A 57,671-nucleotide genomic window follows, 5' to 3' on the forward strand; every position below is an offset into this window, starting at 1 on the left:
ATAAGCTAGTATTCTTTTTTGTTGCTTGAGGATTTCTCGTAAATCTTCTACAGATTCTGTAATTTTTATATGAGGACAACCAGACATTGTAATTCTCGCCTTTACTTTTGACAGAAGTCTATCACATCTTTAAAAAAATGGTATTAGTCCGGGGATACAACTATTTAGGACTAGAATCCCTCGGAGATCAACGTTGCAAAAATACCGATTGTGACCCTCTGCTGAATGATGTGGAACAAGCTCAATTGTGGCAAGTCCTACAGCAGCCACTCCCAGATGGCGGGCTGTGGAATGGTCGTGCATTTGCCGATTGGATGAGTGAACTCAAGGGTGAAAAAGTCTGTCGTCTGCATAGGGTGGGAATATCTCAAGTCCATGAAGTTTCGATTGAGAGTTCCTCGCCCGGAACATGAGGAATCAGATCTCTGCAGAACTTGCAGGAATGGAAAAAAAATCTGGGTCGGTTCGTCAAGAAAATCAAGAAGCAGAACCCAGAAAGCGACGTAGAAGTGTGGTCAATGGACAAACATCGTTGCTTGATTGAAACCTGTGTTGAGGCGAGAATGGGTGGATGAGTTTAGTAATGCTACGGCTGTGGTTAACTGGCGGTTTCAATGGTTATGGTTATATGGTTTCGTACATCCGAGTAGCGGAGAAACCAAAAGAGTGGATACTACCGTTTGTCAATAGCCAGCTTTTCGAGCGAGTTTTAGCAGATGAGAGCCCGACATTGGAAAGTAGGCTCGAAAAAAAGAATGGTTTTAGTAGTGGATGGAGCGGGATGGCACTGAGCGTGAAAGCGTGAAAATCCCCCACGGCATACATTTATATTGTCTGCCTTCCCACTCACCCCAACTGCAACAGCCGTGAAAGACTGTGGCCATTGACAAATGAACCGATAGCCAACCGCTGTTTTAAAAGCTTAGATGAATTAGAAGCTGTTTTATTTGAACGATGTCGAAAACTGTTAAATCTCAAACAGCTAATTAGTGGTTTGACTCATTTCTATTGGTGGCCGGAGGCAAAAGTTTAATACTGGTCAATCGACCTGACATAATATTACGGGATTGTCTGATTGTCAAGCTCGTCATTTACCCCGGCTTTATTTTCATTTTTATGCCAGTTTTATTGCCTTAAATTTAGCCACAAATCAACTCTCTACTTGTTATTAATCTGCCAAGTCGTTTGTGTTTTCAATCTGTTCTTATAAACGTCTGGAATTCAATAAACAACTACTTTGTACCTTTATTGACAAGTTAGATTTAGACCCGGATTTGATTTTAAATAATCCTAATCTTCCTTCAGTCTTGTATTACGGTACTCTCGCTGCTTAAAAACTGTCCGGAGTATTGCTTTTAGAGAAGCTTGTCCATCGGAAAGTACCGGATTTCTTTTTCCACCTTGTCTTTTCCGAGAGGATTGGATAGCTACTTAAACAATACTCTAGCCATCATACTACTTAATAATATTATTTATCAATAAATTTAGAGGTATTCCTTTAGCCACTATTTTTGCTAACGAGAAGCCAAATTCCGCTAAAGCGCCAAAAACAGTCAGAATCTTGATATAGCGATGTTTTTTCCTAGTGATTTACATACCTGAACTCAAATCAGTGAAAATTTTTCTCAAATACCCCTTGACGAAACTACCAAAATTGTTGATTATCTATATCAATAACCTGCAATGGCTTAAAACTCCCCTGACATCTTTCTCAAGAGGTAAACGGCCGTGACCAGCATGGCAGAAAAATCCTTCCCAGCCGAAGGAAAATCATTTCCCTGGTGGGCCGGCAACGCCCGCTTAATCAACCTTTCCGGCCGTTTGCTCGGTACCCACCTCGCCCACGCCGGCCTCATCGTCTTTTGGGCGGGAGCCTATACCTTATTTGAGCTTTCCCGCTTTAACCCAGAATTGCCCATGTACGAACAAGGCTTAATCCTGTTGCCAAACCTAGCCAGACTCTGCTTGGGCGGGGGTGCGGGAGCCAAAATTGTCGATACTGATCCGTACTTCGCGGTTAGGGCGATTCACCTCATCAGCTCAGCCTTTCTCGGCTTCGGCGACATCTTTCACTCCCTCAAATGGCAAGCAACCCTCGAAGCAAGAACTTCTTTCTGTGGCTACACATCGGAAGACGCAGACAAAATGACCACCCTCTTGGGCATCCGCCTAGTTTTGCTGGGTGTCGCTACCTTCTTGTTGGTACCCAAAGCATCGATGGTGGAATTCCTATTTTTACCTACAAACGCCGTTCAGATTTCGGTCAACCTTGAGACAATAACTGCATGACTGTCTTTTTCTAAAATTTATGTATTGCCACTTTGATTATTTTTGTGGAGTCTGTCCGTAACATTGCCAGAAGGAGCGCATCAAATCAAGCGCTTGTATCCAATTGCTTGTTATGGGGATTTTTTTAGTAACGACTACCGCCTCACATTTACAGTGCGCCCGTGCGTTGCTTGTACTGAAGATGCCGGTTGCACTGACTTTGACCCTAAGACTTGTTTTACCAATGCTTATCAGCAACATTGCTAGAAACTTCATAAAAATTATGCATAAATACCGAAAACTACTTTTTCAGTACGACTTTTACGAAGGGGGATAGATGGCTAGCAGATTACCCTTAAGTAAAGGGTAAGTCGAGAATTAGATGGATTATGAGGGGAAACACACTTTAGGAGAATCTTAAAAAGAGCGCGAATAAATAATAGATAATCCACTAGAAGCCTCGTTCAAGTTTTTTATTTTTGGCGATATGAATTTATACAGTGCTAACTCACTCAAAGTCGAACTAAACCAGAGAGGTTGCCGCCTAACTCCCCAGCGAGAAACTATTTTGAGCGTCTTTCAAAATCTGCCACAAGGCAATCATTTAAGTGCGGAAGAGTTATACAGGACTTTGCAGAATAAAGGAGAACGAATAGGCTTGTCTACTGTCTACCGAACCCTGCATTTATTAGCAAGAATTGGAATTTTGCGTGAACTAGAATTAGCAGAAGGGCACAAACATTACGAACTGAATTTTCCCGAATTGCACCACCACCACCACCTGGTTTGCATTCAGTGTCACAAAACCTTTGAATTTAGCGATGAATCCATTTTAAAAATTGGCAAAAAGCAAGTTGAAAAAGCTGGGGTCGAACTGCTTGACTGTCAATTAACTGTGCGAGCTGTTTGTTTGGAAGCGCTGCGGGAGGGATGGCCTTCTTTGGTGCCGAGTAATTGGTTGTGTCCGAGATATCATTCAAAAATTGAGGAGGAAATTAGTTGAGTTGGATGAAATACATTTGGGTAAGGGGGAATTAGTAATTGGTAATTGGTCACTATTGAACTCAGGTAGGGAAATCGCGTTGCAAGTAATGCTAGCAAAGTGATTCTTAGGAAACCAATCTCACCCATTAAAAACTCGCCGTCTTTCGCTTCCCCTTAATACCGCTGCAAGGAATGTTAGCTAAGAAATTATTAGGAAAGCAATCTCACGCATTCAAAACTTGCTGCATTTCCCTTATCCTTCCGTCAAGCAACCTCAGAATCGCCACGTTGGTGTTCCATCCGGAATATGTTAGCGTACAAACTAGCCACAATCTGTTTGCCTTCCTGCGTCAACTGCAAGTAACCTAGAGATTCGCTGATGTGAGGATAAATGCCACTCCAGTAAAACTTAGAGTAGCTTTGCAGCAAATCGCCCGGATGTCGATAGCCCAAAACTTTAGTAGCACCGCTTTCTTCCAACTCGTAAAACAGCGCGCCAATTTTCTGCAAATATTGCGGGTTGCTTAGCTGACCGATCAAATCAGCACCGCGCACTAAACTAGAGTAATTAACTGCATCATCGTCAGTGTTACCGTCAAGCACCGAGAAACGAGTCTGTTCTATATTCTGTTTAATTATCTCCGCATTAATTAGCTTGTGGTTGCCGAAGCGCTCGTCAATGAACAATTTAGCTCTGTCAACTCGGTAAGGAGCTAAGCTAGCCGCGGTTGCACCGGGAGCAAGTGCAATTCTCATGCCATCTTTTCCCGTAGCATACAATCCTTCTGATTCTTGGTCTTGCCGGCAAACTCCTTTGACATATCCGATGTCTTGACACAGCAAAGAAATGATGAAGTGCAGCCAATCTTCGCAGGAAACTCCGCCCTTGCGAATGTGTTTTCCCCGCAAGATTTCTTGACCGACTAAGCTAATGCAAATGGCGTGTTCTACATTGTGATAAAGAGCGTCGCTGTTGGCAATGTTTTCTAACGCCATTGCCCCCACCCAGGCAATAATGTCAGCATAGTCTGATTTGTAGCCTCCATAAGTGCGGCTGTAACCGTTCTGAAGTTGTTCTATGAAAGCCTCAATCAGCAGTTCTGTAGAATTAAACATACCCTGTCCTTTTACCTTAATATTTACTTTTAAGAACGGTGCATCTATTGGGGAGTCCTCTCATTTTATGGAGGATATTTTAGCTTACAACTCATGCACCCCCTGTGGGTTGTGCTCTGTGGGTGGCAGGTGGGTGGCAATCTCAAAACTCATTGACGCAGCTACGCCCGGGGAGTCACGCAGCAATCTCTCGCCATGACTCAAAATTTCCAAGTAACTCAGTCCATCACTGACACCCATCCCCGCCGTACTGCATACAGCAGCCTGCTGACAATTTTTCGCTCCTCTGAACTTTTTAAACTGTGAGAATTAATTGCGTATTGAATTTGTTGGAACACAGTCCGATCGATCTTACCGGATTTCCAAATGTTCAAGTAAAGTTCGGAAATTTTATATTCAGGAATATAAGCTTTGGTTGTCATCTGCCGTCAACTCAATGTAGATTTCTTATTATCCGGCAATTTTAGATAACTTTATGTGATGTAGATCGGCTATAGACTGTGATGCGATCGCAGGCTGGAGTTAATGCGCCTCTCCTAAACAATGGTAATTCGATCGAAAAAGCGCGATATGGCGATCGTCATAAATTTTTCTGACGGCTGTGACAATCATCATAGTTGCGCCTAAATTATAGGATGTCACATACCATTCGCCCGTTGCGATCGCCCCCGGACAACTGGCAGCAAGAAAGGAAGTTTGAGCGCGGGTCGCGCAAATTTCTTGCCAAAGAAACTCGCGTCGTGTACAATACAGAGTCTGGTATCCTCACTTACCCATAACTATTTTCATTCATCCCGTCCCCCCAGAGGGGAAGGGACTTTCAGTGCGGATACAGCCAAATCACTATATTCAGCAAAAAGCTAGAAATGCCGTAACTCATGCCCACTATTCAGCAACTCATCCGTTCAGCACGGGAACAAACGCAGAAAAAAACCAAATCGCCAGCTCTCAAGAGTTGCCCCCAGCGCCGCGGAGTTTGCACCAGAGTGTACACGACCACCCCGAAAAAACCTAACTCGGCGCTGCGGAAGGTGGCTCGGGTACGGCTGACCTCTGGTTTTGAAGTGACCGCCTACATCCCTGGGATCGGTCACAACTTGCAAGAACACTCGGTAGTAATGATCCGGGGCGGTCGGGTAAAAGATTTGCCCGGAGTTAGATACCACATCATTCGGGGTACATTAGACACCGCTGGGGTGAAAGACCGCAAGCAGGGTCGTTCCAAATACGGGGCCAAGCGTCCTAAAGAGAAAAAATAACACGGAACTCGTCCGCTCGTCGGGGTTGGGAAGCAAAAATAAATCCGATCGCGCCGCTCAATTGCACGCTCGATCGTCATAAATCGAGATGTGATCCCAAAACCCCAAACTCAGTCATTCAAAATCAAAAATCCCAAGTAGAACTATGTCTCGCCGCACAGTTATTCAAAAACGTCCAGTTCCACCAGATCCAACCTACAACAGCCGGTTGGTAAGCATGATGGTGAGACGGATCATGCAGCACGGCAAAAAATCCGTTGCCTCCAGCATCGTCTACGACGCCCTCAAAACCATCCAAGAACGGACAGGGGCTGAACCGTTAGACTTGTTTGAAAAAGCAGTCAAAAACGCGACACCTCTGGTCGAAGTCAAAGCCCGCCGGGTAGGTGGCGCTACCTACCAAGTGCCGATGGAAGTGCGTTCCGATCGCGGTACCACCCTCGCCCTCCGCTGGCTGATCAGATTTGCCCGCGCCCGCACCGGCCGCTCGATGGCCGCCAAGCTAGCCAACGAACTGATGGATGCAGCTAACGAAACAGGCAGTGCTATTCGCAAGCGCGAAGAAACACACCGCATGGCCGAAGCTAACAAGGCTTTTGCTCACTACCGGTACTAACTGCAAAATCGGGCATGGAGAAGAGCGCGATCGTGCGGTATAAAAGCATCGGGTGAGAAATTGGAAAGTGTAAGTTTTGAGTGTTGAGATTGCTTCTCTTGGCGCAGTTGCGATTCGTGAAGCAAACTCAAAACTCCCAAAATCAAAATTGACGCACTCAAAATTCACGCACTCTCTAAATCCTCCATGTCGCATCCTTAATATTTTTGTAAACAAATCTTGCAAAAAATATTAAAATGTAACAATAAGCTCCAGAGACTTTTGTAAGTCGCTGGGGAGTGCAAAATAGGGTTACTGTGTAGTATAGTAGTATTATAACAGCAACACAAGATTAAGGAGGTAGCTGTGGCACGTACCGTCCCGCTAGAAAAAACTCGCAACATCGGCATCGCAGCCCACATAGACGCGGGCAAAACAACAACAACTGAAAGAATTCTGTTCTATTCAGGCATGGTTCACAAAATGGGTGAAGTGCACGAGGGAACAGCAGTCACTGACTGGATGGAGCAAGAGCGGGAGCGGGGAATTACGATTACTGCCGCTGCTATCACCACCAGTTGGAAAGATTACAAAATCAACATCATCGACACTCCCGGACACGTAGACTTCACGATCGAAGTCGAACGCTCGATGCGAGTGCTCGACGGAGTGATCGCAGTGTTCTGCTCGGTAGGGGGAGTGCAGCCGCAATCCGAGACAGTTTGGCGACAAGCCGATCGGTACAAAGTACCAAGGATCGTGTTCGTCAACAAAATGGATCGGATGGGCGCAAACTTCTACAAAGTCTACGCCCAAATTCGCGATCGAATGAGAGCGAACGCCGTACCCATCCAAATCCCGATCGGCAGTGAAGAAAACTTCCGGGGAATTGTAGACTTAGTGCAAATGAAAGCCTATATCTACAACAACGACATGGGAACCGATATCGAGGAAGTAGAAATCCCCGATGAAGTAAAAGAGCTAGCAGCAGAATACCGCACCAAGCTGATCGAGTCCGTAGCAGAAACCAACGACGCCCTCACGGAGAAATACCTTGAAGGCGAAGAGTTAACCGAAGACGAAATTCGTGCAGCTTTGCGGACTGGGACCATCTCTGGGACGATCGTCCCCATGTTGTGCGGTTCGGCATTCAAAAACAAAGGCGTTCAGCTTTTGTTGGATGCAGTCATCGACTATCTGCCATCGCCCTTGGAAGTTCCTCCCATACAAGGACTCCTGCCCAACGGCGACACAGCAGAGCGGTTTGCCGACGACAGCGCCCCGCTGTCAGCCCTGGCATTCAAAATCATGGCTGACCCCTACGGCCGCCTGACCTTCGTTCGCGTCTACTCCGGTATCCTCAAAAAAGGAACCTACGTCCTGAACTCCACCAAAGACAAAAAAGAGCGGGTTTCTCGCCTAATTGTACTCAAGGCGGACGATCGGATAGAAGTCGAGGAACTGCGAGCCGGAGACTTGGGAGCAGCTTTGGGTTTGAAAGAGACCTTCACCGGCGACACCCTCTCCGAAGAAGGATCTCCAGTGATTCTGGAATCCCTGTTTATTCCAGAGCCAGTCATCTCGGTGGCTGTCGAACCCAAAACCAAACAAGACATGGAGAAGCTCTCCAAAGCCCTCCAGTCGCTCTCGGAAGAAGACCCCACCTTCCGAGTCAACGTTGACCCAGAAACCAACCAGACAGTTATCGCCGGCATGGGCGAACTGCACCTGGAAATCCTGGTAGACAGAATGCTGCGGGAATTCAAAGTAGAAGCCAACGTGGGTCAGCCGCAAGTAGCCTACCGCGAAACCATTCGCAAAGCCGTCCGCGCCGAAGGTAAATTTATCCGCCAAAGTGGCGGTAAAGGTCAGTACGGTCACGTCGTGATCGAACTAGAACCTACCGAAGTCGGAAGCGGCTTTGAATTTGTCTCCAAAATTGTCGGCGGCACTGTACCGAAAGAGTACATCGGCCCGGCAGAACAAGGGATGAAAGAAGCCTGTGAATCGGGTATTGTAGCAGGATATCCCGTGATCGACCTCAAAGCTACTATGGTAGACGGGTCTTTCCACGACGTAGACTCTTCGGAAATGGCATTTAAGATCGCCGGCTCAATGGCGATCAAAGAAGCCGTGATGAAGGCTTCGCCTGTGCTGCTAGAGCCTATGATGAAAGTAGAGGTGGAAGTTCCCGAAGATTACATCGGGAACATCATCGGCGACCTCAACTCGCGTCGGGGTCAGATTGAGGGTCAAGAGACGGATCAGGGAATTGCCAAAGTTTCTGTAAAAGTTCCACTAGCAGAAATGTTTGGCTACGCCACTGACATCCGCTCGAAAACCCAAGGTCGGGGCATCTTCACAATGGAATTCAGCCATTACGAAGAAGTGCCGCGAAATGTGGCTGAAGCCATCATCGCTAAGAACAAAGGTAACTAACGATTTTGAATTTTAGATTTTGGATTTTGGATGAAATCCAAAGTCTAAAATCTAAAATGTTAAAATCTAAAATCGCTAAAAGAAACAAGGAACAAATCGAGAATGGCACGCGCAAAATTTGAACGGAATAAACCCCACGTAAACATCGGCACGATCGGTCACGTTGACCACGGCAAAACAACTTTGACCGCCGCGATTACGATGACTCTCTCTGCACTAGGTCAAGCAAAGGCTAAGAATTACGCCGACATCGACGCTGCGCCCGAAGAAAAAGCACGGGGTATTACGATTAATACTGCTCACGTGGAATACGAAACCACAAGTCGGCACTATGCCCACGTTGATTGCCCCGGACACGCTGACTATGTGAAAAACATGATCACCGGTGCTGCTCAAATGGACGGCGGCATCCTAGTAGTGTCAGCAGCAGACGGCCCCATGCCTCAAACTCGCGAACACATCCTGCTAGCTAAGCAAGTTGGCGTTCCCAGCCTGGTTGTCTTCTTGAACAAAGAAGACATGGTGGATGATGCTGAACTGTTGGAATTGGTAGAACTGGAAGTTCGCGAACTTTTGAGCTCTTACGATTTTCCGGGCGATGACATCCCCATCGTCACAGGTTCGGGATTGAAAGCTCTCGAAGCGATGCTTGCTAATCCCAAGACTGTCAAGGGCGAAAATGAGTGGGTTGACAAAATTTACAAGCTGATGGAAGAAGTAGATGCTTACATCCCCACCCCTGAACGCGAAGTTGACAAGCCTTTCTTGATGGCAGTTGAAGACGTATTCTCGATTACTGGTCGGGGTACTGTCGCCACTGGCCGGATCGAACGCGGAACCATCAAAGTCGGCGAAACAGTAGAATTGGTGGGTCTTAAGGACACTCGCAGCACTACGGTGACTGGTGTGGAAATGTTCACCAAGTCTCTGGAAGAAGGCATTGCCGGGGACAACGTGGGTCTACTGCTGCGGGGGATTTTAAAGGCGGATATTGAACGCGGAATGGTGATTGCCAAGCCGAAAAGCATCATGCCTCACACTCAGTTTGAATCTGAAGTGTACATCCTCAAGAAGGAAGAAGGTGGCCGGCACACGCCATTTTTCTCTGGATATCGCCCTCAATTCTACGTCCGTACCACTGACGTGACCGGCACGATCGCACAGTTCACCGCTGATGACGGTAGTGAAGCAGAAATGGTGATGCCCGGTGACCGGATCAAAATGACTGTTGAGTTGATTCACCCGATCGCGATCGAACAAGGAATGCGCTTCGCTATCCGCGAAGGCGGACGCACCGTCGGCGCCGGCGTTGTTTCCAAAATCCTCAAGTAGGAATCCGATAACAGACTAAATAGCAGAAAAGCCGCCAAATGTAATCAGGCTTTTCTGCTATTTAGTGAGTAGTTATAGGTTAGTGGCCAGTTGTTAGTAGTTATGGGTTAAATGTTTAATAACAAACAAATGACTGATGACTGATGACTGATGACTGATGACTGATGACTAAAAATAAACTGAACCTCGAAAATTCAAGAAACAAAAATGGCAACAATTCAACAGCAAAAAATTCGCATTCGCCTCAAAGCTTTCGATCGCCGAATTCTAGACGCATCCTGCGAAAAGATTGTAGATACAGCAAATCGGACAGCAGCCACAGCGATCGGCCCGATTCCCCTACCGACAAAACGGCGGATTTACTGCTTGCTGCGATCCCCCCACGTAGACAAAGATTCTCGCGAACACTTTGAAACCCGCACGCACCGCCGGATTATCGACATTCACCAGCCATCAGCCAAAACAATTGACGCTTTGATGAAACTGGATTTGCCAGCCGGCGTAGATATCGAAGTCAAGCTGTAGATTGACTTATCTCAAACGCAGAAAGAAGGATCAAAGGGAAGAGCATTTGTTCCTTCTTTTTGCATAAAGTTCCCTAGTTATTACTTATTAGGTATAAGTTATTAGTTAATAATCAACAATAATTTCTGCTCCGGCACGAACTTAAATAATTATTATTAATTAAGGGGCGATCGCTACAAAAACGCTCGTTTAGCAGTCGCTATCATCGCATCCAGCATCACTTAGTTCAGCAAAAAGGTTATTTAGCATTTTGCCGAAATAACGCCGGTGTCAAGCTGGCAGCACAGGCGATCGCGCTCGTTCGCTCAAATCCGCGTCGCAAAAGCCCGATCGCTCCTGCCCCGGAATTGCCTTTCATCAGTTAAAGTAAGAAAAAGAAGCGCAAGTACCGTCACTTTTGACCGACAATGGCATCCTCTTCCTCTGTAGCAGTTCGCGAACTCCCCTTATTTCCGTTGCCGGAAGTGGTTCTATTTCCAGGTAGACCGCTGCCGCTGCAAATCTTCGAGTTTCGCTATCGAATCATGATGAATACGATTCTGGAAGGCGATCGGCGTTTCGGTGTACTCATGTGGGACCCCAACCAAAACAAAGTCTCTGCCGTTGGCTGTTGCGCCGAAGTGATTCACTGCCAGCGCCTGCCCGACGATCGCATGAAAATTATGACTCTCGGGCAGCAGCGGTTCCGAGTGCTCGACGCCGTTCGGGAAAAACCGTATTTAGTCGGTCTAGTAGAATGGATTGAAGACGAACCGCCGCAAAAAGACCTCAGACCTTTGGGAAAAGATGTCGAACAACTGCTCAGAGATGTAGTTCGCCTCTCCAGCAAATTGATGGATCAGCCGATCGACCTGCCCGAAGACATTCCCAGTTTGCCTACAGAATTGTCCTACTGGGTAGCCAGCTACCTTTACGGCGCAGCGACAGAACAGCAAACTCTTTTAGAATTGCAAGATACTGCTGCGAGATTGGAACGCGAAACCGAAATTTTGACTTCTACTCGCAATCACTTGGCAGCGAGGACGGTACTTAAAGATACCCTCAAGTAGCCAATTTGCCTAGGAAAAAGCACGATCGGTTTGACCTGAAGTGAAGAAAGAATTACACACAAATCATTCGATTTTCGATTTCGATTTTTGATTTTCGATTGACTGATGAACTCAGGGTTTGGATCGCGGGCATACAGTTCCATTCTTTTTTGGAACAGGTATCTGTTTAATTCTTAACTTCAAACAGGTTCGGATAGGTTCCTTATAGCAGTAAATGCTTGTGTTAGACAATCACGACCAACCGAAACCATACGATGCAGTTAGAGGCGGTCAACTGCCACCTCCTGTGGGCGGTGTAGTGCTCGGCGGACTAGCAGGAGTTAAACATCGGCTGTCTAGTTCTGTCAGCGAACATCGAATCGCCGCCTTGAGAGAGACATTGAATTACGGCGATGCGGGCTTAAAAATAGTCATCAAGATTTGTCAAACTGAAACAGGCCCGGTGCAGCGGGCGGCCTGCGATTTGCTTCGACAAAGGCTGAATTCGATCGCCCGTGAAAAATTACAGACCTTTGTAGCTTCAAGTTCAGATTCAGAAGCTAAGGTAGACAGCACGGAAAAAATATTAAAGCACTCATCCGGTGCAGTCTCAGAAAAAAATTACGATCGGCAAAGGTCCGAAGCACAGTTAATATTTGAGACACTTACGCAGCAGATGCAACCAAATTTGTTGCTGTTAGAAGCACTGGTAGCCTCTGTAGAACGCGAAGAATTTACCAGCGAACTGATGAATCTTTGGGAACTATTAATCTTAGAAATTCAGGAACCTCTCAAAGAACTGCGTCAGGCTGTTGGCAGTGCGATTTCCGCCCAACTGCGTATTCAATGGCTGTACAATCAAGCTGAATCTCAAGCCAACCAGTGGCAGCAGCGAGCTTTGCTAGCTCTTCAGACACAGGATGAAAATTCAGTCCGCCTCGCCGTGGTTCGCAAGCAGGTTGAATTCGATCGGGCGGCAGAACTAAAAATTGACTTAGACTACCAAACTGTGCGAGTAGAAAATCTCAACCGCAACTTGCTGGCTTTGGAAAGTAAGATTGCTCAAGCTAATTCCAAGAAAGAGATACTCAAGATGCAGCTTCATTTTGCTAAGGTACAGCAGCAAATAGACTTCACTTTCAGCCAAGTCAATAGTATATTTTTTAGTCCTTAGTTGTCGGATTCTCCGGTTATATATTGCGTGATATCAAACTTGTCTGACGCAAAAATGTATAGCCCCACTTAAAATTGCCTCATCTAGCTTAGCTCCTTCCAGATTAGCCCCGCATAAAAATGCCCCGCTCAAATTAGCACCGCTTAAATCAGCTTCTCTCAAATCTGCGCCTTCAAGGTTAGTTTCACACAAAAAAGCGCCTTTCAAGTTGGCTGATCTCAGACTCGCTCCCCGCAGTTTTGCCTCACTTAGATTGGCTTTTTCGAGGTTTGTATTGTCCAAGCAAGCATCTAGGAGATTCGCTTCCATCAGGTTTGCGGCGTACAAGGATGCTCCGCTCAAATTAACACCAATCATTTTGGTGTCGCTCAAGTTGGCGTTTTCCAAGTTTGCCTCAATCATGTCCGATCCTGTTAATCGTGCGAAACTTAGATCGGCTCGGCTCAGGTTAGCCCCATTGAGTTTTGTCATCACCAGGCAAGCATTCTTGAGCTTGGCAGCTATTAAGTTTGCCCCCCTTAAGTTTGCCAAAGCAAAATTTATTTCTTTGAGATTCGCGCAGGCTAGATTAATATGAATTAGGAAAGCTTCTCGCAAAGAAGCCTCTTTCAAGTTTGTTTCATGAAAATTTCTTTCTCCGGCTGCGTATCGCTTGAGAAGTTCATCAGCATTCATCTCACCAGCCTCCTAAGCTTGACTTAAAAAGTATACTACATAAAATAAAATTATACTACTGACAGTACATTGTAGCAACCAAAGATTTTTAAAGTTTCTGTGTGATTTTTTAACTCTTCGAGTGCGGCTCGAACAAATGCTTGGCAGGCGTTAGCCTCAACGTCCATAAAGAAAATATATTCTCCGAGCGATCGTTTAGTCGGTCTAGATTCAATCCGACTTAAATTAATACCGCGACTGGCAAATACTTGCAAAGGTTTTACCAGTGCTCCCGGCATATTGGCAGGTACGCTAAAAGCTAGTGAGGTATGGGTGCAATTAGACGGTGAAGCATCGAGGATCAACTTAGAAGCAGATTGTGTAATAGATTTAATGGATGAGCGCTCCCCTGGTTCTACGTTGGCGATTTCTCCCCCACTCCTGCTGAGTACCCAAAATCGAGTGTAATTATCGGGATAATCATTAATGGGGTGAGTTAACACTGGCAAATTGTAAAGTTCAGCCGCTCTTGGCGAAGATATCGCTGCTACATTTCTATCTTCCAGATATTGCAATGCTTCCGTGGTAGAATTCGTCGGAATTAATTGAGCTGAGGGAATAAACTGCCCCAACCATAGCTGACACTGAGCTAGCGCTTGCGGATGAGAGTAAACTTTTTGAATCTCGTTAAAATTTTTGGCATTAGACACTAGCGCGTGGGAAATTGGCAAAACTAAGGCGTGTTGAATGCGGAGTTGATCGAGCCGCCACAGTGTATCTAAGGTGACAGTCACGCTGCCTTCGATCGAATTTTCGACAGGCACAACTGAATAATCAACCTGCCCTACGGCAGATGCCTCTAGCGCTTGGGAAATGGTGGAATAAGGACACAGGGTGCATTCCAAGTTAGTTTCTTGGCTCAACCAATTGACATAAGCTAGAGCCGCTGTTTCTGCATTTGTACCAACAGGGCCGAGATGTGCGATCCTCTTCGAGGGCTTCGCTAACGAAATTTTCATTTAGAGGCAATTTTAGGTTACAAATGTTTGCTTTACTCTCATCAGCTAGGAAGTATGATGAAAAATTAGCAATGTCCCGAAAGCTTTTATCGGTGATTTCTCGGATGACATTGCTGGGCACGCGACTTAGTGCGCTACGTATGTCACCTTAAAAAAGGTGATAGTTTATTAAGATATGCTTAGGAACCCTATATTTTGATATTTTCTCATGTATACCCGCTTTAATTCTTCCCAATCCGTTGAGATCGCCGTACCAGAGGAACGGGTTCCCATTCAACATTATCTACGCCAGCCGAGGCGACTGGTGAATGCCCTTGTCGATCAAAGTCGCACACAACAGCTAAGCGATGACTGTTTCCGCCTAAAAATGCGACCGTTACAATTTATGATGCTGAGCATTCAACCCACAGTAGATATGAGGGTGTGGGCGCAGTCAGACGGCACAATCAATTTGGAGTCCGTCGGGTGCGAAATTCGCGGCGTGGGTTACATAAACGATCGCTTTGCTCTCAATCTCAAAGGACAGCTTTGTGTTCACCAAAGCAGCGGGGTAGCATACTTGAAGGGAAAAGCGGATTTGGAAGTACAAGTAGAGTTACCGCCGCCGTTTTGGGTGACGCCCAAACCCATTTTAGAAGCAACCGGGAATGCTTTGCTCAAAAGCGTACTGCTGAGTGTCAAACAGCGGTTGATGCACCAGTTGCTCTGCGATTATCGCCACTGGGCAAGCAGCGAAAGTGAGCTAATATCGATCGATCTCCCCCCAATCTTATCTTTAGAAGGGTGAAATCCTACTAGAGAAGCTGTTAATTAATGTATAGGGATATTTAGGCAAAAATCAGATCACTTACCACAATATTAGTTAGACACTTGAATCGGGCATCGGTCGCTTTGTGGGAACTAGCCAGCAGGAATATATAGATAGCTGCGGGTCACTCAAAATCGATGTGAGTAAGCCCTCCATGTTCATCATCTTCCATTATTCCTACGCCCCCAGGCCACTCTGTTGACCTGTGTTTTAAAACTTCGTCCTTTTGGCGGAGTTCACGCTGTGGTGGCTTAATTATTTTGCCCGGTTGATTCGTGGCGCCCACCCGAATCCTGATTTTTGGCCCGGAATTGCCTAAGCGAATTGTCATCCCGTCCACAACTGACACCTGAGCGATCGGTCTATCATCTACATAAGTGCCGTTAGCACCAAAGTTAATAATTTCCCAGCCATTGGCGTGATTCCACAGCTCTACGTGGTGGCGGGAAACTACAGCGCTGTAAATAATTACATCATTGTCGTTCGAGCGGCCGATCCTAACCACAGGTTCTGATTCAAAACACCAACTTTGAACTGGGACAGATTGGATAGGATGTAACAGAGTTAAGGTAATCACGGATGTTTTGACACTCCACCGCCAGACACAAAGGGGGAGGCTTCCAGATAGATTCTGTGGGATAAAAACACAAAAAATTTGATTTTTAAAGGCGCCGTCAGTGCGCCAGCATTGTCTCTATCTTCAGTAAAAGATGAAATTTTGGCTGCTTGAAGCATTTGAACAAACTTTTGATCCTTAACTTTTGGCGCAGGCGGCAGCAATTTTTTCCCCTGCTCAACCAGAAATTTCAACTCAGACCCGCGCTGGTTGCAGATCTGATTCGAGTTCTCGATCGGGCGACAGTCACTGCTCAACGACTCGTTGTTTATAAAGAAAGAAGTTAACCAATTATTAATCCTGGGGTCTCTAGATAAAATACTTGTTGGTTGTATCAAACAGCCTAGGTCTTTTTGAGTTGCTAACATTGTCCTTATTGATGCGATACCTTTAAAATACAATGCTTTGAGCAGCACTGGAATTTTGAGCGACAACGCATCAATCTCTAATAGCCAAAATACCGATCGACCTTCCTCGCGCGCACCGCCTCAGAATGCGATCGGCAATTAGTCGCAGGGCGAGCGGGAAGGCCCAACTTCAGCTCAAATCTGACTCGGGCGGCTCCGGGTTGGGATCGGGCGGGACAGACTCTTGCCTTTGCCGCTTCAACTCTGCAACTTTTTCTTGAGCTACATCCCTGACTTCTAGAGCTTTATCTTGGAATTTTTCCGCCAGACTTTGAGCGCCCCGCTTCACACCTGCCACATTTTTGAGAGTTCTGTCGAAATCTTCATGTAAAAACTCTGCTACCAGACCGACTTTTTTGTGCAGTCCCTCCGCGTACTGCACTGGTTCCGATACAGCAGCTTCAGAAACTATCGCCCGCTTGCTGCCGATAGTCGAAATAGCTGCCACAGGTAACAAGTAAATGTCGTCTAAAACACCGCGCCAGCCGCTCGATTTAAATAGGTAGTGGGTGACTGAACCCGTGCGGACATCAAATAGGTAGTCCACCACTACACCTGCCTTATTCCCAGCGTCCGTGAGCACCTCAAGGCCGATCGGACAAACAGCTTGTTCCGGCTGATGCAATTCCGGCAGTTCCGGGTTAATGGTGACAAAAACATTTTCCCCCACCGTATCAACTTGCGCCCAAGCGAACCAAGTTTTTTTGCTGCCCAAAAGTCCCGACTTGCAAGTAAAGCCGATCGCCCGCTGGGAGTGAGCATCGAGCCAAACCCGATCTACCCTGCCGACCTCTTCCGCCGTTCTGCGGTTGATCGTGCGGCGGTTGAGCAGTTCGCTGCGCCTAACAATCTGTGGTGATGTACTCATAAATAAACTCCTGAGTGCCGCCTGTGAAAAATGTCGATCGTCCAAAGAAGCCGATTTAATATTCTTCTTCCGAATAATGGCGATTATTATCTGCCTCGGTTAACTCCTCCTCTTCCCTGGAAGTGCCAACTTCTTTGTGGTCGGGAACAGGAATCGTGCTAATGTGCACGCCACCCGATGGAGCGTGAATTTCCTTAGCCTCCCTGGGCTTGACGCTAATTTGTCCTAATTGGACAGAGGACTGATTCGGGCCTACGTTGATTTGAATTTTCGGACCTGAGCGAGCCAAGTGAACGATCAGACCGTCCACAATGGGAACCTTAGCAATTGGCTTACCATCGAGGTAAGTGCCGTTGGTACCTAAATTGATCAGTTCCCAAGTTATGCCGCTGCGCCGCAATTCGATGTGGCGACGAGAAACCACAGCGCTAAAAAGAACGACGTGGTTTTCGGTCGAGCGCCCGATCCGGACGACCTGCTCGTCTTCAAAGATCCAACTGCGGACGGGTATAGACTGGAGTGGATGTAGCAAGGTCAGCTTAATCACATTGGCAGCATTGAGTTTTGGTAGAGCGCCTCAAGATGCGATTTTAGATTTTAGACTTTCGATCGCCCAATCCAAACTCGCTCTAAGAGATTTGAAATAAAAACGTAACCAGGTCTCCTTTGCCCAGAGAGATGCGGTCTCCCGGTCGCAACCGGTGGCGGTTTCCCTTGGGTAGCGGAGTATTGTTGACGTAAGTGCCGTTGGAACTGCCTACATCTTCTAGGTAGCAAGCATCTCCCTCCACCCGGAGATTTGCGTGTACCCGAGAAACTATCTCAGAATTAGCAAATCCCGAAACATCAATATCCGGCGGTACTAAGTCATTTGGCTTGCCTATGTGAACCACAGACAGACTGTGAGGCAATTCCATCGGCGTATTTGTCTGAACGTGTAGCAGGCGCGCCGACTGCTGTTGCAGTTGAGTTTTAGCTACACCTGCCGGCTGTGGGCCCGGAACCGGAGGAGAGATAGTTACTGGTGTTGCCACCGATTCAGTTGTAACAGGAACCGAGGGCGATGGCGGGGGATCGGGAATCGTCGGAATGCTGGCGGGAGTTTTTTCCAAGTTAAGCCCCTTATTCAGGGTAACTAGAGGTTCCATTGCCATCAGGGGATCGGGTGGGACTAAATCCGGCGCCGGTGACGATACCACTGTGGGGCCTACAGGCGAGGGGGACGTTAGTGTCCCCTCAACTTCGGGAACTATGGAACCCGGACGCAAGTTAAAGCCACACTGACCGCAAAATGCTGCATCTGTCTGAACTGCTGCACCGCAGTTCGAGCAACTTGCGGTAACAGGTAAAGGCGTGTAGCAAGCCTCACACTGGCTGGCCCCGTCGGGGTTCTGGTGATTGCAATTGGGACAGACAATCATCGATTTCTCCTTGCTATCGGCCAGATTTTCAAATCAGCCTCATAAAAATACTCGTGTATATGGTCAAATTTTAACTTTAACCGCCACAATTCTTATATTGCTTCGCTAATACTAGCAACTGAGCTGACGCCGTGACGTTAGCTGTGATGGGCCTGATTGAGTTAGTGATAATGCTGAGTGTGTTGGCACGCTTGCTGCTGTGTCAGCTATTTTACTGTTTCACCAGCCGCCGCATCGAGCAGCCACCAAAGTTCGCCCTCTGGTTGAACGAATCTGGCTGGATAGGTCATTTCGTCAGCAGCAGGGGCAAAAATTTGAGCTAGGGCGGGTTGTTTGCTGGCTCCTGCGACCATGAAGATGACGCACCGGGCCCGGTTGATTAAGGGGACTGTAAAGGTAATGCGGGGTTGACCGTCTTTGTTGCCGACAGTTACTAGGGCATCCCGGACTTCCAAGGCTGCTGTGCCGGGAAAGAGAGAGGCTGTGTGAGCGTCGTCTCCTATGCCCAATAAAATGATGTCAAAGGCAGGAAACTCGCCCTCGGATACTTTGAAGAACTGCTGCAATTCGGTTTGGTGCGCTGCAGCGTCGGCTGCGGGGTCGCCGGCGCCTGTGGGCATGGGGTGGATGTTGCTGGCGGGGATATTCACTCGATCGAGCCACGCGAGGCGCGCCATTTTTTGATTGCTGTCTGGGTGTTCTTGGGGAACGTAGCGTTCGTCGCCCCAGAAAACGTGAATTTTGTCCCAAGCCAGGTCTTGGGCTGCGATCGCTGTGTAGAGCGGTTCTGGTGTGCTTCCGCCCGCTAAGGCGATCGTACAAAGTCCGCGTTCTGCTATGGCTTCTGAGATTTTCGACAGTACAATTTCCAGCGATCGATCTATTAGTTGTTCCCGATTTGCTAATACTTCAACTACTTTTTTCATTAATTTCCTCTCAACTTTCCTTGGGTGTTGTTCTCAGCAATTGCCAATTTTACCTTGACATTTTGGTTTGAGGTCGATCTGCTGACAGACTCGGCAGCCCGGACACCGCATCCCATAATATTTTATCATCTTATGCCCCTTGATTTAAGGCAAGCAAGACATATTTATACCAGTGCTTTATGGATATTTTCACCGATTGCATTGAGCTTTCGCAACTTTCAATCAAAATTTCGATCTTACTCGGAGCATCTCTGCAGAAAGTAAAAAGCGTTTTTTGGGAGTGCGGTCCGTCCCGCACAGCAAAATCTATAAATATAGCGAGCCGGACGATCGCACACCGACAGTAAAAGCAAAATTGAGATGCTCCCGATCGCACTTACCCCGGCATAGCAAAAATAATCAAGATTGATGTGGTAGACTAGGAAAAATAGTTTTAAATCCGCACGCTCGGATGGAAGCAAAACTATGTCAATTTTTAAGCGATTTCCTACATCTGTCCGCTATTTAATAGCGCGGTTGCGCCACTGGACCCAACCGGCGGTTTGGGCTCCGTTAGCCGTGCTGTGTGCGGGGGGGTTATTTATCTGGGAGGTCTCTGTAAACCCAGAAAGGTTGAGCATAGATGGCGAAGAAGAAGTAGCCACAAACAATCCAGCTTCGCTATCGGGACTATCTGCTGAAGATACCGCGATTGCGGCTGAAATCGACAGCTCACCAGTGCTAGTCAATCAGTTTAATGGCTCTACTGCTTCTGAACTGAACTTATTAAATTCATCAGTAGTAAAAAGCCAAGGTTTATTCGAGGAACTTCGAGATCGGGGCTTAGAAACTCCTCAGCCATATTCCGCCCCCAAGCGAGTAGGAAGCAGCGGATTTTTCTCCTTGCCAAATTTAGCAAATCCTGCTGTCGAGACCGGAAACAATAACCCCCAAAATTCCAGCTTGCCAAGTTCAAACACAACATCAGCGTTGAGTTTATCTAGCAGTGGGAGACTGACTTCCGGGATAAAAACGATCGAGCCTGAGTCTGGGGGTACAGCGACAGCAACTTTATCGCAGGCGTCGAGTGATGCTAATTCAGGTAAACAAAACGAAAATTCTCTGCCTTTGAGTCCGCTGCAAGCAGCTATGAAAAAATACGTCGTTGCTAACACTTCGGCAACGGCGGCTTCGGTTGAGAAAAAAGCAGACGAGGCTAAATTGCTCGATCGACCGGCTTCCGATCCGGCGGCAGGAAATGCGACAAATTTGCTCCCAACGACCGCTACAGCTCAAAGTGGAGCCAATCCTGTGAATGTTCCCACAGCACTTTCCCCACTTGTGGCTCCGACAAATACCGTGAGCAAGGAATCTCAAGAATTCTTACAACCGACAGCTACAGTCCCTGAACCATTGGCGGGGTTAACTTCCCGAATACCGAACCTTCCCGAAATTAATGCAGGGGCTGCAACGGTGGCTTTGCCGAAAAATCCCTACCAAACTAATTTATCTGGCTCAGGCTTAGCACCTGAAGTTCAACCTGTGGCACTTCCAGTAGCCATACCTTCGCCAACACCTCTACTTCCCAATGTCGGTCCATCTCCCTTTCTAAGTGGGATTGGGGGAAGCAAGATAATTAGCCCTCAATTCTCTCCTAATTCAGCGAATTCTCAATTTCAAACACCTCCACCGAGTCAGCTTAATTTGCCTGATCCACCTAACTTTGGAGTTGTTCCCCAAAATACAAATCAGGGCGTGCAGCCCATTCAACCTCAAACTTTTGCTACACCCCGCTCCCTGGCTCCAGGACGCTACATTGGCGGTGGCGAAATCAATACTTTTTCTAATCCTTAAAATGAAGGAAATTCGGTCATGAAAACGATATTATCAATTCCCAATACTTAGGCTAGGCGGTTCATGGCCTTCGACTTCGGTTCTCCTCAGCGTAGTCGAAGGGAAGGTAGCCGAAGGCAGTGGAAGGTGGAAGGGCAGTACAAGTTCCGAATTACCCATTCTCAATGTTAGCGGTAAAACTTACCTAGCGGCGGCCCGTACCAACAACAATCCCCCGATTCCCAAGCCAAACATAATCGGCAGCCAAGCCGACAGAATCGGAGTCAAAACAGCTTTCACGCCCATAGAACTGGTCATGAAAGAAAATACGTAGTAAGTGAAAATCACAACTACGCTAATACCAAAACTCGTTCCTCGACCGGAGCGGCGCGGTTGAGTTCCCAAAGCTGCTCCCACTAAACCAAAGACCATGCAGACGAAAGGAAAAGCATATTTTTCTTGAATTCGCACCTTTAATTTGCGAATTTGCGGTTCGTCGCCACTGTTTCTAATGATATCCAAACGCTCTAAAGCTTGGGCAATGTTCATTTCCTTGAAATCCCGCACTCTAGCCGCTAAATCTAAGGGCGTGCGGGGGAGCTGCAATTGCTGGTGTTGAAACCTAACTATATTCCGGTAAGAGCCGTCAGGAGCTACTATATAAGCGGTTCCGTTGAAAAAATCCCAGGTATTTTCTGAGGGATTCCAAGTAGCGGATTCTGAAGAAACGATTTGATTGAGGCCTGGGGTAGAGCGATCGATAATTGTTAAACCTTTCATTCGCTGGCCGTCAAATTGTTCTGCATAAAAAAAGCGGGCGAGGATTTCGTCGCCACCTTTTTCTGGTTTGCGAAATTCTGTGTAGATAATATTTTTATCTTGAAATGTAGGTTTTTCTCGCTTCAGGGCTCTGTCTAAAGTCAGAGTAGCTCTGTAGCTGGCGGCAGGTACAACTAACTCTTGCAAAGCAAAGGTGAATCCTGCAACAATTAAACTCATTATCACAGCAGGCAGTATCAATCGGTATACGCTGACTCCGCAACTGCGAAGGGCGATGAGTTCGCTGTCGCTGGACATTCGGCTGTAGGCCATTAAGGTTGCTAGCAGCATTGACATGGGGAAAGCCAATACTACAAAGTAGGGAATTTGCAGGAGAAAAATTTCTATGGCTGCGCCGTAGGGGAGGCCGGATTCTGCTACTCTGCGGACTAATTCAAATAAAGCTCCAACTGTGACGGCGACGGATGTAAAGAGTCCGACGCCAAATAGAAATGGCCCGATTAGTTCTTTGGTAATGTACCAGTCCATTACTGAAATTCTCGGCAGCCAGTTGATGGGATTCAAAGAATTGGATATTGCTATTTTCATAGTTTGGGCTTTTTGCAGTTTGCTCCTCAATCTAACATCTCAAATCTAAAATTATGACCATGGGGAATGCCTTCAAAAGACTATCGCACGAAGTTGTCACCTAAGTAATACTGTCGCACTAAAGGGTTGCTGTAGAGTTCTTCTTCCGCCCCGGAGGCTAAAATTTGACCGTCTCGCATGATGTAGGCTCGATCGGTAATTTCGAGGGTTTCTCGGACGTTGTGATCGGTGATGAGGATGCCGATTTTACGATCGCGCAATTTAGCAATAATGGTTTGAATTTCGTCTACGGCGATCGGATCGACGCCTGCAAACGGTTCGTCTAAAAATAGGAACATCGGCCCGTCTCGCCCAGCAGCTAGTGCTCTGGCCAGTTCAGTCCGCCGCCTTTCTCCCCCTGAGATTTGAATTCCCAAACTTGATGCTATTTTTTCTAAGCGAAATTCTTGCAATAGGAAATCGACTCGATCGCGCCATTCCCAGCGCGGCACTTGAGTTTGTTCTAGGACTAACAAAATGTTGTCCCGCACGCTCAGGTTTCGGAAAATGCTTGCTTCTTGAGCGAGATAGCCAATTCCCAAATGCGCTCGCTGGTGCATCGCCAATTTAGTGATGTCTAAATCGTTTAGCCAAACAGTTCCTTGATTGGGTTTTTCTAATCCGGTTGCTATGTAAAATGTTGTGGTTTTGCCGGCACCGTTGGGGCCAAGCAGTCCTACGATTTCTCCTTGCGCTACCGAAAGGTTGACGCGACTAACTACATTGCGTTTTCCATAGGATTTGTGAATATTTTCGAGTACAATTTTCATTTTCGCTCCCGGCAACCTCTACAAGCTAATTTCAGACTGCGGCTTTGTGCGATCGAGCCTCTAATTTAAATTTTACCTTTTCAAGTTTGTGAGTTTTATAAAGACGAAATTTCGCATCTATCCCAAGTAGTATGTTTTGGCTGAGGCGAAATTTCGCTGCTGCGAGCCACTGTTACCGGGGGGCTGTAGTTGGACGTGGGGAGCCAACTGCATTTTGGGCTGCTGCATCTTGTTCCGGGGCAACCAGATAAACAGATTCTACCTGTCCAGGGTTGTCTGGCAGGGCAATAAACCGCCCTTCGTCGATCAGGTATGTTATGGTTTCGCCGCGCAGGCTGTTGCCCTGCTGCAATACGTAAACATCTCCGCTGAGAATGATCCGGCGCTCGCGGCTGAAATATTGAGCTTGAGCTGCGGTTGCTTGTATTTGGCGGGCTGGATAGTTGATTTGGACGTTGCCGCGGGCTGTCACGATGCCGGTTTTGGAGTCGGCTTCTTGAATGTCCGATCGCACACTGAGAGTGCGGGGGGGCCCGGCTTGCGGGTAAGTGGGAGAGGCGATCGCGCCTGCCAGAGTCAGGGGCAACAGCAGCGATAATCCTTTGAATATTCGGGAATTGAGCAGTTTAGCGGAGGGCATCATAAGCTTGGAGCCTCAAAATATTTGAAATTGCTGAAGGGCATTATTTCCACTTAGGTATTTTATCTTAACGGTCAGAAAGATTCCCGTGATGTCGATCGATTGACCCGATAGTCTCAACCAATTATCCTAGCAAGACAACAGCGAATTTAATTGGTTATTTTGCTGAGTGGCTACAACTGTCTTAACCGGGAACGGGCAAGAGGCTCGTTCCAGAGCAAATTAATATACTTGGGCAGCCGGCAAGAAAGCCAGCCCTCCTCTGTGTAGAGGCCAAGTATACTGCACACCCTAATACAAACATTTATTTAACTTTTTGGTACTTTGATAATTCGCGGCAATTGCAAGCCTGCAACTTCTGTACCTGCAAACAACTGTTGAAATTTAGCTACTTCTTCCGGACCAGCTTGTTGCAAAGCGCTCAAAAGTTTAGCACTTTCTCCGAGTAAGTCTTCAACAGCAATTTCGGCATAACTCGGCTGATAATAACTGAGCCGATTTATTCCTTCTCCCAGCAAGATTACTGCACCGCGCCAGTTTTGATTTCCTAAGTGATAAAGCGCGACAGCAATTTGCAATATTCCCTGATAAAACCTTTTTTCCGGCTCGTCGGCTTCCATCCACAAAGCCTCTAAAGTATCGTGACAAGCGTAAAATTCTTGGCTGTTAAACTGTTCGATACCTTGGAAAAATTCTAGCGGAATTTCCTCTGTCATTCGATTGGGGATTGGGGATTTTCGATGGCGGATGTGTGTTTGAGTAGGCGGCGATCGATTGTTTTTTAATAGCTAAGTCTTAAAAATAGGAAAAACTACGACCTCTTTTCAAAACTACTGCCATTTAACGACCGCCTACTTAACTAATTACATAGTGTCTCTGACAGCTTGAATTTGATCCATTCCTATTTCCTGAGTAGTTCCCGCAAAATCGTTATCTGGCGTCAGAAATAACATACAGTGACACTCTTTGCGCTCGCGCATAGGAATGCACGGACAGTTCCAGTAGGCGGCTTTTACTTCTGCTTCTTTATCTTCATAATGGCGACAAGGGCATAAGGGAGCACCTAGTTCATCTTTGTGTTTTGCTAGTCCTTCTATCACGACAGCAGTGACGGAAGGCTCGGAACAAAAGTAAGTTCCGGTGCGCTTGGCGTAGGTTTCGGAGAAATTCTTCATCGCCTCCAAAGTTTTTTCGTTGGAGAGTTTAGATTTTTCTGTTGTGTTCATAGTTTAGGATCGGAGTTGAGGATGCTACGAGCTTTTGACAATTGTAGCGCAGAATAGGATTTTAAACACTTGTATATTTCTGTTTACTTACAAGGAGGAAAACCTTGACAAAGATTGAGTTTTAGGTTGTTGGTTTTTTAGTGGTTTTTGTCTATCCCGGAGGGTGCGGGAAACTTGTGGCATACCGGGTTTTTGGACCGATCAAAAGATTTGGGCGATAGATCGCCCTCACCTATGATCCCCCAAAGGGGATAAAAATTGGATAAGATAGCACGGCGCTCTTTCTGTGACGGCTATAGGAACCGCATCTGATGGCAACTTCCCCGAACCCCACCCACAGCAAAAAATCTCTTCCTTCTGGGCTGATTTGGCCGGCTGACACCGAGTTAGTCGGATTAGTGTTTGAATTGACTCCCGGCGCTGCTAGCTATCTGTACGCGCAGTATGCTATAGGTTTGCACGCTTGGTTTTTAGGTCAAGTGCAGCAAACTGACCCGGATTTATCGAAACTTTTGCACGATGAACAGTCAGAAAAAGCCTTTACTATGTCGGGATTGGAAGGTGATTTGCTCCCCAGTGGCAAAGAATTTCAGCTTTTGGGCGATCGAATTTATCGCTGGTACTTAACAGGACTTTCAAAGCCAGTAGTGCAGTGGCTGAGTCAGTGGCTGCAAAATTTGCCCGAAGAGATAGATTTGCGAAATGCTCCCCTGCTAATTCGCTCTTGGGATATTGCTTTTGCTCCCACAACTTACCAGCAATTATTAACAGCCGAATCCCCATCTTCGCCCACCATCAAACTTAGTTTTGTGACTCCTACAAGCTTTCGCAGCAAAGGCCATCACTTCCCTTTGCCAGTTCCCGAAAATGTTTTTCACAGTTATTTGCGCCGCTGGAATAACTTTTCAGGGGTAAATTTTGACCAAGTAGAATTTTTGAATTGGATTGATGAGAATGTAATTATTAGCCGCCACAAATTGGCGTCGCAAAAGGTAGCGGCGGGCAAAAAAGGCATGGTAACGGGATTCACTGGGGCTGTGGAATTTGCGCTAGGGCGATCGGCTCACAATCGCCCTGATTTTGTACAATTATTTTATGCTTTGGGGCGGTTAGCGCCTTACTGCGGCACGGGCCACAAAACAACTTTTGGATTGGGACAAACGCGAGCACAATGGTTGACGGAAGCGCTACCTGAAGTGTCGATACACAGCGTATTGGCGGCGAGAATAGATGAATTGACAAAGAAGTTTATGGCCCTGAGAAAGCGTACAGGTGGCAGTCGCGCTGCTGAGATTGCTGAAACTTGGGCGACGATTTTGGCGCGCCGGGAATTGGGAGAATCTTTGTTTGATATTGCTGCGGATTTGGAAATGCCTTATGAAACTGTGAAAACTTACGTGAAGTTGGCAAGAAGGGCTTTGAAAGTGAAGGATTAGCGGTAATTTACTGGTTCCCAGGCTCTACCTGGTAACAAAGATCCGGAGGCTCTGCCTCCAATTTTCCTCCGCAAGCGAGGCAGAGCCTCTAGACATCTATTCCCAGGCTCTGCCGGGGAACCAGTTAAAGGAGGAGAAGATGATTATTTGTTAGCGTTTTGGGTAAATAGGTAGATGTCGTCTCGCTGATATTTTAGTTTAAATTGAGGGGTGTTTTTTAGTTGAGTTACTAGCTTTTCCACAAAATCTCGATCGCTCATCCAGCCAGGATATCTGAGGTTGAGCAATACATAATCAAATTCTGCGAGATTTGCAGGCGGCGCCTGAGCCTGAGTTAATCTTACTACAGGGCGGTGCGCTAAGTGCGGAGCAATCTGAGCATTTGTTAAAACACTGCCTTTGGTTTCAACAAGAGAAATTGCTTCTCTGGTAGCGGGCAAAGTGTCGAACCCATTTAAATAAATAGTCCAAAAATAGCCGTATTTAGCTAAAGCTAAGAAAGCAATCAAGGACCAAATTACAATGACTCTAGCCAATGGATAATTAGGAAGTGGCAATCTATCAAATATTGTTTTTCCCTTTTGCTGATTGCTAGCTGCTAAACTGGAAATTACGGCAACCAATAAAAACGGCAATATCGGCACAGAATATTGATGAATTAAATCCCGCTGAGCGGGGATATCGGAAAGAATATTCATCGCCAACATTGGCACAGCACTAATTAAAGATGACAGATGACGCGGGGACAGCCACCAAATCAAAGGTAATAGCAATAACGCTAAATATTCAAAAGTCTCTATACAAAACAAACGCCCTAAAACTAGATTTGGTTTGACTATTAAATTAAGAGCTATTTCAAAAACTGAGTTTCCCAAATAGTGATATCGCCCGATTCCCGCGTGTTCTCTTCCCTGATTAAAATACGGTATAACTGCCTGAGTAACTACCAGGAACCAACCCGCGCCTAGAAAGAGAGCTATGAACCCACAATTGCGTTTTTTGTCAAAACACAACAGCCACAAACCCATTGCAGCCACAGTTAAAGATAGCACGGCTTTGCAGCTCAAAACTAATACAATCGCAGCACAAAACCACAAGGTTTTATTCAGCCTAGCGGCTAAGATTGCTGCTAGCAGTGCTGGTAAAGCAATTACTTCTGGGTGGAAGTCGAAGAGATTGACATTAAATACTGCGGGATAAAGCAGATATACGGCGGAAATTGCAATTGCTTTTCGTTCGTTTAATCCCGCTTGACGTGCCAAACTCCAACTCGGCCAAGCGCCTAAAGCTAGGGCAACAGCTTGCACTAAAAAAAGCCAGTGAACATCTGGATATATTTTGTAAAGTAAAGCTAGTGGATAGAAAATAAAAGCGGCATGATCGCCCCAAATATTAATGGCCATTAAAGAGGAAAAGGGCGTTTGATTTTGGGAGATTAAATAAATTGCTTGGTCAAAAATTGCTAAGTCGAATGCCGTTGACTGAAACAAAGCGTGCCGCGCGCTGCTGGCGGCAAATAAGACTATCGTTGTCACGACAATCATTAAAAATACTGGATGAGATTTTAGGGATTTGAAAGTTAGCATTTTATTGGTTTAATCAGCCCTGCGTTTAAATAGCAGGACTTCGCTTTTTTGATAAGTTAATTTAAAATCGGGAGAAGTTTTAAGTTTATTTGCTAACGTAGAACCAAGTTTTTCAGTATCAGGCCAGGGATGGCGCAGGTTTAATAATATGTATTGAAATTCCGCTAAATTTGTTTGGGGCGAAATTTGTGAAAGCAATTTTACTATTGGGCGGTGGGTAAAGTGAGGGGCAAGTCTATTATCTGTTAAAATACTGCTTTGGGGTTGAACTTGTGCGACTGCTTCGCGTGTAGCTTGCCAGGTATCTAGTCTATTTAGGTACATATAAAAATCTTTATACTCGCCCACACATAGGAAAATTAGTAATGACCAAATTATCATGATTCTCGGTAATTGAATTCCCTGCCAAAGTTGAGAAATTCGGAAATTTTTAAATTGTGGCAAATTGCTCCATGTTAAAAAATGTTGCTTATTTGCTTTATCCTCTTCCTTGTCGCCTTTTATTTCTTCCCTGTTTCTTGTTTCTTCCTTTGCGATAACTGCTAAAAATAAAAATGGAATTACAGGCACTGAATACTGATAGGCTAAGCTGCGTTGAAAGGACAAGTCAGAGAGGATATTGATCAGCAGGGTAGGGATGGCAGGAGTTAGCGCTGTTAAATATTTTAGGCGTAGTTTGCCGGAAAATGGCAATAGCAGCCAAATCACAGGTAAGGTGAGGAGAAATAAATATTTGAATGTATCGAATGAAAGAATTTTTCCTAATACTAACTGGGGTTTTAATATGAGATTGATGATGATTTCTAGTACGGATTTGCCTAAATAGCTGTAGCGCCCGACTCCAGCGACTTCGCTACCGCTAAAGAAGGGGATAATTTTCTGGGAAGCTATCAAAAACCAAGCTGCACCTAGCAAAAGTGCGATCGCCCCACACCGCTGCTTTTTTTCGCAAAAAAACAGCCAGAAACCCATAGCAACAACGGTTAGGGACAAAACCGCCTTGCAACTGAGAACTAACACAATAGCGGTACAAAACCACACAATTTTATTTAAACGCGCCGCTACAATTGCTGCAAAAAGTGCGGGTAAAGCGATTACTTCCGGGTGAAAATCAAATAAATTGATGTTAAATACCACCGGATAGAGCAAATAAATCAATGCGATCGCACGAGATTGTTCTTGATTCAAACCTGCCAAACGAGCTAAACTCCATGTAGGCCAAGCCCCCAGGGATAAAGCAACTGCTTGTACCAACAGCAGCCAATGCACATCCGGGTAAATTTTGTACAGCAAAGCTAGCGGATAATAGATTACCGCTGCGTGATCGCCCAAAATATGAATCCCCATTAAAGAAGAAAAAGGCGTTTGGTTTTGGCCGATCAAGTAAATTGCTTGGTCAAAAATTCCCAAATCGAAAGCAGTTGATTGGAATAAAGCGTGCCGTAAACTGCTACCCAAAAAGAAAATTGCTGCCGCAGTAGCGATCGCCCAAACCAAACTCGACGGTAGCTGAGATCGACCTTCCTCTATATTTTCGGCGATCGAGACACTGATGTCCTCACGGTCATCAGCAAAATTTTCCCTATTCTGCATGAAACCTGGCACTAGGTGGTCACTCAAAATATGATTCCATCGAATGTGCTTTCCACGCAATAGTTAACCACTAATTTTTATCCCCGCAATCGTAATATTAGAATAATCCACAAAACATTAAAAAATTGTGAAAGCAATAACTCTTCTCGGCTCCACAGGCTCCATCGGCACTCAGACTCTGGATATTGTAGCTCAATACCCCGATCAATTTCGGATTGTCGGGTTAACCGCCGGACGAAATGTAACGTTGCTGGCCCAGCAAATTCGCCAGTTTCGACCGGAAATTGTCGCGGTTTGCGACGAAGATAAATTACTGGAATTGAAGGAGGCGATCGCAGATCTCGACCCTCAACCTATTTTACTTGCTGGCGAGTCAGGCGTTGTCGAAGTTGCTCAATACGGTGACGCTCAAGCCGTCGTCACGGGCATAGTTGGCTGTGCCGGTTTGCTGCCAACAATTGCGGCTATCAAAGCAGGCAAAGATATCGCCTTAGCCAATAAAGAAACATTAATCGCAGGGGGCCCCGTTGTCAACCCTTTAATCGAAAAATACGGCGTTAAAATATTGCCTGCTGACTCTGAACATTCAGCAATTTTTCAGTGTCTCCAAGGTGTTATGGTTGGCGGGTTGCGACGAATTATTCTCACCGCTTCGGGGGGTTCTTTTCGAGATTTGCCGATCGACAAATTAGCGGCAGTAACAGTAGCCGATGCTTTGAAACATCCGAATTGGTCGATGGGGCAGAAAATCACGATCGATTCTGCTACTTTGATGAATAAAGGATTAGAAGTAATTGAGGCTCATTACTTGTTCGGAATGGATTATGACGACATTGATATTGTCATCCATCCTCAGAGCATAATTCACTCGTTAATTGAGCTGCAAGATACCTCGGTTTTGGCGCAGTTGGGATGGCCGGATATGCGATTGCCACTGCTTTACGCTTTGTCTTGGCCGGAGCGAATTCATACAGATTGGGAACGGCTGGATTTAGTAAAAGCTGGCGATTTGACTTTCCGAGAACCCGACCACGAAAAGTATCCTTGTATGCAGTTGGCTTATGCGGCGGGACGTGCGGGCGGTTCGATGCCGGCGGTGCTGAATGCGGCAAACGAACAGGCTGTAGCGCTATTTTTGGAGGAGAAGATTCAGTTTTTGGATATTCCGAAGTTGATTGAGAAGGTCTGCGACAAACATCAAACTGATAACTGTGAAAGCCCTGCTTTAGACGATATTTTGGTCGCGGATAGGTGGGCGCGGCAGGAAGTTTTGGCAGATAGTATGGAATTGGGCGATCGTATTCTTTCGGTTCGCTAATAGTATCAGCAGATTGGCGCTTACCCACAAGCCCGCCGGGGAATTAATTCCCCGTCTCATAGCTAAAGTCGGTTTCAACCAACTGCCCAACCTTGAGAAATATCCAGTCCTTTTTTAGAAAACTTTAGCTATGAGACAGGGGTTTTTAACCCCTGGCGGACTATGCCAAAAAGTGCAAGATATCGCCAAAACCCTATAAAAAATTGACCTGATTTTAGCCTTTTATACACTAACTCCCCACTTGCGCCACCAAATCAGCCGCACTCATCTTTTCGTACATTTCAAAAGGTTGGTGAATCCAAGGATTGTCAGCCAAATAATCTACATAATAATCCGGCTTCGCCACAGAACAAGCCTTGTACCAAAGCACAGCACTCCGAATTTCCTGAATATCCTCGCCGTAGCGACTCTTGAGCCAAGCGATACCTTGATCCAAACTAATTCCCGAATCCACCAAATCGTCAACCAGGAGAATGTGGCTGCCCAAATTATCGCCCACCATTGTCAAATCGCGGGCAAACTCGATCGCACCCCGGACATTTCCGTCAGCCCCACCATAGGAAGAGGCCGCTAAAATCGCCAGAGGTTTGCCGAAAATCCGCGACAGAGTATCCCCCACGCGCAGCCCTCCCCTCGCCAGACAGACAATTCGATCGAATTTCCACTGAGATTCCTCAATTTTTACAGCCAAATCCTCAATTTTCCGATGGTACTCAGACCAAGAAACGTAAAGGTCACTCATTCCTAATATTATTGAAATATCAAAGGTATTATTAATGATTTTGGGGAAAATGACATGGATGCAGATGAACTTCTCAGACGGTATGCAGCCGGAGAACGGGTTTTTCACAAAGTAGACCTAGCCGGGGTCAAGATGTCAAGGACAAATTTGCGTGATATTGACCTGAGTCACGCTAATTTAAAAGGTGCAAATTCGATCGGTCTCACCCTCTACAGAGCTAATCTGTATCAAGCAGATATTAGCCAAGCCAACCTCTCCCAAGCCAACCTCATGTCCGCTAATTTTGGCGAATGCGACGCAGTGGGAGCGAACTTGAGCGGAGCCATCTTGCGGAGTGTCGTGTTCAGCGGCGCCGATTTAACGGGGGCGAGTCTCAGGGGTGCAGACATGAGAGATGCCAACCTTCAGGGGGCAATTTTGATTCAAGTTTATGCAGTTAACGCTAACTTGCAAGGTGCAAACTTGACAGAAGTGAAACTTTGTGGAATCAACCTCAGTAAAGCAAATTTAACCGACGCGAACTTAACACAAGCTGACCTGAGCCGTGCTAACTTAACTCAAGCAAATCTGAGCTGGGCAAATTTGACGGAAGCAAATCTGGAAAAAGCGGATTTAAAGGGAGCCGATTTGAGCGGAGTTAACTTGAGCTGTGCAAATCTCCATCAAGCAGATTTGAGCGGAGTTTCCCTTAAGGGAGCAAATCTCCGGGGAGCAAACTTGCATCAAGCTTCTTTGCGCGGGACAAATTTGGATGAAGCGAATCTGAGAGATGCCATGATGCCTGACGGCACAATCTCTGACTAAATAAGGTGAAAAAATAGAAGTTAAAACCGCAGGGTGCTTGTGGTGCACCCTACATTTAGGCTAATGCCTGATTTTTTTAAGGGGATTTAATTCTGCGTTAATCTCAGGCGCGCAAAAATAGAGATAAGCCCCGGACTCGTGTTGTGGAGAGGCAAAAATTTTAGAGTCTTGTTCAAGCTCCCAGATTCATCAGTGGAGTAAGTCTAAAATCTCAAATTGTTCGAGTGAGCGGGACTCTACGGTTCGACTGAGCGCTTGCGGAAGTGTAAAATCCAAAATTCAATGACAGTTCATTTCAAGAGAGTGGCAAAAAAAATTGACGATAATTTAATCTACAACTTTCAGCCAGCCCCGGCGAACGGCGTGGAGCAAGCGGTTGATGGCTGTTTGATCTTCTTCGGTAAGACAGTCATTTAACAGCGCTGTCTTGAGCTGTTGTCGGTGAGTGGGAGTCAGCAGACCGGAGTGATATACCTGAAAGACTAGCTCTGCAATAGTAAATTGAGGTAACAGCGTTTGGGTTCTCATCATGTGTTTTATTTTGAACTCACTTTTGACAGTATTAACTAATTTGTCCAAAATTTATGTGATTCAACTACGGGAGTAAATGTGATCGATTAGCTCTTGATGAGTGATTTGTGTCAGCGGGAAATGGGGATCGGATATTTCCTCGATAGCTCTGCTACTTGAAATACAAACCCCGTCCCGATTCCTAGCTTCTGGCAACTCCCACATCTCTACTTTTGGTTAAGAAACGGTGACAAATAAATTAATATTTATCTATTAATAGATTACTAATGACTGCTAGCGAAAGCGCTAGGCTTAATTCAGAGTAAAACGTTTAGCCTGTTTAGAAACCTGGTTTTACCTACATTTACCTAGTTTTTTGGTGTGGTATTTGTTCCGTGGATATACTTAATAACCCGCCCAAAAACCGATACAAGTTTCCGACAGGAGCGGGCATCCGCCCCAAATTTTAAGCTCAAGTTCAAGCTCCAGATTCATCTGTGAAGTCAATCTCAAATCTCAAATCTCAAATCTCAAATCTACTGGCTGCTTCAAATCAAAAATCCCGGCTTCTTCAAGAAACCGGGTCAAGCTTTTCGATCGCAGTACAATTTTTTTGCAGAGGGTTAATGGAGGGACCTATTCACGAAAATTTTATTGTTGGCAAAGCTTGACAGGAGAGAAAGTAAAAATACTCATCTCAACTTTGTGTGTGAGGGGACTAATCGGAAATCCTGACCCATCCGCGGCGGATGGCGTGCAGCAGGCGGTTGACGGCATCTCTGGCGTCTTCGCTGAGAGCGCTTTGGCAGAGTTCGCGCAGTCCGTGGCTTTCAATGCGAGTCAGATTGCCTGAATGAGTGACTTGATAGAACAGTTCAGCGATCGCGCGATCGGATTTTAAAGTCAGAGCTTGCATGAAATCTCGTTGAACTCGACTATTGCAATATCGAGCATTTGAGAAAAGAGTAGGGTGATGGCAGTCGGCTAAGCTGTGTGATCCTTCTTGGCCCGATTTGTGACCGAATTCTGCCAGTATACGTGATTTAAATCACATAAAACCAAATACCTCGATCGCATAAGCTATGATTCGGGTGGTAGCCTCAAGGTTTGACAAAACCTCAAAAAGCCCTGAAATAAAGGCTTTGAGTTCCCAAAGCCGCTGCGTGGCGGGAGTAAGTCCGCTCAACATCGCAGGCTCTGGACTCGGAGATATGTGAAACTTTGGGTTTTAGACACTTGCAGCTTGCAGCTCAGGGCATAAAGTTGCGATCGGCGAGCCACGGCCTGAGATACAATAATTATAAATACTTCTATCCCATCTATAGGCAGGCAGGTAAAAAAATGATAACGATTAGCTACTTTTCGATTGCCTTAATCGTTTTTCTTGTTTGGTTCAAAAGTTTTTGGAATGATACAGCGACATCTAAAAAAGACGTGATATCTTGGATAGCCTTAATAATGGGGCCTTTGTTTTGGCCTGTTGTTCTGCCCCTATCCCTTTTGCAAATTACCAGCAAAAAGTCTGTTGTAAAAACAGCCCAATGCGATCAAGAATTATAATAAATTAGGGAAGGAGCTGGCTTCAAAACAGTCGCTTATCTCGTCCTAAATTATTCGGCGTGCATCGCTCCAGGCTGCGAGTAATTTATATTTTTTTGATGAAAAAGATAAATTCAGCTAGAAGGTAGAATCCCAGAAAAATTCTGAATTCTAAAACAGTATTTTTTTACCGCTATCAAATTCTGCCTTCTGCTTTTTGACCCCGCCCAAAAACCTATACAAGTTTCCGACAGGAGTCTGCAGCAGCCCAAAACTTGAGGCTGTTGTTCAAGCTCTCAGATCCATCTGTGGAATAAATCTCCAATGTCCAATTGTTCAACTGAGCCAGATAAACTCAGCGCTCGCTGAACGTATCACACCGAAGTCTCCAATCGACTGAGGCCTACTTTTTTTGTCACATCGTGATTTAATGGTGCGGCTCAGTCAAAATTGTTCAAGCAAAATTGTCAGACTCAAATTATCGGACAGCGACCACAACATTTTTACCCAAAAATTATCTGCCACCTCAACCAAGCTCAAAATTGATATGTAATGTAACATTGCCCGTTGCTTGCAAAAATATAACTTCAGACATATTTTCGCCTGCCGCTGACCAGCTTAAGAATTTTTATACTACCGGTGGCTGGGTACCATTAATCGAATGTGGGAAAATCCTGGCCAGGCGTTGAAAAACAGCTAGGATCTTTGCCATTTAAGCTTTTCCACCTCCCTTTCTTCAAATCGCAGCAGCTCTAAACGGGAAATTGTAGAGTTCGTTTGCGTCCAAATAGCCTAACTCTTACCGCAGTTAGATACACAATTCAAGGCAGAGACTGCAATATGAAATAGGCAACAAGAACTGTCGTCTAAAATCGCAACTAAAACTTATTTTGGGCGATCGGGCATCAGGAGTGTATAACGGGAACCAGCTAAATTTTTAGAGGTGCGAGATGTTTGGGAACTTCTAAAAAAAAGTGCCGTCACGGTATCCAAATTAGTTATTTGCATAAAAAGTAGGAGTCAAAATGAACCAAGTATCTGAGAAACCAATTTATAGAGTTCTTAATCTATTATCGCTGCTAGCGCTGAGCTACTATGCAGCTACTTCCATCAATTATATTTTCGAGAGTGACGCTCACATCTACAAGTACGACAGCCAGAGTAATTCCAACGCATCACCAGCGCAACTAGAAGCACACCGCTCGGAATAAATAGTAGAGATTTTCTCGGAATTAATGCCGAAGCAAATTTCGGATAATTTGCTAATCGTTAAGGCTCAGCTCTACTTTAACAACAATTAGTAAACAACTCTTGGCTAAAAACTTAATATTTGAACTCACAGGTATTAGCCATCGAATCTACTACCAAAATAAACTATTTAGTTGGTTCTCAACAGAGACCAGAGCGATAAAAGGATGGCAAAGCATTTTCCTCAGTAAAAGCATTAATAGCTTTAGTCATCGCTTCATCAAGAACATTTGAAGGTGGATATGCTTCTGAACGGAAAATCGCTTTGATTTTGGCCCACTACAACTCTATCGGACATAAATTCGGGGAGTAGGGAGGTAAGAATTTTACCTTGGCTCCGATAGATGCAATCAGAAAATTGATGGCTTCAGCATTATCAACAGGTAAATTATTCATAACTATAAATTGCGCCAACCTCATAACTGGCGCAGGATTCGCCAGCAGCCCACAATTTTATATCTTAGTTCCAGTTCCCAGATTCATCTCTGGAGTAAATCTAAAATCTCAAATCTAGTGACAGTACCGTCACAAATCTACCGGCTCACCTTTCATCCCAACTTCCCCAAAAGACTAGCGCTGCATTGTCTGATTGTCCGGATGGATGTGGATCACGGTGGAAATGACTGATTGGGGTTGAAAAACTGGGTTTTTTAGCCAAAATCCTGCGTTGAGCGTGAGGGATTTGGTTGGAAACATGAAGGTGATGAGGCTCAAAAGTCTTTCCGGGACTGTGTTGGGATGCACTTTTGATTGAATCCCTCCTCCAGCGTGCACGGGCTTGCTTTCAAAGCCAGTTAAAAAATTTTGATTTTTGGGGAACTATTGGCGAAAATCAAAAGTCTGGTCAGGTACAGTGTACTTAAAAGAAATCGCAGCTCAGTTCCAGCCCCATTGGGGGCGATCGAACTCTCCGGCGATCCACAGTGCCAAGGACCCGGTGCAACTTCTCAATCTTGAGAGCATACTCCGATTAAAAATCGTCTCTGTGTATCTTCCGGGTATTGTTTTAATAATGACTAGCCATATCGACGGTCATTATGGTAAACTCGCAAACGTTTAAGTGGAATATTTTCGTGTTAGAGGAGGCAGTGGTGGAGTCGAGAGTCAAAAGCAGGAAACAACCGAGATTTGCTGCTCAACGAATACAGGATTCAACTCGCGCTCCGAGGCTCGCTGCTGACAATTTAAATTACATGACAGCTTATAGCAGCCGGGTCAATTAGGGTCTCAACCGATGTCCGGTTTCATTTATTGAATCCCTTTGGAGGGAAAAGTGTATTGTAGAAAAATGATTGATCTTTTAGGAGGAGTGTAAATGACACAGGTAACTAATCCAACACAGCCAGCAAGTTCACTACCAGGTGGTACTGGTGGCGGTGGCTCAACCGTTATCGGCATCGAAGGTCAAAACAGGCTGAACGGAAGCTCCGGCAGCGATATCATCTTGACTTTTGGGGGCGCTGATGTCATCGCTGGTGGCAGTGGCAACGAGCTGATTGTATCGGGTGGCGGAAATGACAGTATCGGCGGCGGCGACGGCAACGATACCATCCTTTCAGGCAGCGGCAGCGATGTGGTCGCTGGCGGTACCGGCGATGACTACATCTTTGGCGGCAAAGGTGATGACCTCGTAGACGGTGGTGATGGCAATGACTTAATTTCTGGCGACAGAGGCAACGACACCGTACTCGGCGGATCGGGCAGCGATACAGTCTTTGGCGGCCAAGGCAACGATATTGTCGGCGGCGGCGACGGCAACGACAGCCTGTACGGCGGTAAAGACAACGATACTGTCGATGGTGGTGCTGGCAATGACTTTATCTCTGGCGACAGAGGCAGCGATGTCCTGACCGGCGGTGCTGGCAGCGATACGTTCTACTTCTTCTCCAGCGGTGGCGAGTATGGGGTAGACACGATCACTGACTTTACCCCAGGTGAAGATAAGATCCGCTTGAAGCAGGGCGGTGTGTTCGCTGGTTTGGGCAGCAGCTTCGAGGCGAGCGAGTTTGTCGTCATTTCTGGTTTCAACGCAGCCAACGCAGGAGCAACCGCGACGAACAAGTTGGTCTACGACCCATCAAACGGTGCGTTGTACTTCAACAGCAGCAACGGAGTTCTAACTGTTGCTCAGTTGCAGCCTGGCCTGACGATTACCTCGAACAACTTCGAGTTGTTCTAAAACAACAGGCTGTTGTGGGGCGGCACCGGAGAAAATTCGGGGCTGTTCTCACAAAGCCGATAGTTTTAAAGGATTTCAACCTCACTCTGCCACAAGCGGGGTGAGGTTGAAATATTCAATACAGGAACAGAAGCAGGGGCAGTTAAAAAAAATTGATCGACAGTTATTGATGAAATTAATCGATCGCCCGATCGGGAAAAATATAAATACAAAGTTTTTAACTTAAAATTTCTAGGTTTTACTGAAGCGGTAAAGAAACCGCAACTGCTGGCTAGCAATGAGCACTGAAGAATATATCCGGCAAGCCCAAATTTATTTGAACCGGGGGAAGTTAACTGAGGCGATCGAGTTTTGCAAAAAGGCGATCGAACTTCAACCGTTTTCGCCCTCGGCTTACACGACTTTAGGCGAAATTCTCGAAGCTCAAGGCGATCCGACGGCGGCAAGAGACGCTTTTGTGCAAGCTTTGGAGATTTCGCCGCAGTTTTTTCTGGCTCATGCTTATTTGGGTCAACTTTACAGCGACTATGCGTGGCTGGATGAGGCGGTTTTTCACTACCGACAAGCTCTGGATTTGAAACCAGATTGGGCGGAACTTCATTATAACTTGGGAAATATTTTTCACAAGCAGGGTAATTTGTTGGGGGCGATCGACTGTTACCGAAATGCGATAGCCCAAAAACCGGGTTATCTCGATGCTTTATACAATCTGGCTGTGGTTTTAGATGAAAATAGTCAGCTCGAAGCGGCAATGGATACCTACCGACAGGTGATTGCCGTGGCGCCGGATTACGTGAAAGCTTACAGCAATCTGGGTGTGATTTTGCTAAAGGACGATCGCACTGCTGAGGCGATCGAGCTTTACGAGCGGGCCATGGAGATTAAGCCGGATTGGGCAACGCTGCACAATAATTTGGGTCAAGCCTTGCTGGACAAAAGTCCGGAAAGGGCGATCGCATCTTACCTCACAGCTATTGAGTTGGAGCCGGACATGGTTTTGGCTCACTACAATTTGGGGAAAGCGTGGCAGTTACAGGGGGAACATTCGGCGGCGCTTGCTTGTTTCGAGCGCGCGATCGAGATCAATTCCGACTATATTTCGGGCTATACAGACGCCGGATTTTCTTTGATGGTTTTGGGAAAAATTGCTGAAGCCATGCCTTATTTTGAGCGGGCAATAGCTCTGAAGCCTGATTTTGTTGAGGCTTACTGCAGCTTGGGAGACAGGCGCAGAGTTGGGGCGGTAGAAGATGATGAATTGTCAAAGGCGATCGCTGCGTGCGATCGATTTCTCACAGCACTAACTGGAAGGAAGAAGAAAGAAGGAACAGGGAAGAAGGAAGAAAAAGAAACTATTCCCAATGCCCTACGCCCAACGCCCAATGCCGAATTACCAATTGCTGAAATTTGCGATAATTTAGCCGAAATTTACTTGCATTTGGGAAATGCTCTAACAGAGTACAGCGGATACGAATCTGCCGCCGCTTATTATCAAAAAGCTTTGCAAATTCAGCCACAAAATGCAGAGCTTTACTGGCGCGTGGGAAATTCCTTAGCTCAGCAACAGCGGTTCAGTGCAGCAATTGCAGTTTACCACATGGCTTTGACGATTCAACCTGCTTTACCGCAGGTTTATTTTGAGTTAGCAAAACTGCTGGAAAAACAGGGGCGCTGGGAACGGGCGATTGATTATTATCAACAGGTTTTAGATCTGCAATTGCACGGGTATGGTGATCGGAAACAGTGGAAAAAAGACAGTTTTATTTCGCCAGATCGCACTTCTATAAAACCTCCTCACGGTATTTATTTATCGAGTTGGGATTGGCTGGTTAATGCTAAGTTGGATGCTGACAATTATGTGGAAATATTTTGGAAATCTGCACCAGAAGCAAGGGTCGAAAATATTCCCAATTCCCAATTTGCGCGATCCAATTCCAAGTTGGCAAATTCCGATTGTGCCGGGTTAACTTGCGGGCTGTGTTTGCAGCGACTTTCTAAGTGGTTCGATCCGGTGCATTTGGGTTGGGGAGTGTGCCGTTTGTCCAACTCGCAACCGATACCTGTGCCGTCGCCCAAAACTTTTGTGGCTGCAATTCCCAACGGGCGAGTTTGGATTGTGCCGCAGGAAAATTATTGGTTGATTTGCAAGGCGATCGCTGTAATTACTCCTGACAATTATTTGTTGGCTGATGTGTCGAGAGATTATCCGGGGTTTTTACCTGGATGCGAAAAGCATGATGTTAGAAAACACATTGTTTTTCAGTTAGAATCATTTCCAGGTTTAAAGCAAATTGACGGCAGCGTGGCGGTACTTTCGGGTTTGTCTGGAAATGTCTATTTTCACTGGATGGTTGACGTTTTGCCGAGGATAGAATTGCTGCGGCACAGTGGTAGGGATTTTGCGGAAATTGATTGGTTTTTGGTGAATAGTTGTCAGCACCAATTTCAGCGGGAAAGTCTGAGAATTTTGGGGATTCCCGAAGAAAAAGTCCTGGAGAGCGATCGCTTGCCTCACATACAAGCAACAGAGTTGATTGTACCTTCTTTTGCAGGATACTTGGGCTGGCCTTCTGGGTGGGCGATGGATTTTTTGAGGCGCGAGTTTCTCAAGGGAATTATACCTAGTTCTAGCTATCCAAAACGGATTTATATCAGCCGTAGCAAAGCAAGATATCGACGAGTTTTGAACGAGGAAGATGTGGTTGAGGTGTTGGAGAAATTTGGCTTTGTTTCTATTTTGCCAGAGTCGATGTCTTTGGCAGAGCAAATTGCTCATTTTTACCACGCTGAGGTGATAGTGGCTGCCCACGGCAGCGGCTTGACAAATACGATTTTTAGTTGCCAGGGAACTAAAGTAGTTGAGTTGGTGTCGCCTCACTATATCAGCCATTATTACTGGGGAATCAGTCAATATTTGCAGTTGGAACATTACTTTTTAACGGGCGAGGCTTTTGAATGCTATCCTATTAGACAGTTGATGTATCAGAATTCCCTGACCGAGGATATTTTGGTGAACTTGAGTTCGCTGAAAAAGATGGTTGAAGTGGTGGGTTTGGGTTAGTTGGTGTCTGGAGCAAGTTTAATTATGCCCTCGATTGAGAAGATGGAAAAGGCAGCGGTTGATTTGAGTCGGCAAGCAGAAGTTTATTTAGCCGAAGGAAAGTTGAATGAGGCAGTTGCTGCTTGCGAGTCAGCGTTGAAAATTGAACCGAATTTGGCGACAGCTTGCCAGACGCTGGGAAAGGTGATGCAGGTGCGAGGGGAAATCGAGCAAGCTAAGCAGTGGTATGAATCGGCAATCGATCGCAATCCAAATTTGCCGGAAGTTTATGCTAATCTCGGCATTTTGTATTCTCAGGGGAAACAGTGGGAAAAGGCGATCGTAAATTGTGAAAAAGCAATTTCGCTAGCGCCGAATTTTGCTGCTGTTTATCGGCAGTTGGCGAGAATTTGGACGCAGTTAGAGAAGCGAGAAGATGCGGCAGACTGTTGGTATCAAGCTTTTAATATCGAGCCGAATTGGGCAACTGCTGAGGAAAACGTCACTCTGGGAAATAGTTTGGTTGAATTGGGAAAGTTCGATCGTGCTATTGAGTGTTATTCGCGGGCAATTAAGTTAAACCCGAAGCTGGCAATCGCTTATCACAATCTAGGAGAAATGCTGGTTGGCCAGAAGCGGTGGGATGAGGCGATCGCCAATTACCGACAAGCCATTGCCATCAATCCAAATTCGTTTGAATCTTACCACAGTTTGGGTAAAACTTGGGCGGAGCGAGGAGAATTCGATCGGGCGATCGCCTGTTACAACAAAAGCCTCGAACTCCACCCAAAATACGCTCGTGCTTACGTGGGTTTAGGTAATGTTTTCGCGCAAAAACAGGACTTTGATGCAGCAATTAAATGTTACCGTCAGACTCTGGAAATTAATGATAATTCCTACTGGGCATACAATTGCTTAGGGGACGCTTTGGCTCAAAAACAACTGTGGCCAGAAGCTATTAGTTGCTACCGCAAAGCTATTGAAATAAATCCAAATATTCCTTGGTTTTATGTGAATTTGGGAATAGCCTTCACCTGCGAACAATCCTGGGATGAAGCTGTGGCTGCTTTCCTGCACGCGGTTCAGATGGAGGCGAATTTGACGGGAATTAATCAGCGGTTGGGATATGTTTTGCGGAAGCGGAGCGAATCTGGTTTAGACAGCACAATCGCAACTTATTGTCAATCTATTGAGGTACTTGCAAGCGGGAAAAATTACCACAAATTGCTGGGAATTGAGTTAGATGGAGCGGAATTTTATATAAATTTAGGCAATAGTTTAGCAAAACAGAAGCAGTTGGAAGGCGCGATCGTATTTTATAGCATGGCACTGCAAATTGAACCCAATGCTGCGGAAGTTGTCGCCCAACTGGATAATGTGCGGGCGAAACAACAGGAGTTGTACGCACAAATTGCCACTTACCGCCGCCAAATAGAAATCGATCCGGCTAATTCTAAGCCTTACAACGATTTAGGAAATATTTTACCGCAATTAGGGGAATTAGAAGAAGCAATTATTTGCCACCAAAAAGCCGCCGAATTGAGGGGTTGGCCTGAGTGTGCGGCGAAAGATTATCAATTTACCCAAGATTGGTTTACCCACAATATTCCTATTTGGCAACGGCATTTGCAGCAATTTACCGGAATTGCGGATTTTCAAGTTGTGGAAATCGGCAGTTTTCAGGGAATGTCTGCTTGCTGGCTGCTGGATAATATTTTAACTCATCCGACGGCAAAGATTACTTGTATTGATTTATATTTTCAACAACATTTTAAGGGCAATATTGTTAAAACGGGAGCAGCAGAGCGGGTAATTGAGTTAGAAGGTTACTCTCAAGATTTGTTAATTAATTTGGCTTCGGAATATTACGATGTTGCTTACATTGACGGCTGTCACAAACCTACCAGTGCTCTGCAAGATGCGATTTTATCTTGGAGGTTGGTGAAAGTTGGGGGATTGATGATTTTTGATGATTACGAGTTTGCGTTTCCCGACAGCCCGGAGCAAGATACTAAAATTGGCATAGATGTTTTTTTGGAGATGTTTGGAAGTCAGTTAGAAGTTGTACACAAAGGCTATCAACTCATCGTCAAAAAAATCGGCAATCAAAGTTTGGGCGAAGAGCAAACTCTGTTGTCTCTGGGTTGGGAAAAGTTGGGGGATATTGCGACAAATTCCGGTTATTTGGATGAGGCGATAGCCCGCTATCAAACAGCTATTAAAATTAAGTCGGGCAACTACTTAACTTATCACAAGTTGGGTAAAAGTTTGCAAAAGAAAGAACTATTTGACGAAGCTCGGGCCGCTTACCAACAGGCGATCGCACTCAACCCTAATTTTAGTTGGGCTTACCACTTTTTGGGAGAAACTTTGCAGGCGATTGAGCAACACGAGGAAGCTGCTTCTGCTTACCGCAATGCTATTGAGTTAAATCCAGATTTTTGTTGGACTTACAACAATTTAGGCGATGTGCTGATGGAGCTTTCTGAGTGCGAGGAAGCTGCTGTTGCTTACCGCAAGTTAGTTGAACTCAATCCCGATTTCTGTTGGTCCTACGAGAGATTAGGTAGGGCTTTGGTTGCACTGGAAAATTGGGAAGAAGCGGCGGCGGCTTACCGAAAAGCTATTGAATTAAACCCCAATGATTGTTGGCTGTACAATAGTTTGGGGGAAGTTCTGGAATTACAAGAAAATTGGTCGGAAGCAGCCGAGGCTTTTGATCGTGCTATTGAGCTAGAACCTGAGCATAGTTGGCTGTACAAAAAGTTGGGCGATGCACTGCGGAATCAAGGGGAATTAGAAAGGGCGATCGCCATTTACAAAAAAGGCATCAATCTCGAACCCAAATCCTGCTGGTGTTACGAAGGATTGGGTTTGAGTTTCCTTGCAAAACAGCAGTGGGAACCTGGAATCACTAATTTAGTTCAAGCCCTGCAAATTAAACCGGATTTGTTTGAAGCTTACGATAATATAGGTTATGCTCTGGAACAACAAGGAGAAGTCGATGAGAGCGATCGGGAAAAATGCAGTAATCAAAATTTACCCTTAAGTATTCTCGAAAAATACTGTGGGTTTACAGAAGATTTGACCGTTCCAGCAGAATCCAATCCTAACCTCACCTGCATTGACATCCATCCTGCGAGTCAAATCAATTTATCTGATTCCAAAACAATCGATAGCAGCCGTAGATTCTGGGAACATCAAAGTCATTCCAGAAAAGCTTTTGTTGCCGTATTGCCAAACGGACGAGCTTGGGCAGATGTTGTGACTAGCGCCGTCATTACTTCAGAAAATAAACTTGTTGCTGACATTTCAATGGGTTGTGCGGAATTGGTAATCACTTCCGACAAATTGCCTCCCGCTGAACACGTCGATGGAAATGTGGCTTTTTTATCGGCTCGCTGGGGTGGAGCTGCTTATTTTCATTGGATGTTTGATGTGATTACGCGATTTGATCTTTTGCAGCGTAGCGGATTGATAGAAACTATAGATAAGTTTGTTGTCAATGCCTCGGATTCTTCCTATCAAGCAGAAACTTTAGAGATTTTAGGAATTGCTGAAGATAAAATTTTAGAAAGTCGCTGCCATTTACACATTACCGCCGATCAATTAATAGTTCCGTCAATATCTTATAACGGTTCGGGAGCTGTTTCTAAATGGAAGTGTGAATACCTAAAACAGACATTTTTAAAGGAACAACAGCCAAGAAATACAGACTATTCAGAGCGAATTTATATCAGTCGACAACAAGCATCCTATAGGCGAATCGTCAACGATGAAGAAGTAATTAAATACTTAGAAAAATTTGGGTTTCGCAGTGTAAAATTGGAAACAATGTCTGTAGCGGAACAAGCATCGTGTTTGGCTGCTGCTAAAGTAGTTGTCGCACCTCACGGAGGGGGATTGACTAATCTAGTTTTTTGCAGTCCAGGAACTAAGGTAATTGAGATTTTTTCTCCCCTTTACGTACCGTATTGTTATTGGATGATTAGCAATTTATGCGGTTTGGAACATTACTATTTAATTGGCGATTTGGTTAATGATGAAACTCCGATCAAACCCTTACATAAAGATATGCAGTTGAATTTGAACTCGCTGGAAAAATTAATGACTGTTGCAGGAGTTTTGCATGGACAATGACTACCACGATTTGGGTAATTCCCTGCAAGAAAGCGGTCAGTTTGATGAGGCTGTTGCTGCTTACAAACAAGCTATTGAATTAAATCCTAATTTTTCTTGGTCTTATCACAGTTTGGGCGATGTTTTGCAGAAACTTGAAAAATGGGAGGAAGCTGTCGCTGCTTACAAAAAAGCTGTTGAGTTAAATCCAGATTTTTCTTGGTCTTATCACAACCTGGGCGATGCTTTGCTTAAACTTCAGCAATGGGAAGAGGCTGCTGTTGCTTACCGCTGCGAGATTGCACTCAACTCGGATTTTGCTTGGTCTTTTTGCAATTTAGGCGATGCTTTAACTAAGCTAAAACAGTGGAATGAAGCTATCGCTACGTATTTAAAAGCTATTGAAATTGACGGAGATTTGCCGGGAATTTACGAGAAGTTCGGATACGCTCTCGGACAAACAGAGTCGAATTTAAATTTAGTGTTAGAACAATCTCAATTGCAAATTACACCGGAAAATAGGGAGTTTTATTTGCAGTTAGGAAAGAATTTAGCCAAGTACGATCGCCCAAAAAGCGCAATAATTATTTACAAGTTGCTATTGACAAGTATTCCGATTCATGCAGGCAAATCGGCGGAATTAGAGGAGTTGTTGCAGCAGCAAGAAAAGTGCGTTAGCGCAGCCATCGAAGAGGATCGCGCATTAGCCTCATCTCGCGCAACTGTCGCCCAAAAACCCGATGATTGCTGGTCTTATTACAATTTAGGTGCTGTTCTGAGCCACCAAAAATATTGGGAGGAAGCGGCGGCGGCATTTTTCCAAGCTATAGAAATAAATCCCGATCTTCCTTGGTGGTTTTATTACAATTTGTGGGAAGTTTTTGTTAGGCAAAACAAGCTAGATGAAGTTGAGAACTTGTGCCGCGAAGTTATTGCAGCTCAACCGGAGGCTTTTTGGCCTTATCTGAATTTGGGGGAAGCTTTAACAAGGCAAGGTAAAATTCCAGAGGCGATTGATTTTTATCGAACTGTCAGTTACAAACAAAGTTTTGCATCTCTTATTAGTAAGAGAACAGGCAAGATACCTGTTCCACAAGCAGATACAGGCATCTTGCCTGTTATACAAAATTGGAATTTAAAATCAGTCAAAGTTCCTAACTTTATAATTATTGGTTCTCAGCGGTGCGGGACGACTTCTCTGTATACTTATTTATCCAAACACCCGCAAATTTTGACTCCGATTAAAAAGGAGATGGATTTTTTTTCGTGGCACTTTGACAGAGGTATTGATTGGTATTTGGCTCATTTTCCGCCAATGCCGCAGGGAGAGCAATTTGTAACTGGCGAAGCAAGTCCGAGCTATTTTGACTGTTGGGAAGCACCGGAACGGCTCTACAGGCTGTTTCCAGAGGCGAAACTGATTGTACTTTTGCGAAATCCGGTCGATCGGGCGATTTCTCAATTTTACCGCTTGACTGGCTTAAATTGGGAAGCGCGATCGCTCGATCAAGTAATTAGCGATGAAGTTGAACGGTTGAATCAAAATCCCGAATACATCATCGGCGAGGAACCGGGGAATTATTTAGCTCGCGGTAGGTACATAGAATTTATTAAAAACTGGCTGGCTTTCTTTCCTAGAGAACAGTTGTTAATTTTGAAAAGTGAAGATTTTTATGCAGGTGCGGCGGCTATAGTCCAGCAGGTTTTAGAATTTTTAGATTTGCCGGAATATCAATTGTCTGACTACCAAAATGCTAATCCCGGTTCTTACCAGCCGGTTAATCAATCGATTCGCAATTGGTTGAGGGATTATTTTCGACCTTACAATCAGCAGTTAGAGGAGTATTTGGGGAGGAAGTTTGATTGGTAATTGGGCATTGGGCATTGTTAGCTGTTGACTGTTGACTGTTGACTGTTGACTGGAAAGCTCACCACAGTCAACCGTCAACTGACAACCGTCAACTGACAACTGACTAAAAAAGACCCGCCTACCCTTGACAAGTCATACTCGTTATGAGTACGCTAAAAGAAGCAAAGGAATTGAACCCAAGTACCCAAAAATTTAAAATCATGCTGACGAACCAAGAAGGTCAAAGAGTACCCAAAGTCACCTTTCGCACTCGCAAAGACAACGAGTGGGTCGATGTCACCACCGATGATATATTTGCAGGTAAAACCGTAGTAGTTTTCTCGCTGCCGGGAGCTTTTACTCCCACTTGTTCGTCAACGCACCTCCCCGGTTACAACGAATTGGCCAAAGTTTTTAAAGAAAACGGCGTAGATGAAATCGTTTGCATTTCCGTCAACGACACTTTTGTGATGAACGAGTGGGCAAAAGACCAAGAATCAGACAATGTGACGTTAATTCCCGACGGTAACGGCGAGTTTACTCAAGGCATGGGAATGCTGGTAGACAAAACAGATTTAGGCTTTGGCAAGCGGTCTTGGCGTTATTCGATGCTGGTAAAAGATGGTGTGGTTGAAAAAATGTTTATTGAGCCTGATGAACCGGGCGACCCTTTCAAAGTGTCCGATGCCGAGACAATGCTCAACTACATCAACTCCGCAGCAACCAAGCCGAAGCTAGTGTCGCTGTTTACAAAAATGGGCTGTCCCTTCTGTGCTAAGGCTAAGGCAATGCTTAGTCAAAAGGGCTTGGATTATGAAGAAATCGTCTTGGGCCGGGAGATCACAACCCGATCGCTCCGGGCTATGACTGGGGCTACAACGGTGCCGCAAGTATTTATCGACGGCAAGTTGATCGGTGGTTCCGAAGCCCTAGAGTCTTATTTGGCAGTTGCTTAGTTAAACCAAAATACTTAACCTGCAGGTGCCCGCGTGCACACCTTACAACGAGTAAGGTGTGCACTGTGCGCCTTTGCCGTATTTTGCGGTATTTAGCCCGATTGAGCTTCGGAGTCAAAAAGTTCGATTGGTCTATTGATCCATTCTCGTGCAACAATTACTGGGGAAGTAATATTAAAAACGCAAGAAATGGGAGTTACCGATCGTGGATTTGAGTTTAGTATCGTCAAATATCTTAAATCCCCCAATATTAGCTTTTTTCATGGGAATGCTGGCAATTTTTCTCAAATCCGATTTAGAAATTCCAGCGCCCATCCCTAAACTCTTTTCGCTGTACCTGCTGTTTGCCATCGGATTTAAAGGTGGCGTAGAACTGTCCAAAAGCGGAATTGACCAGCAAATAGCCCTGACAATTTTGGCAGCGATGCTGATGTCAATGCTAGTACCCATTTATACTTTTTTCATACTGAGAATCAAACTAGACTCTTACAATGCCGCGGCGATCGCAGCCACCTACGGTTCCATCAGCGCGGTCACATTTATTACCGCCACCTCCTTCCTCACAGCACAGGGGATCGACTTTGACGGTTATATGGTAGCCGCGCTAGCATTAATGGAATCCCCGGCAATTATAGTAGGTCTCATTCTAGTCAGTGTATTTGGCGGGGAAGAAGGAAAACGCGAAATAGTTTGGCCAGAAGTGTTGCAAGAAGCATTCCTAAACAGTTCAGTTTTTCTGCTGATTGGCAGCCTAATTATGGGCGTACTGACAGGAGAACATGGTTGGGAAGTTATGAGTCCGTTTACTCAAGACTTGTTTTACGGAGTTCTGACTTTTTTCTTACTAGACATGGGGCTGGTTGCAGCAAGCAGAATTAAAGATTTGCAAGAAGCAGGAGTTTTTCTGATCGGCTTTGCAATCCTAATTCCGATACTCAACGCAGTAATTGCTTTGGTAATAGCCAAATTAATCGGAATGCCGCAGGGAGACACTTTGCTGTTTTCCGTACTTTGCGCGAGTGCTTCTTATATAGCAGTACCAGCAGCCATGCGCCTAACTGTTCCCGAAGCGAATCCAAGTCTTTACATTTCAACTGCCTTAGCAGTGACATTTCCATTTAATATCATTGTAGGCATTCCCCTGTATCTATACGGAATAAATATGTTTTGGAGGTGAGATGATGGAGTCAGTCAAAAGAGTAGAAATCATAGCCCACTCAGTCGAACTCGGCAAGATTTTAGACGGTTTAGACAAAGCTGGCGTACCGGGTTATTCGGTGATCCGTGATGTCGCTGGAAAAAGCACTAGGGATCACGTTTCCCGTGATTCATCAATGACGGCGCTGGATAACATTTATGTGCTTGCTTTTTGTTCACCAGCTCAAGTTTCAGCAGTTGCAGAAAACATTAGACCCGTGCTCAATAAATTTGGTGGGTCGTGTTTTATTTCAGATGCGGTGGAATTGCTAATTACTAGATGCGTCGGGTAGTCATTAGTTATTAGTGATTATACCAATTCGGAAAAATTGAGCTACACATAGATTCTACGCCATATGTTTAGGGACACGGCAATGCCGTGTCCTTGAGCGAATAGGCAACTTTCATCTTAGGCTTTGGTTCCATCGCCACTGCTGAGAATGCCAATCCGTTTCGCCTTTTGGGTAACTTTTTTATTATTACTTTAGCCTGATTTAAAAAAGGCAATTTTGAAAATAATTTCTGTCTATTATAGCACTTTTACAAGTTGACAAAAATCAGCCATTAGCCATTAGTCAGCGGTCATTTCAGGATTAATTGCCCTTCCCAGCCAGGGCAGAATTCAGAATTCTTAAGAGATAGAAAAGAATCAGTTGCAAAAATCCGTTAGCGTGGTAAATTCTAAGCCACAACAGGCGATCCTCCTCGAAGGCTTCGCTAATGCCCGATCGACTAAGGATATTTTCAATAGGAGTTTAAACATGGCTGCATTAAAAGTCGGCATCAACGGATTTGGTCGCATCGGACGGCTAGTGATGCGTGCCGGCATCAAAAACCCCAACATCGAATTTGTCGGCATTAACGACTTAGTTTCGCCCGACAACCTGGCTTATCTTTTCAAATACGACTCTACCCACGGCATTTACGACGGCGAAGTGGAAAGCAAACCAGACGGCATTGTCATTGACGGAAATTTTATACCCTGCACAGCGATTAGAAATCCGGCAGAATTGCCTTGGGATAAAACGAGTGCAGACTATGTTGTAGAATCTACCGGATTGTTTACAGATTTTGAAGGCGCATCAAAACACTTGACGGCGGGAGCAAAACGAGTAATACTTTCAGCACCCACAAAAGACCCGGAAAAAGTTCCAACTTTTCTAGTAGGCGTCAACCACCACAAATTTGACTCAGCAAAAGATACGGTTGTTTCTAATGCTAGCTGTACGACGAATTGTTTAGCACCAATTGCCAAAGTAATTAACGATAACTTCGGTTTGGAAGAAGGCTTAATGACTACAGTTCACGCGATGACTGCTACTCAACCAACTGTAGACGGGCCCAGCCAAAAAGATTGGCGGGGAGGACGCGGTGCGGCTCAAAATATTATTCCATCTTCCACCGGTGCAGCAAAAGCTGTTACTTTGGTGTTGCCAGAATTGAAAGGAAAATTGACTGGAATGGCCTTGCGGGTGCCAACTCCCGACGTTTCTGTAGTTGACCTTACTTTCAAAACGGCGAAGGAAACTAGCTATAAAGAAATTTGTGAAGCAATGAAAAAAGCTTCGGAGGGCGAACTCAAAGGCATTCTGGGATATACTGAGGATGCGGTGGTTTCGACAGATTTTCAGGGCGACGCGCGATCGAGCATTTTCGATGCAGGTGCGGGAATTGAACTGAATTCTAAGTTTTTCAAAGTTGTTTCTTGGTACGACAACGAGTGGGGTTATTCTAGTCGCGTGATTGACTTAATGCTGTCTATGGCCGAGAAAGACGGAATTTTGAATAATTAATTTTTTTGGGGGTGGCATTTTGGGCGGGCTTGCGTGTCCACCCCACAAACAAATTCCTATGATTTTTTGTGGAACGGGCTGTCCGGCCCGTCCCTGATAATATTATTTAATGTGAGTTAAACTTTTTTTATTTCCGATTCGATCGCGCTCATGTCTGAATTACCACCGCTGAATAACGAAACTATTTGGGCTATTCTCAACGAAGAAATCGACGATGCTGCTGTCAATCAGCTAGTTTGGCAGTATCTGGGCTACCGCTGGGATGCCGAGACTGGCAAGTGGAACAGTGCAGGAGTTGCACCCGAGTGGCGTCAAGATTACCCGGAACCGCCGGATTTTATCGATTCTAGGCCGGCGACGGTGAAATTGACTCGATCGACTCCTCCAGAAAACAAGCAGTTGCTGAAGGAAAAATTGGGCTTTAAAGGCTATAAAATTGGGGAATTCGGGCCCCGACAGACTCGCAGGGCGACGATGGCTAATTGGTTGATGGGTTTTATGGAATCTGGGGGGTAAGAGGAATATTGGATGGCTGTGCGGTGGTTGCCACCGTTAGAGTAAAGAGATATGAGATTTTTTGGCAGGAAAACCCCTAAATCCCTATAAAGGATTGAAACCTTGATTAAACTCTTCCTTTCTTTCTCTGTGTCCTCTGCGTGCTCTGCGGTTAATTAACAAAAATTAAGTTTGTTGAAAGTCAAAAAACACTAAAACCCGCCAATTCCAACCTCCTCATCCCCAACCCTGACATCGGGCTGTTCCGTAAAGTATCCTAGAGTCGGCACAAAACAACTGTGAGGTAAGCTTTATGAAAACAACTACCATATCTCGCTTAACCAGCATTTCCCTCGCTACCCTAATGCTAGCGGGCGTTTCAGTCAATGCGATCGCCACACCAGCCACCACCGAACCCAGAACCCAACTCGCCCAAGCAACTGCCAAAAAGCGCCTCGTAGTCATGGACTTCGACTACGGCCCCACCAACAGCTATTACACTTCCTACAGGGGAGTCGGCGCCGCCAAAGGCATCAGCGAACTGTTAATCAACGAACTCGTCAACAACGGCACTTATACAGTAGTCGATCGTAGCAAACTCGAACAAGTGCTCAAACAGCAAAATCGCAGCGGCGCGATGGATGCCGGCACAGCAGCCGAAATTGGCAAACAATTAGGAGTTGACGCCGTGCTCATCGGCACCATTACCAAGTTTAATATCGACAAACAATCCGGCGGCGGCAGTTTCATGGGAATCGGTGCCGGTTCACAAAAAACCAAAGCTACCGTTCAAATAGATGTGCGGTTAATCGGTACAGCTTCAGGAGATATTCTTGCCACCGCCAAAGCAGTTGGAGAAGCGGATCAAAGCGATTCTAATATTTCCGTTAGGGGTATTGGTGGCAATTCTGGCAGCAGCAATGAAGACTCACTTTTGAGCGCGGCAGTTGACAAAGCCGTATCCCAAATGGTGACTAAACTGGCAGAGGTATCTAAGAAATTAGGTTAGAAATTTTTCAAAATTTTTAGATTTTAGATTGGTAATTGTTAACTCCCCAATCTAAAATCTAAAAATTTTTCATATCCTTGAGCTGCAATTGTACCCGTTAATATTAGTTTTGTTTAGGAATCTGCATTTTCCTCTATACTAAACTCTATCCATTTCGCTCAACATACTCAAGCATTAACAGTTTAATTAGCATTGGGACTTGAGCCAGGATCAACGCATTTTCCCTTTTGAGTTGGGTTTAAGGCTAGGTTAGAGACTACTTTAGAAAAGCCAGCTTGTTCTTGAATCCATCCGATTTCCCCCGGTTGCAGCTTGGCGCTTTCTACTTCAACTGTTGGCTTAACTGTGGGGGAAGGCGAGGGAGTTGTCACACCGGGAGGCAGCTTGGCGCTTTCTACTTCAACTGTTGGCTTAACTGTCGGGGAAGGCGAGGGAGTTGTCACACCGGAAGATGGATTCTGTGCCTGTTTTGAAACTGTAGAAAAATCTTTATTTGACTCGGGTTTGGGAGAGTTCGAGCGCACTATTTCAGGAATCGAACAAACTTTCAATTCCAGCCAATTGCCTTGAGGTGTAAGCTGTTTGTTTGTCACCTGCAAAACGCTGCCGACTGGGACTGTTCCTTTGACAGTCAACTCACCGATTGCAACTCGCAAATCCAAGCGATCGCTCTCTTTTTCCACTGCCCCAGCCCCAGAACTTTTAATCTCTATAAACGAGCCGATTTCTAAAGATTTGACCGGAGAAGGTACAGATTCAACAGTTTTTTCTGGCTTGCTTCCAGGATTAATTAAACCGCCTTTGCCAAAAATCGACTCCCCGGCAGTATCGATCGCGCGACCCACCGGAGGGATGAAAAAATAAGCAAATACACCCCCCAAACCTAATAAAAATAAAATTTTCAGCAGCAGCGAAAATGGGCTTTTGCTTTTGTCCGGCTGTAACAACTGCGTTTTTCCTTCAGAATTCCCATCGCCAAGGCTTGTGGGTCCATTCAAATCCGTTGGCATATCCTCGCTGTCGGAAATTAGTTCGATCGGCGTATCTAAAGGTGCGACAGACAGTTCTGTCAAAGTATTGCCGTCTTCCCTCAAATGTGCTTGACAGTGAATTAAAGCAACAGTGACGTTATCGTGACCGTTTCTAGTATTAGCAATCTCAATCAGTCGATCGCGCGCCTTAGCCAAATTAATACTACCGTCGAGAATTGGCAAAATCTCCGCTTCCCAACATTCCTCAACCCGGTCTTTATCGCTCAAACCGTCGGAACACAGCAGCAAAACGCAGTCTTCATCCACTGGAAAACGCTGCACAGTCGGGTGCAAAGTGTTGGACGAAGTAATCCCCAAAGCTTGAATCAGAGCTCCGGCGGCCACTTGTTCCAAAGCATCCCGGTAGAGAGAGTAGCCCAAACGCACCTCGCGACAAGCCACATTATCATCGAGAGTAACTTGATAGCAGCCGGTGCGGGTAATCCAGTAAGCGCGACTGTCTCCGACGTGGGCGACATAGATCTCGTGAATGTGGGCTAAACCCATAACTAGGGTAGTTCCCATCCGCTGGCGGCCTTGGCGGTGTTCGCTGTCGTTGCGACTGGCTATCTTGTCGTTAGCAGCACAAGCCGCCCGTTCTAGCTTGGAAGTCAGGCTCAACGGGTCCCAATTAGCCTGATGTAGCGGCATTTGCTGCAACTTGTCGCGCAGCACACCAATTGCTTCTGCCGAAGCGACCTCGCCGCCGTCTTGTCCGCCGATACCGTCGCAGACGATCGCGCAAGCTTCCGCACCCGGGCTTCCTGCGAACAGCGTACCGCTGGGCGGATAGCAAGCATCTTCGTTGTGAGCCCTGGATCTGCCTACATCCGTGCCCGTGGCAATTTCAACGTGACGATCGTAATATCGGCCGCACTTTGCCAAAGCTTTATCCAACTGGCCCATCAATTGTTCGCCGTGGCGCACTTGACCGGCAACCATTTGCTGGCAAAGTTGCCTCAAAAAATTAGCAATAGCCGGGTGAGCATCTTCGAGCCACTGCTGCCACAATTTGCCCAACTGCGACAAATGAGGCGGTTTGCGATCGGGCTGCAATTCCAGAAACCGCACCAATTGCCCTTCCACCCGCAGCAGTTCCGGAGTCAGCAGCGTGGAAGCCACGCCCTGAGAGATACACGGCTGCCACAACTGGGCAATTTGCCACAGCCAATTGAGCTGCCGCATCGCTGCCGATCCTTTCCAGGAGTCTGCCAATTCCGGCATTAAAGATTCCGTCACCTTCAAAATCGGCCCGTTTTCCAGTAGCCAAATATCTCCCGATAGCTTGCTCATCTTGGACGATACCAGGCCGTATACTTGAGGTACGTGCAACTGATAGGCAAACAGTCTCAGATAAGGAGTGACAACACTCGGAATCTCATCGGGCAGTTCCGGCAAGTGTTCGGGTTGAGTATCGACAAGAAGTCGATCGCGCTTGACCAAGTAGCGACCAGCGATCAGATCGCCTGGCTTACACCCTTTGATCCCTTCACCTAAAGCCCATAAGTAGTGTTTTGCCACAGAGTTTTGCATAAGGGTTCCTGACGCCTTTGGGCAAGCGTGCTGATCTGAACTATTTTAGCGATGAACCTCGACGGGTTGATACGTGGCGATTATTTGACACTCCCGCTTTCTCAACAGACGCAGATTCTTAAGACTTCGCAGTCCTAATATCCTGATTTTTCAGGTTCCCGGAATCACCACGTTTCCACTTTTGTGTGCGTAGTGATATCTGCTACACAAAACTTGGCTAAACTTATTTAAGTCTCACCATTCAATCGGGATTGCTCCTGAAGGGTCTGCTTCCTGCTTCACCCAAGGGAGTCGGCTCCTTCTTGTCCACAGGCGTTAATTCGGGTGTAGCCCACCCTAATCGAATTAATTTTAGTTGAAGATTTTAGCCGTGAGTCATCCAATATTTTCAACCTATTTAACAAAACGCGGACTCCCGTTCGACCTTGTGACAGGCTGGTCAGTTTTGACTTGCACGCTCGGTTTACTCTCCCAGATAATTAAGCCTTGGTTTTTGGCATCGCTCTAATTCTACCACCCACAAAGGTTAACCAGTCAAGTTAAGTATGACTAACTTTAGTAAATTTTTTTGCTGTTTAGTCCAACTCCTGACAATATTTTAGGCGTGACTTTCCCCGAGTCTAGGGGTAGGTTTTAATGTCTTGTACTGACACGAATAGTTTACCATTTTGTTGACGACCGGATGAATCTTGCTATGAGCTTTCAGGGTGAGACGATCGCGCGACGCCCAAGTCCTCGGCTTGAAAGCACGCTGTTTTCAGCATATTCCTGATAGTGACAATTTCCGAAAAAATCGCAGCACTCAAGGGAATTAAGATTTTAGACTAACTATAATGGTATGATGCAGCTAGGTAGAAATCACCTGACCCGACAGGTATAAATAAATATCAATTCTCGGTTTTCTCGCCAAGGGTGTTAATTGCCTCGTACCCGAGTTTCGCAAGTAAAGTTAAATTTAACCTGGCCCAAAGACGGATAAAAGCCCCCAGATTCATCTGTGGAGTCCATCTAAAGTATAAAATCTACAATCTCACATCTCACATCTACTGACGGATGCAAGCTCCCGACAGGAGTGGTGGTGAGCAAAAAAAATTAGATATTAGTTCAAGCCCGCAGATCCATCTGTGGAGTCAATCTCAAATCTCAAATCTCAAATCGACTGACCGGCCTCTGCAAGCTGTTGAGTATTTAACCATGCCCCCACATGAACCCAGCGCCTTTTCCAAGAATGTGCCCGATCCGAAGCTACTGCCTGCCGTTGAAATAGACGAAATACTCACTAGCATTCAACATTCTCACAGTTTTTATTACAAAGTGATGAATCTTGAGGTTTGGGCGCTGGTGGAAACCTTGGATGGGCTGTTTCCCGGCGCTTGGGGTCAGTTTATGACCAACCGCCAACTGGCAGTTAAACAGTTTTTGGAACGCGATCGCGTTCCACATTCTCCGGTTGATGCTGGGAAGGCGCGGGAGAAATCCGAGGGCAGTGGGAAGAAGGAAGAAGCCGGGAGTCAGGAGTCAGGAGTCAGAAACAAGCAGGAAGAAGAATAAAAGCAGCTTTTTTCAATTCTCCCCATCTCCACCTTTCCTCGGTATCCAAGTCTACATCCTCTTCAATCCTCAAAGCGAGAGACGAAACAGAACTTTCTTTTCCCCCGTACTCCCCTGATTAAGAGGAGTAGGAGGGATCGAAACTCAGCTACAAGCGACCTTTATTATGGGTTTCAATCTTAAGTTGACATAAATGCCGATCGCCCGATCGCCCTTACAGGTGAACTTTGGAATCAACTTGAGGCAAGCCCATGCTGTAGTTGACAGCGCGGCTGTTGAGATTGTAGCTGATTTGGCCTTTTTGTAAGAGCGATCGTACCAAGTGCTCCAACTCCGAACCGATGCGGCGGAGGTTGTACTCGGTCAAGTCTTCGCCCTCGTAGGCGTCTACGAGTTGGTCGAACTTGGCATATACCTGTTTGACTGACTCGTCGTTCCAGTTAAGTTCGTTATCTGGGTCAATGTCGAGGGTCAAAAGGTCGTTGCTGGGGACGAGTTCGTTATCTTCGAGGATGGCGGTGTATATGCGAATATGGCGGGTTGTTGACTTGAGCTGCATGAGTTCTTATGTGTAAAGATTTTTTGCTGAGTTTATTGTAATGGCACAGAGATGCGCGGGGAGGGCGGGCGATCGTCAATTTCTCGGAATCCCGAAATATTTTAGTTGTTCGGCCGTCCAATTTTTGTAATATTCAGTTTTCTCTAAAGAATCGGAAGCTGGCTTCAGCTTAGAATTTACTTGAACGGTGAAGCCCGGATACGGCATTCTTCTAGTATGAAGTCCGTCAATATTAAAATCTTCTTCGGGATGAGTGTGAAAAGCCAGCAAGCCTAACTCTGAAATCCGAT

At 45.7% G+C, this 57,671-nt stretch carries 54 protein-coding genes (1 of these 54 running past the window's edge); 29 read left to right on the plus strand and 25 right to left on the minus strand.

Annotated elements, in window-relative coordinates; all coding sequences use genetic code 11:
• The first annotated feature begins 137 nt into the window (after positions 1-137).
• The 4 genes from QUA53_RS09490 to QUA53_RS09505 all read left to right on the plus strand — a co-directional run bounded on the left by QUA53_RS09490 (position 138) and on the right by QUA53_RS09505 (position 3,271).
• Positions 138-413, plus strand: a complete 276-nt coding sequence (locus tag QUA53_RS09490) for a hypothetical protein (protein ID WP_333096808.1) — start codon at positions 138-140, stop codon at positions 411-413.
• Positions 414-883: 470 nt separating this feature from the next.
• Complete coding sequence (locus QUA53_RS09495; RefSeq protein ID WP_333096810.1) at positions 884-1,033, plus strand: hypothetical protein; 150 nt, start codon at positions 884-886, stop codon at positions 1,031-1,033.
• 704 nt (positions 1,034-1,737) lie between these two features.
• Positions 1,738-2,289 carry a hypothetical protein gene (locus QUA53_RS09500; RefSeq protein ID WP_333096943.1) on the plus strand — a complete coding sequence of 184 codons (552 nt, stop codon included), beginning with the start codon at positions 1,738-1,740 and terminating at the stop codon, positions 2,287-2,289.
• Between the two features lie 466 nt (positions 2,290-2,755).
• Positions 2,756-3,271, plus strand: a complete 516-nt coding sequence (locus QUA53_RS09505; RefSeq protein WP_015174051.1) for a Fur family transcriptional regulator — start codon at positions 2,756-2,758, stop codon at positions 3,269-3,271.
• A gap of 245 nt (positions 3,272-3,516) precedes the next feature.
• On the opposite strand, the gene QUA53_RS09510 is transcribed toward QUA53_RS09505, so the two are convergent.
• Positions 3,517-4,368, minus strand: a complete 852-nt coding sequence (locus tag QUA53_RS09510) for an Npun_R2479 family HD domain-containing metalloprotein (protein WP_015174050.1) — start codon at positions 4,366-4,368, stop codon at positions 3,517-3,519.
• A 218-nt stretch (positions 4,369-4,586) separates the two neighbouring features.
• A complete protein-coding gene (locus QUA53_RS09515; RefSeq protein WP_015174049.1) occupies positions 4,587-4,790 on the minus strand; it encodes a hypothetical protein in 204 nt (67 codons plus the stop codon).
• A gap of 213 nt (positions 4,791-5,003) precedes the next feature.
• Between QUA53_RS09515 and QUA53_RS09520 the strand changes: the two genes are divergently transcribed.
• The 8 genes from QUA53_RS09520 (at position 5,004) to QUA53_RS09555 (ending at position 12,720) form a co-directional block, all read left to right on the plus strand.
• Positions 5,004-5,147, plus strand: coding sequence for a hypothetical protein (locus tag QUA53_RS09520; RefSeq protein WP_190274306.1), 144 nt, complete (start codon positions 5,004-5,006; stop codon positions 5,145-5,147).
• 99 nt (positions 5,148-5,246) lie between these two features.
• Positions 5,247-5,627: a 30S ribosomal protein S12 gene (gene rpsL / locus QUA53_RS09525; RefSeq protein ID WP_006632197.1), complete on the plus strand. Its 381-nt coding sequence runs from the start codon at positions 5,247-5,249 to the stop codon at positions 5,625-5,627.
• Positions 5,628-5,772: 145 nt separating this feature from the next.
• The gene (gene rpsG, locus QUA53_RS09530) at positions 5,773-6,243 is read left to right on the plus strand and encodes a 30S ribosomal protein S7 (RefSeq protein WP_006632196.1); all 471 of its coding nucleotides are present in this window, start codon (positions 5,773-5,775) and stop codon (positions 6,241-6,243) included.
• A gap of 345 nt (positions 6,244-6,588) precedes the next feature.
• Positions 6,589-8,661 carry an elongation factor G gene (fusA, locus tag QUA53_RS09535; protein ID WP_333096816.1) on the plus strand — a complete coding sequence of 691 codons (2,073 nt, stop codon included), beginning with the start codon at positions 6,589-6,591 and terminating at the stop codon, positions 8,659-8,661.
• A gap of 102 nt (positions 8,662-8,763) precedes the next feature.
• Positions 8,764-9,993, plus strand: coding sequence for an elongation factor Tu (tuf, locus tag QUA53_RS09540; RefSeq protein ID WP_333096818.1), 1,230 nt, complete (start codon positions 8,764-8,766; stop codon positions 9,991-9,993).
• A 207-nt stretch (positions 9,994-10,200) separates the two neighbouring features.
• The gene (rpsJ, locus tag QUA53_RS09545) at positions 10,201-10,518 is read left to right on the plus strand and encodes a 30S ribosomal protein S10 (RefSeq protein ID WP_006632193.1); all 318 of its coding nucleotides are present in this window, start codon (positions 10,201-10,203) and stop codon (positions 10,516-10,518) included.
• A gap of 407 nt (positions 10,519-10,925) precedes the next feature.
• Complete coding sequence (locus QUA53_RS09550; protein ID WP_006632192.1) at positions 10,926-11,567, plus strand: LON peptidase substrate-binding domain-containing protein; 642 nt, start codon at positions 10,926-10,928, stop codon at positions 11,565-11,567.
• A gap of 214 nt (positions 11,568-11,781) precedes the next feature.
• Entirely contained in the window at positions 11,782-12,720 is a 939-nt protein-coding gene (locus QUA53_RS09555; RefSeq protein WP_333096819.1) for a PspA/IM30 family protein, read from the plus strand.
• Between the two features lie 33 nt (positions 12,721-12,753).
• On the opposite strand, the gene QUA53_RS09560 is transcribed toward QUA53_RS09555, so the two are convergent.
• Entirely contained in the window at positions 12,754-13,395 is a 642-nt protein-coding gene (locus tag QUA53_RS09560) for a pentapeptide repeat-containing protein (protein ID WP_333096820.1), read from the minus strand.
• A gap of 50 nt (positions 13,396-13,445) precedes the next feature.
• Positions 13,446-14,393, minus strand: coding sequence for a prephenate dehydratase (gene pheA, locus QUA53_RS09565; RefSeq protein ID WP_333096822.1), 948 nt, complete (start codon positions 14,391-14,393; stop codon positions 13,446-13,448).
• Between the two features lie 208 nt (positions 14,394-14,601).
• Between pheA and QUA53_RS09570 the strand changes: the two genes are divergently transcribed.
• On the plus strand, positions 14,602-15,180 hold the full coding sequence (locus tag QUA53_RS09570; RefSeq protein ID WP_333096823.1) for a DUF1997 domain-containing protein: 579 nt from the start codon (positions 14,602-14,604) through the stop codon (positions 15,178-15,180).
• Positions 15,181-15,325: 145 nt separating this feature from the next.
• Here QUA53_RS09570 and QUA53_RS09575 read toward each other — a convergent pair whose 3' ends face one another.
• The 6 genes from QUA53_RS09575 to pgl all read right to left on the minus strand — a co-directional run bounded on the left by QUA53_RS09575 (position 15,326) and on the right by pgl (position 19,439).
• A complete protein-coding gene (locus QUA53_RS09575) occupies positions 15,326-15,778 on the minus strand; it encodes an FHA domain-containing protein (protein WP_333096826.1) in 453 nt (150 codons plus the stop codon).
• Entirely contained in the window at positions 15,775-16,233 is a 459-nt protein-coding gene (locus tag QUA53_RS09580) for a hypothetical protein (protein ID WP_333248818.1), read from the minus strand. The genes QUA53_RS09575 and QUA53_RS09580 overlap by 4 nt, the downstream gene beginning before the upstream one ends.
• Positions 16,234-16,354: 121 nt before the next feature.
• The gene (locus tag QUA53_RS09585) at positions 16,355-17,092 is read right to left on the minus strand and encodes a PRC-barrel domain-containing protein (RefSeq protein WP_333096829.1); all 738 of its coding nucleotides are present in this window, start codon (positions 17,090-17,092) and stop codon (positions 16,355-16,357) included.
• Positions 17,093-17,147: 55 nt separating this feature from the next.
• Positions 17,148-17,624 carry an FHA domain-containing protein gene (locus QUA53_RS09590; RefSeq protein ID WP_445304618.1) on the minus strand — a complete coding sequence of 159 codons (477 nt, stop codon included), beginning with the start codon at positions 17,622-17,624 and terminating at the stop codon, positions 17,148-17,150.
• Between the two features lie 97 nt (positions 17,625-17,721).
• On the minus strand, positions 17,722-18,513 hold the full coding sequence (locus QUA53_RS09595) for an FHA domain-containing protein (RefSeq protein WP_333096831.1): 792 nt from the start codon (positions 18,511-18,513) through the stop codon (positions 17,722-17,724).
• Positions 18,514-18,719: 206 nt separating this feature from the next.
• On the minus strand, positions 18,720-19,439 hold the full coding sequence (gene pgl / locus QUA53_RS09600) for a 6-phosphogluconolactonase (protein ID WP_333096833.1): 720 nt from the start codon (positions 19,437-19,439) through the stop codon (positions 18,720-18,722).
• Positions 19,440-19,904: 465 nt separating this feature from the next.
• Between pgl and QUA53_RS09605 the strand changes: the two genes are divergently transcribed.
• Entirely contained in the window at positions 19,905-21,272 is a 1,368-nt protein-coding gene (locus tag QUA53_RS09605; RefSeq protein ID WP_333096834.1) for a hypothetical protein, read from the plus strand.
• Positions 21,273-21,452: 180 nt separating this feature from the next.
• On the opposite strand, the gene QUA53_RS09610 is transcribed toward QUA53_RS09605, so the two are convergent.
• The 5 genes from QUA53_RS09610 to QUA53_RS09630 form a co-directional block, all read right to left on the minus strand.
• Positions 21,453-22,619, minus strand: coding sequence for an LptF/LptG family permease (locus QUA53_RS09610; protein WP_333096836.1), 1,167 nt, complete (start codon positions 22,617-22,619; stop codon positions 21,453-21,455).
• 80 nt (positions 22,620-22,699) lie between these two features.
• Positions 22,700-23,428, minus strand: a complete 729-nt coding sequence (gene lptB, locus QUA53_RS09615; RefSeq protein WP_333068222.1) for an LPS export ABC transporter ATP-binding protein — start codon at positions 23,426-23,428, stop codon at positions 22,700-22,702.
• Between the two features lie 172 nt (positions 23,429-23,600).
• Entirely contained in the window at positions 23,601-24,071 is a 471-nt protein-coding gene (locus QUA53_RS09620) for an LptA/OstA family protein (protein ID WP_172186331.1), read from the minus strand.
• A gap of 305 nt (positions 24,072-24,376) precedes the next feature.
• Complete coding sequence (locus QUA53_RS09625) at positions 24,377-24,784, minus strand: DUF309 domain-containing protein (protein WP_333096838.1); 408 nt, start codon at positions 24,782-24,784, stop codon at positions 24,377-24,379.
• A gap of 147 nt (positions 24,785-24,931) precedes the next feature.
• Positions 24,932-25,294, minus strand: a complete 363-nt coding sequence (locus QUA53_RS09630) for a ferredoxin thioredoxin reductase catalytic beta subunit (protein ID WP_333068224.1) — start codon at positions 25,292-25,294, stop codon at positions 24,932-24,934.
• A gap of 311 nt (positions 25,295-25,605) precedes the next feature.
• Between QUA53_RS09630 and cas6 the strand changes: the two genes are divergently transcribed.
• Positions 25,606-26,730: a CRISPR-associated endoribonuclease Cas6 gene (gene cas6 / locus QUA53_RS09635; RefSeq protein WP_333096840.1), complete on the plus strand. Its 1,125-nt coding sequence runs from the start codon at positions 25,606-25,608 to the stop codon at positions 26,728-26,730.
• A 143-nt stretch (positions 26,731-26,873) separates the two neighbouring features.
• Here cas6 and QUA53_RS09640 read toward each other — a convergent pair whose 3' ends face one another.
• Positions 26,874-28,316: a DUF2079 domain-containing protein gene (locus QUA53_RS09640; RefSeq protein WP_333096841.1), complete on the minus strand. Its 1,443-nt coding sequence runs from the start codon at positions 28,314-28,316 to the stop codon at positions 26,874-26,876.
• A gap of 9 nt (positions 28,317-28,325) precedes the next feature.
• The gene (locus QUA53_RS09645; RefSeq protein ID WP_333096945.1) at positions 28,326-29,909 is read right to left on the minus strand and encodes a DUF2079 domain-containing protein; all 1,584 of its coding nucleotides are present in this window, start codon (positions 29,907-29,909) and stop codon (positions 28,326-28,328) included.
• A gap of 127 nt (positions 29,910-30,036) precedes the next feature.
• On the opposite strand from QUA53_RS09645, the gene dxr reads away from it, so the two are divergent.
• The gene (gene dxr, locus QUA53_RS09650; RefSeq protein WP_333096844.1) at positions 30,037-31,227 is read left to right on the plus strand and encodes a 1-deoxy-D-xylulose-5-phosphate reductoisomerase; all 1,191 of its coding nucleotides are present in this window, start codon (positions 30,037-30,039) and stop codon (positions 31,225-31,227) included.
• A gap of 229 nt (positions 31,228-31,456) precedes the next feature.
• On the opposite strand, the gene QUA53_RS09655 is transcribed toward dxr, so the two are convergent.
• The gene (locus QUA53_RS09655) at positions 31,457-31,969 is read right to left on the minus strand and encodes a phosphoribosyltransferase family protein (protein ID WP_333096845.1); all 513 of its coding nucleotides are present in this window, start codon (positions 31,967-31,969) and stop codon (positions 31,457-31,459) included.
• Positions 31,970-32,023: 54 nt separating this feature from the next.
• Between QUA53_RS09655 and QUA53_RS09660 the strand changes: the two genes are divergently transcribed.
• A complete protein-coding gene (locus QUA53_RS09660) occupies positions 32,024-32,773 on the plus strand; it encodes a pentapeptide repeat-containing protein (RefSeq protein WP_333075944.1) in 750 nt (249 codons plus the stop codon).
• Between the two features lie 327 nt (positions 32,774-33,100).
• Here the strand turns inward: QUA53_RS09660 and QUA53_RS09665 are convergent, their stop codons facing one another.
• The 3 genes from QUA53_RS09665 to QUA53_RS09675 all read right to left on the minus strand — a co-directional run bounded on the left by QUA53_RS09665 (position 33,101) and on the right by QUA53_RS09675 (position 34,472).
• Positions 33,101-33,301: a hypothetical protein gene (locus QUA53_RS09665; protein ID WP_333076016.1), complete on the minus strand. Its 201-nt coding sequence runs from the start codon at positions 33,299-33,301 to the stop codon at positions 33,101-33,103.
• A gap of 700 nt (positions 33,302-34,001) precedes the next feature.
• Complete coding sequence (locus QUA53_RS09670) at positions 34,002-34,199, minus strand: hypothetical protein (protein WP_333068233.1); 198 nt, start codon at positions 34,197-34,199, stop codon at positions 34,002-34,004.
• A 132-nt stretch (positions 34,200-34,331) separates the two neighbouring features.
• Positions 34,332-34,472 (minus strand): hypothetical protein, encoded by a 141-nt coding sequence (locus tag QUA53_RS09675; RefSeq protein ID WP_333096848.1) that lies wholly within the window; start codon positions 34,470-34,472, stop codon positions 34,332-34,334.
• A gap of 1,375 nt (positions 34,473-35,847) precedes the next feature.
• Between QUA53_RS09675 and QUA53_RS09680 the strand changes: the two genes are divergently transcribed.
• Positions 35,848-36,033 (plus strand): hypothetical protein, encoded by a 186-nt coding sequence (locus tag QUA53_RS09680; RefSeq protein WP_333068237.1) that lies wholly within the window; start codon positions 35,848-35,850, stop codon positions 36,031-36,033.
• A 316-nt stretch (positions 36,034-36,349) separates the two neighbouring features.
• On the opposite strand, the gene QUA53_RS29160 is transcribed toward QUA53_RS09680, so the two are convergent.
• The gene (locus QUA53_RS29160; RefSeq protein WP_445304933.1) at positions 36,350-36,490 is read right to left on the minus strand and encodes a transposase; all 141 of its coding nucleotides are present in this window, start codon (positions 36,488-36,490) and stop codon (positions 36,350-36,352) included.
• A gap of 895 nt (positions 36,491-37,385) precedes the next feature.
• Here QUA53_RS29160 and QUA53_RS09685 point away from each other — a divergent pair.
• From QUA53_RS09685 to QUA53_RS09730, 10 genes are all read left to right on the plus strand, one after another.
• Positions 37,386-38,249, plus strand: coding sequence for a calcium-binding protein (locus tag QUA53_RS09685; protein ID WP_333096850.1), 864 nt, complete (start codon positions 37,386-37,388; stop codon positions 38,247-38,249).
• Between the two features lie 277 nt (positions 38,250-38,526).
• A complete protein-coding gene (locus tag QUA53_RS09690; RefSeq protein ID WP_333096851.1) occupies positions 38,527-41,310 on the plus strand; it encodes a tetratricopeptide repeat protein in 2,784 nt (927 codons plus the stop codon).
• Positions 41,311-41,334: 24 nt separating this feature from the next.
• Complete coding sequence (locus QUA53_RS09695) at positions 41,335-45,429, plus strand: tetratricopeptide repeat protein (protein ID WP_333096853.1); 4,095 nt, start codon at positions 41,335-41,337, stop codon at positions 45,427-45,429.
• Entirely contained in the window at positions 45,419-47,278 is a 1,860-nt protein-coding gene (locus tag QUA53_RS09700; RefSeq protein WP_333096856.1) for a tetratricopeptide repeat protein, read from the plus strand. Before QUA53_RS09695 ends, QUA53_RS09700 begins: the two co-directional genes overlap by 11 nt.
• Positions 47,279-47,478: 200 nt before the next feature.
• On the plus strand, positions 47,479-48,213 hold the full coding sequence (locus tag QUA53_RS09705; protein WP_333096858.1) for a glutathione peroxidase: 735 nt from the start codon (positions 47,479-47,481) through the stop codon (positions 48,211-48,213).
• Positions 48,214-48,418: 205 nt separating this feature from the next.
• Positions 48,419-49,390 (plus strand): sodium-dependent bicarbonate transport family permease, encoded by a 972-nt coding sequence (locus QUA53_RS09710; RefSeq protein WP_333068249.1) that lies wholly within the window; start codon positions 48,419-48,421, stop codon positions 49,388-49,390.
• A 1-nt stretch (position 49,391) separates the two neighbouring features.
• The gene (locus tag QUA53_RS09715; protein WP_223300725.1) at positions 49,392-49,703 is read left to right on the plus strand and encodes a P-II family nitrogen regulator; all 312 of its coding nucleotides are present in this window, start codon (positions 49,392-49,394) and stop codon (positions 49,701-49,703) included.
• A 468-nt stretch (positions 49,704-50,171) separates the two neighbouring features.
• Positions 50,172-51,203, plus strand: a complete 1,032-nt coding sequence (gene gap, locus QUA53_RS09720; protein WP_333096947.1) for a type I glyceraldehyde-3-phosphate dehydrogenase — start codon at positions 50,172-50,174, stop codon at positions 51,201-51,203.
• Positions 51,204-51,353: 150 nt separating this feature from the next.
• Positions 51,354-51,719 carry a DUF1823 family protein gene (locus QUA53_RS09725; RefSeq protein ID WP_333096861.1) on the plus strand — a complete coding sequence of 122 codons (366 nt, stop codon included), beginning with the start codon at positions 51,354-51,356 and terminating at the stop codon, positions 51,717-51,719.
• 292 nt (positions 51,720-52,011) lie between these two features.
• On the plus strand, positions 52,012-52,707 hold the full coding sequence (locus tag QUA53_RS09730) for a CsgG/HfaB family protein (protein WP_333096863.1): 696 nt from the start codon (positions 52,012-52,014) through the stop codon (positions 52,705-52,707).
• Between the two features lie 182 nt (positions 52,708-52,889).
• Here QUA53_RS09730 and QUA53_RS09735 read toward each other — a convergent pair whose 3' ends face one another.
• Positions 52,890-55,271, minus strand: a complete 2,382-nt coding sequence (locus QUA53_RS09735) for a protein phosphatase 2C domain-containing protein (protein WP_333096865.1) — start codon at positions 55,269-55,271, stop codon at positions 52,890-52,892.
• Positions 55,272-56,465: 1,194 nt separating this feature from the next.
• Between QUA53_RS09735 and QUA53_RS09740 the strand changes: the two genes are divergently transcribed.
• On the plus strand, positions 56,466-56,822 hold the full coding sequence (locus QUA53_RS09740; RefSeq protein WP_333220075.1) for a hypothetical protein: 357 nt from the start codon (positions 56,466-56,468) through the stop codon (positions 56,820-56,822).
• 214 nt (positions 56,823-57,036) lie between these two features.
• Here QUA53_RS09740 and QUA53_RS09745 read toward each other — a convergent pair whose 3' ends face one another.
• Complete coding sequence (locus QUA53_RS09745) at positions 57,037-57,381, minus strand: NAD(P)H-quinone oxidoreductase subunit M (RefSeq protein WP_333068257.1); 345 nt, start codon at positions 57,379-57,381, stop codon at positions 57,037-57,039.
• A gap of 75 nt (positions 57,382-57,456) precedes the next feature.
• Positions 57,457-57,671, minus strand: the end of a protein-coding gene (locus tag QUA53_RS09750) for a hypothetical protein (RefSeq protein ID WP_333096871.1). The gene runs 307 nt beyond the window's last position; 215 of the gene's 522 nt are visible here — the last part of the coding sequence; its start codon lies off the right edge, out of view; the stop codon is at positions 57,457-57,459.

The sequence above is a fragment of the Microcoleus sp. Pol12B3 genome (assembly GCF_036701355.1).
Lineage (GTDB): Bacteria > Cyanobacteriota > Cyanobacteriia > Cyanobacteriales > Microcoleaceae > Microcoleus.

Excerpts from the sequence above, each read along its gene's own strand:
- tuf (WP_333096818.1), top strand. The coding sequence starts at position 8,764 with ATGGCACGCGCAAAATTTGAACGGAATAAACCCCACGTAAACATCGGC.
- QUA53_RS09630 (WP_333068224.1), bottom strand. The coding sequence starts at position 25,294 with ATGAACACAACAGAAAAATCTAAACTCTCCAACGAAAAAACTTTGGAG.
- QUA53_RS09625 (WP_333096838.1), bottom strand. The coding sequence starts at position 24,784 with ATGACAGAGGAAATTCCGCTAGAATTTTTCCAAGGTATCGAACAGTTT.
- QUA53_RS09490 (WP_333096808.1), top strand. The coding sequence starts at position 138 with ATGGTATTAGTCCGGGGATACAACTATTTAGGACTAGAATCCCTCGGA.
- QUA53_RS09655 (WP_333096845.1), bottom strand. The coding sequence starts at position 31,969 with ATGAGTGACCTTTACGTTTCTTGGTCTGAGTACCATCGGAAAATTGAG.
- QUA53_RS09595 (WP_333096831.1), bottom strand. The coding sequence starts at position 18,513 with ATGATTGTCTGTCCCAATTGCAATCACCAGAACCCCGACGGGGCCAGC.
- lptB (WP_333068222.1), bottom strand. The coding sequence starts at position 23,428 with ATGAAAATTGTACTCGAAAATATTCACAAATCCTATGGAAAACGCAAT.
- rpsJ (WP_006632193.1), top strand. The coding sequence starts at position 10,201 with ATGGCAACAATTCAACAGCAAAAAATTCGCATTCGCCTCAAAGCTTTC.
- pheA (WP_333096822.1), bottom strand. The coding sequence starts at position 14,393 with ATGAAAATTTCGTTAGCGAAGCCCTCGAAGAGGATCGCACATCTCGGC.
- QUA53_RS09695 (WP_333096853.1), top strand. The coding sequence starts at position 41,335 with ATGCCCTCGATTGAGAAGATGGAAAAGGCAGCGGTTGATTTGAGTCGG.
- QUA53_RS09605 (WP_333096834.1), top strand. The coding sequence starts at position 19,905 with ATGTCAATTTTTAAGCGATTTCCTACATCTGTCCGCTATTTAATAGCG.
- QUA53_RS09700 (WP_333096856.1), top strand. The coding sequence starts at position 45,419 with ATGGACAATGACTACCACGATTTGGGTAATTCCCTGCAAGAAAGCGGT.
- QUA53_RS09660 (WP_333075944.1), top strand. The coding sequence starts at position 32,024 with ATGGATGCAGATGAACTTCTCAGACGGTATGCAGCCGGAGAACGGGTT.
- QUA53_RS09640 (WP_333096841.1), bottom strand. The coding sequence starts at position 28,316 with ATGCTAACTTTCAAATCCCTAAAATCTCATCCAGTATTTTTAATGATT.
- QUA53_RS09730 (WP_333096863.1), top strand. The coding sequence starts at position 52,012 with ATGAAAACAACTACCATATCTCGCTTAACCAGCATTTCCCTCGCTACC.
- QUA53_RS09680 (WP_333068237.1), top strand. The coding sequence starts at position 35,848 with ATGAACCAAGTATCTGAGAAACCAATTTATAGAGTTCTTAATCTATTA.
- QUA53_RS29160 (WP_445304933.1), bottom strand. The coding sequence starts at position 36,490 with ATGAGGTTGGCGCAATTTATAGTTATGAATAATTTACCTGTTGATAAT.
- pgl (WP_333096833.1), bottom strand. The coding sequence starts at position 19,439 with ATGAAAAAAGTAGTTGAAGTATTAGCAAATCGGGAACAACTAATAGAT.
- QUA53_RS09570 (WP_333096823.1), top strand. The coding sequence starts at position 14,602 with ATGTATACCCGCTTTAATTCTTCCCAATCCGTTGAGATCGCCGTACCA.
- QUA53_RS09515 (WP_015174049.1), bottom strand. The coding sequence starts at position 4,790 with ATGACAACCAAAGCTTATATTCCTGAATATAAAATTTCCGAACTTTAC.
- gap (WP_333096947.1), top strand. The coding sequence starts at position 50,172 with ATGGCTGCATTAAAAGTCGGCATCAACGGATTTGGTCGCATCGGACGG.
- QUA53_RS09725 (WP_333096861.1), top strand. The coding sequence starts at position 51,354 with ATGTCTGAATTACCACCGCTGAATAACGAAACTATTTGGGCTATTCTC.
- QUA53_RS09505 (WP_015174051.1), top strand. The coding sequence starts at position 2,756 with ATGAATTTATACAGTGCTAACTCACTCAAAGTCGAACTAAACCAGAGA.
- QUA53_RS09715 (WP_223300725.1), top strand. The coding sequence starts at position 49,392 with ATGATGGAGTCAGTCAAAAGAGTAGAAATCATAGCCCACTCAGTCGAA.
- QUA53_RS09610 (WP_333096836.1), bottom strand. The coding sequence starts at position 22,619 with ATGAAAATAGCAATATCCAATTCTTTGAATCCCATCAACTGGCTGCCG.
- QUA53_RS09555 (WP_333096819.1), top strand. The coding sequence starts at position 11,782 with ATGCTTGTGTTAGACAATCACGACCAACCGAAACCATACGATGCAGTT.
- QUA53_RS09735 (WP_333096865.1), bottom strand. The coding sequence starts at position 55,271 with ATGCAAAACTCTGTGGCAAAACACTACTTATGGGCTTTAGGTGAAGGG.
- QUA53_RS09745 (WP_333068257.1), bottom strand. The coding sequence starts at position 57,381 with ATGCAGCTCAAGTCAACAACCCGCCATATTCGCATATACACCGCCATC.
- QUA53_RS09705 (WP_333096858.1), top strand. The coding sequence starts at position 47,479 with ATGCTGACGAACCAAGAAGGTCAAAGAGTACCCAAAGTCACCTTTCGC.
- QUA53_RS09520 (WP_190274306.1), top strand. The coding sequence starts at position 5,004 with ATGTCACATACCATTCGCCCGTTGCGATCGCCCCCGGACAACTGGCAG.
- QUA53_RS09585 (WP_333096829.1), bottom strand. The coding sequence starts at position 17,092 with ATGAGTACATCACCACAGATTGTTAGGCGCAGCGAACTGCTCAACCGC.
- QUA53_RS09560 (WP_333096820.1), bottom strand. The coding sequence starts at position 13,395 with ATGAATGCTGATGAACTTCTCAAGCGATACGCAGCCGGAGAAAGAAAT.
- QUA53_RS09550 (WP_006632192.1), top strand. The coding sequence starts at position 10,926 with ATGGCATCCTCTTCCTCTGTAGCAGTTCGCGAACTCCCCTTATTTCCG.
- QUA53_RS09645 (WP_333096945.1), bottom strand. The coding sequence starts at position 29,909 with ATGCAGAATAGGGAAAATTTTGCTGATGACCGTGAGGACATCAGTGTC.
- QUA53_RS09665 (WP_333076016.1), bottom strand. The coding sequence starts at position 33,301 with ATGAGAACCCAAACGCTGTTACCTCAATTTACTATTGCAGAGCTAGTC.
- QUA53_RS09690 (WP_333096851.1), top strand. The coding sequence starts at position 38,527 with ATGAGCACTGAAGAATATATCCGGCAAGCCCAAATTTATTTGAACCGG.
- QUA53_RS09675 (WP_333096848.1), bottom strand. The coding sequence starts at position 34,472 with ATGTTGAGCGGACTTACTCCCGCCACGCAGCGGCTTTGGGAACTCAAA.
- QUA53_RS09510 (WP_015174050.1), bottom strand. The coding sequence starts at position 4,368 with ATGTTTAATTCTACAGAACTGCTGATTGAGGCTTTCATAGAACAACTT.
- QUA53_RS09620 (WP_172186331.1), bottom strand. The coding sequence starts at position 24,071 with ATGATGCCCTCCGCTAAACTGCTCAATTCCCGAATATTCAAAGGATTA.
- QUA53_RS09685 (WP_333096850.1), top strand. The coding sequence starts at position 37,386 with ATGACACAGGTAACTAATCCAACACAGCCAGCAAGTTCACTACCAGGT.
- QUA53_RS09670 (WP_333068233.1), bottom strand. The coding sequence starts at position 34,199 with ATGCAAGCTCTGACTTTAAAATCCGATCGCGCGATCGCTGAACTGTTC.
- rpsG (WP_006632196.1), top strand. The coding sequence starts at position 5,773 with ATGTCTCGCCGCACAGTTATTCAAAAACGTCCAGTTCCACCAGATCCA.
- QUA53_RS09500 (WP_333096943.1), top strand. The coding sequence starts at position 1,738 with ATGGCAGAAAAATCCTTCCCAGCCGAAGGAAAATCATTTCCCTGGTGG.
- QUA53_RS09740 (WP_333220075.1), top strand. The coding sequence starts at position 56,466 with ATGCCCCCACATGAACCCAGCGCCTTTTCCAAGAATGTGCCCGATCCG.
- cas6 (WP_333096840.1), top strand. The coding sequence starts at position 25,606 with ATGGCAACTTCCCCGAACCCCACCCACAGCAAAAAATCTCTTCCTTCT.
- rpsL (WP_006632197.1), top strand. The coding sequence starts at position 5,247 with ATGCCCACTATTCAGCAACTCATCCGTTCAGCACGGGAACAAACGCAG.